Origin of the sequence: Streptomyces sp. PH10-H1 (assembly GCF_030063355.1) — a bacterium.
In the GTDB taxonomy this organism is placed as follows: Bacteria; Actinomycetota; Actinomycetes; order Streptomycetales; family Streptomycetaceae; genus Actinacidiphila.
In genome coordinates, this window is record NZ_JASISZ010000047.1 from 1 (window position 1) to 57,671 (window position 57,671).

The 57,671-nt window shown below is 70.2% G+C and carries 45 protein-coding genes (1 of these 45 running past the window's edge); 30 read left to right on the forward strand and 15 right to left on the reverse strand.

Annotated features, from left to right (window positions below; translation table 11 throughout):
- Nucleotides 1-221: 221 nt before the first annotated feature.
- Together QMK24_RS25490 and QMK24_RS25495 are read right to left on the reverse strand one after the other, a co-directional pair.
- On the reverse strand, nt 222-359 hold the full coding sequence (locus QMK24_RS25490) for a hypothetical protein (RefSeq protein WP_283469111.1): 138 nt from the start codon (nt 357-359) through the stop codon (nt 222-224).
- Nucleotides 360-573: 214 nt separating this feature from the next.
- Nucleotides 574-1,077 carry a P-loop nucleotide/nucleoside kinase family protein gene (locus QMK24_RS25495; protein ID WP_283469112.1) on the reverse strand — a complete coding sequence of 168 codons (504 nt, stop codon included), beginning with the start codon at nt 1,075-1,077 and terminating at the stop codon, nt 574-576.
- A 185-nt stretch (nt 1,078-1,262) separates the two neighbouring features.
- On the opposite strand from QMK24_RS25495, the gene QMK24_RS25500 reads away from it, so the two are divergent.
- The 7 genes from QMK24_RS25500 to QMK24_RS25530 all read left to right on the forward strand — a co-directional run bounded on the left by QMK24_RS25500 (nt 1,263) and on the right by QMK24_RS25530 (nt 8,175).
- Nucleotides 1,263-1,769, forward strand: a complete 507-nt coding sequence (locus QMK24_RS25500) for a GNAT family N-acetyltransferase (protein WP_283469113.1) — start codon at nt 1,263-1,265, stop codon at nt 1,767-1,769.
- Nucleotides 1,770-1,934: 165 nt separating this feature from the next.
- Nucleotides 1,935-3,032, forward strand: a complete 1,098-nt coding sequence (locus tag QMK24_RS25505; RefSeq protein WP_283469114.1) for an integrase core domain-containing protein — start codon at nt 1,935-1,937, stop codon at nt 3,030-3,032.
- 397 nt (nt 3,033-3,429) lie between these two features.
- On the forward strand, nt 3,430-3,930 hold the full coding sequence (locus tag QMK24_RS25510) for a VOC family protein (protein WP_283469115.1): 501 nt from the start codon (nt 3,430-3,432) through the stop codon (nt 3,928-3,930).
- The gene (locus tag QMK24_RS25515) at nt 3,927-4,889 is read left to right on the forward strand and encodes a 3-methyl-L-tyrosine peroxygenase-related protein (RefSeq protein ID WP_283469116.1); all 963 of its coding nucleotides are present in this window, start codon (nt 3,927-3,929) and stop codon (nt 4,887-4,889) included. Before QMK24_RS25510 ends, QMK24_RS25515 begins: the two co-directional genes overlap by 4 nt.
- Before the next feature lie 4 nt (nt 4,890-4,893).
- Nucleotides 4,894-6,699 carry a gamma-glutamyltransferase family protein gene (locus tag QMK24_RS25520; protein WP_283469117.1) on the forward strand — a complete coding sequence of 602 codons (1,806 nt, stop codon included), beginning with the start codon at nt 4,894-4,896 and terminating at the stop codon, nt 6,697-6,699.
- A 24-nt stretch (nt 6,700-6,723) separates the two neighbouring features.
- A complete protein-coding gene (locus QMK24_RS25525) occupies nt 6,724-7,425 on the forward strand; it encodes an FMN-binding negative transcriptional regulator (protein WP_283469118.1) in 702 nt (233 codons plus the stop codon).
- A 63-nt stretch (nt 7,426-7,488) separates the two neighbouring features.
- Nucleotides 7,489-8,175 carry a hypothetical protein gene (locus tag QMK24_RS25530; protein ID WP_283469119.1) on the forward strand — a complete coding sequence of 229 codons (687 nt, stop codon included), beginning with the start codon at nt 7,489-7,491 and terminating at the stop codon, nt 8,173-8,175.
- Here QMK24_RS25530 and QMK24_RS25535 read toward each other — a convergent pair.
- The 4 genes from QMK24_RS25535 to QMK24_RS25550 all read right to left on the reverse strand — a co-directional run bounded on the left by QMK24_RS25535 (nt 8,160) and on the right by QMK24_RS25550 (nt 19,912).
- Entirely contained in the window at nt 8,160-11,981 is a 3,822-nt protein-coding gene (locus QMK24_RS25535; RefSeq protein ID WP_283469120.1) for a non-ribosomal peptide synthetase, read from the reverse strand. The two genes, QMK24_RS25530 and QMK24_RS25535, sit on opposite strands and share 16 nt — an antisense overlap.
- 4 nt (nt 11,982-11,985) lie before the next feature.
- Nucleotides 11,986-16,923: a non-ribosomal peptide synthetase gene (locus QMK24_RS25540; RefSeq protein WP_283469121.1), complete on the reverse strand. Its 4,938-nt coding sequence runs from the start codon at nt 16,921-16,923 to the stop codon at nt 11,986-11,988.
- Between the two features lie 556 nt (nt 16,924-17,479).
- A complete protein-coding gene (locus QMK24_RS25545; protein ID WP_283469122.1) occupies nt 17,480-19,408 on the reverse strand; it encodes a Xaa-Pro dipeptidyl-peptidase in 1,929 nt (642 codons plus the stop codon).
- Between the two features lie 84 nt (nt 19,409-19,492).
- The gene (locus QMK24_RS25550; protein WP_283469123.1) at nt 19,493-19,912 is read right to left on the reverse strand and encodes an MmcQ/YjbR family DNA-binding protein; all 420 of its coding nucleotides are present in this window, start codon (nt 19,910-19,912) and stop codon (nt 19,493-19,495) included.
- A gap of 165 nt (nt 19,913-20,077) precedes the next feature.
- On the opposite strand from QMK24_RS25550, the gene QMK24_RS25555 reads away from it, so the two are divergent.
- On the forward strand, nt 20,078-20,443 hold the full coding sequence (locus QMK24_RS25555) for a VOC family protein (protein ID WP_283469124.1): 366 nt from the start codon (nt 20,078-20,080) through the stop codon (nt 20,441-20,443).
- Nucleotides 20,444-20,525: 82 nt separating this feature from the next.
- Here QMK24_RS25555 and QMK24_RS25560 read toward each other — a convergent pair whose 3' ends face one another.
- Genes QMK24_RS25560 through QMK24_RS25570 form a run of 3 tightly spaced genes read right to left on the reverse strand, consistent with a single transcriptional unit; the run spans nt 20,526 to nt 23,426 of the window.
- Nucleotides 20,526-22,331 carry a PA domain-containing protein gene (locus QMK24_RS25560; RefSeq protein WP_283469125.1) on the reverse strand — a complete coding sequence of 602 codons (1,806 nt, stop codon included), beginning with the start codon at nt 22,329-22,331 and terminating at the stop codon, nt 20,526-20,528.
- A gap of 47 nt (nt 22,332-22,378) precedes the next feature.
- The gene (locus QMK24_RS25565) at nt 22,379-22,786 is read right to left on the reverse strand and encodes a nuclear transport factor 2 family protein (RefSeq protein WP_283469126.1); all 408 of its coding nucleotides are present in this window, start codon (nt 22,784-22,786) and stop codon (nt 22,379-22,381) included.
- A 34-nt stretch (nt 22,787-22,820) separates the two neighbouring features.
- A complete protein-coding gene (locus QMK24_RS25570; RefSeq protein ID WP_283469127.1) occupies nt 22,821-23,426 on the reverse strand; it encodes a response regulator transcription factor in 606 nt (201 codons plus the stop codon).
- Nucleotides 23,427-23,855: 429 nt separating this feature from the next.
- On the opposite strand from QMK24_RS25570, the gene QMK24_RS25575 reads away from it, so the two are divergent.
- From QMK24_RS25575 to QMK24_RS25590, 4 genes are all read left to right on the forward strand, one after another.
- Nucleotides 23,856-25,151 carry a cation:proton antiporter domain-containing protein gene (locus tag QMK24_RS25575; RefSeq protein ID WP_283469128.1) on the forward strand — a complete coding sequence of 432 codons (1,296 nt, stop codon included), beginning with the start codon at nt 23,856-23,858 and terminating at the stop codon, nt 25,149-25,151.
- Nucleotides 25,148-25,339 (forward strand): MbtH family protein, encoded by a 192-nt coding sequence (locus tag QMK24_RS25580; RefSeq protein ID WP_283469129.1) that lies wholly within the window; start codon nt 25,148-25,150, stop codon nt 25,337-25,339. The genes QMK24_RS25575 and QMK24_RS25580 overlap by 4 nt, the downstream gene beginning before the upstream one ends.
- 25 nt (nt 25,340-25,364) lie before the next feature.
- Entirely contained in the window at nt 25,365-28,682 is a 3,318-nt protein-coding gene (locus QMK24_RS25585; protein WP_283469130.1) for a non-ribosomal peptide synthetase, read from the forward strand.
- Between the two features lie 74 nt (nt 28,683-28,756).
- Nucleotides 28,757-28,945: a hypothetical protein gene (locus QMK24_RS25590; protein WP_283469131.1), complete on the forward strand. Its 189-nt coding sequence runs from the start codon at nt 28,757-28,759 to the stop codon at nt 28,943-28,945.
- Between the two features lie 68 nt (nt 28,946-29,013).
- Here the strand turns inward: QMK24_RS25590 and QMK24_RS25595 are convergent, their stop codons facing one another.
- On the reverse strand, nt 29,014-30,054 hold the full coding sequence (locus QMK24_RS25595; RefSeq protein WP_283469132.1) for a ParB/RepB/Spo0J family partition protein: 1,041 nt from the start codon (nt 30,052-30,054) through the stop codon (nt 29,014-29,016).
- Between the two features lie 116 nt (nt 30,055-30,170).
- The gene (locus QMK24_RS25600) at nt 30,171-30,923 is read right to left on the reverse strand and encodes a leucyl/phenylalanyl-tRNA--protein transferase (RefSeq protein WP_283469133.1); all 753 of its coding nucleotides are present in this window, start codon (nt 30,921-30,923) and stop codon (nt 30,171-30,173) included.
- Nucleotides 30,924-31,006: 83 nt separating this feature from the next.
- Here QMK24_RS25600 and QMK24_RS25605 point away from each other — a divergent pair, with 83 nt between their 5' ends.
- Genes QMK24_RS25605 through QMK24_RS25615 form a run of 3 tightly spaced genes read left to right on the forward strand, consistent with a single transcriptional unit; the run spans nt 31,007 to nt 34,053 of the window.
- Nucleotides 31,007-31,798, forward strand: coding sequence for a thioesterase II family protein (locus tag QMK24_RS25605; RefSeq protein WP_283469134.1), 792 nt, complete (start codon nt 31,007-31,009; stop codon nt 31,796-31,798).
- Between the two features lie 15 nt (nt 31,799-31,813).
- Complete coding sequence (locus QMK24_RS25610; protein WP_283469135.1) at nt 31,814-32,824, forward strand: fatty acid desaturase; 1,011 nt, start codon at nt 31,814-31,816, stop codon at nt 32,822-32,824.
- A complete protein-coding gene (locus tag QMK24_RS25615) occupies nt 32,821-34,053 on the forward strand; it encodes an ATP-grasp domain-containing protein (protein WP_283469136.1) in 1,233 nt (410 codons plus the stop codon). The genes QMK24_RS25610 and QMK24_RS25615 overlap by 4 nt, the downstream gene beginning before the upstream one ends.
- A gap of 18 nt (nt 34,054-34,071) precedes the next feature.
- Here QMK24_RS25615 and QMK24_RS25620 read toward each other — a convergent pair whose 3' ends face one another.
- The 4 genes from QMK24_RS25620 to QMK24_RS25635 all read right to left on the reverse strand — a co-directional run bounded on the left by QMK24_RS25620 (nt 34,072) and on the right by QMK24_RS25635 (nt 39,328).
- Nucleotides 34,072-34,215 carry a hypothetical protein gene (locus tag QMK24_RS25620; protein ID WP_283469137.1) on the reverse strand — a complete coding sequence of 48 codons (144 nt, stop codon included), beginning with the start codon at nt 34,213-34,215 and terminating at the stop codon, nt 34,072-34,074.
- A gap of 36 nt (nt 34,216-34,251) precedes the next feature.
- A complete protein-coding gene (locus QMK24_RS25625; protein WP_283469138.1) occupies nt 34,252-36,087 on the reverse strand; it encodes a carbamoyltransferase family protein in 1,836 nt (611 codons plus the stop codon).
- Nucleotides 36,080-38,173, reverse strand: a complete 2,094-nt coding sequence (locus QMK24_RS25630; protein ID WP_283469139.1) for an iron-containing redox enzyme family protein — start codon at nt 38,171-38,173, stop codon at nt 36,080-36,082. The genes QMK24_RS25625 and QMK24_RS25630 overlap by 8 nt, the downstream gene beginning before the upstream one ends.
- Before the next feature lie 138 nt (nt 38,174-38,311).
- The gene (locus QMK24_RS25635; protein ID WP_283469140.1) at nt 38,312-39,328 is read right to left on the reverse strand and encodes an SGNH/GDSL hydrolase family protein; all 1,017 of its coding nucleotides are present in this window, start codon (nt 39,326-39,328) and stop codon (nt 38,312-38,314) included.
- Between the two features lie 228 nt (nt 39,329-39,556).
- Here QMK24_RS25635 and QMK24_RS25640 point away from each other — a divergent pair, with 228 nt between their 5' ends.
- The 15 genes from QMK24_RS25640 to QMK24_RS25710 all read left to right on the forward strand — a co-directional run.
- Nucleotides 39,557-40,051 (forward strand): GNAT family N-acetyltransferase, encoded by a 495-nt coding sequence (locus tag QMK24_RS25640; protein WP_283469141.1) that lies wholly within the window; start codon nt 39,557-39,559, stop codon nt 40,049-40,051.
- Nucleotides 40,052-40,538: 487 nt separating this feature from the next.
- A complete protein-coding gene (locus QMK24_RS25645; protein WP_283469142.1) occupies nt 40,539-41,504 on the forward strand; it encodes a fatty acid desaturase family protein in 966 nt (321 codons plus the stop codon).
- A gap of 30 nt (nt 41,505-41,534) precedes the next feature.
- A complete protein-coding gene (locus QMK24_RS25650) occupies nt 41,535-43,304 on the forward strand; it encodes a SidA/IucD/PvdA family monooxygenase (protein ID WP_283469143.1) in 1,770 nt (589 codons plus the stop codon).
- Nucleotides 43,301-43,507 carry an MbtH family protein gene (locus QMK24_RS25655; RefSeq protein ID WP_283469144.1) on the forward strand — a complete coding sequence of 69 codons (207 nt, stop codon included), beginning with the start codon at nt 43,301-43,303 and terminating at the stop codon, nt 43,505-43,507. The genes QMK24_RS25650 and QMK24_RS25655 overlap by 4 nt, the downstream gene beginning before the upstream one ends.
- Nucleotides 43,504-45,180, forward strand: coding sequence for a carbamoyltransferase N-terminal domain-containing protein (locus QMK24_RS25660; protein WP_283469145.1), 1,677 nt, complete (start codon nt 43,504-43,506; stop codon nt 45,178-45,180). Before QMK24_RS25655 ends, QMK24_RS25660 begins: the two co-directional genes overlap by 4 nt.
- Complete coding sequence (locus QMK24_RS25665) at nt 45,173-46,255, forward strand: amidinotransferase (protein ID WP_283469146.1); 1,083 nt, start codon at nt 45,173-45,175, stop codon at nt 46,253-46,255. Before QMK24_RS25660 ends, QMK24_RS25665 begins: the two co-directional genes overlap by 8 nt.
- A gap of 89 nt (nt 46,256-46,344) precedes the next feature.
- Complete coding sequence (locus QMK24_RS25670; protein WP_283469147.1) at nt 46,345-48,135, forward strand: ABC transporter ATP-binding protein; 1,791 nt, start codon at nt 46,345-46,347, stop codon at nt 48,133-48,135.
- Entirely contained in the window at nt 48,132-49,928 is a 1,797-nt protein-coding gene (locus QMK24_RS25675) for an ABC transporter ATP-binding protein (protein WP_283469148.1), read from the forward strand. Before QMK24_RS25670 ends, QMK24_RS25675 begins: the two co-directional genes overlap by 4 nt.
- Before the next feature lie 612 nt (nt 49,929-50,540).
- Nucleotides 50,541-51,455, forward strand: coding sequence for a chlorinating enzyme (locus tag QMK24_RS25680; protein WP_283469149.1), 915 nt, complete (start codon nt 50,541-50,543; stop codon nt 51,453-51,455).
- Nucleotides 51,455-51,736, forward strand: coding sequence for a hypothetical protein (locus QMK24_RS25685; protein ID WP_283469150.1), 282 nt, complete (start codon nt 51,455-51,457; stop codon nt 51,734-51,736). The genes QMK24_RS25680 and QMK24_RS25685 overlap by 1 nt, the downstream gene beginning before the upstream one ends.
- 61 nt (nt 51,737-51,797) lie before the next feature.
- Nucleotides 51,798-52,730 (forward strand): beta-ketoacyl-[acyl-carrier-protein] synthase family protein, encoded by a 933-nt coding sequence (locus tag QMK24_RS25690; protein ID WP_283469151.1) that lies wholly within the window; start codon nt 51,798-51,800, stop codon nt 52,728-52,730.
- On the forward strand, nt 52,727-55,045 hold the full coding sequence (locus QMK24_RS25695) for a non-ribosomal peptide synthetase (protein WP_283469152.1): 2,319 nt from the start codon (nt 52,727-52,729) through the stop codon (nt 55,043-55,045). The genes QMK24_RS25690 and QMK24_RS25695 overlap by 4 nt, the downstream gene beginning before the upstream one ends.
- An 18-nt stretch (nt 55,046-55,063) precedes the next feature.
- Nucleotides 55,064-56,470: an FAD-binding oxidoreductase gene (locus QMK24_RS25700; protein ID WP_283469153.1), complete on the forward strand. Its 1,407-nt coding sequence runs from the start codon at nt 55,064-55,066 to the stop codon at nt 56,468-56,470.
- On the forward strand, nt 56,467-57,357 hold the full coding sequence (locus tag QMK24_RS25705; protein ID WP_283469154.1) for an LLM class flavin-dependent oxidoreductase: 891 nt from the start codon (nt 56,467-56,469) through the stop codon (nt 57,355-57,357). Before QMK24_RS25700 ends, QMK24_RS25705 begins: the two co-directional genes overlap by 4 nt.
- A gap of 74 nt (nt 57,358-57,431) precedes the next feature.
- Nucleotides 57,432-57,671, forward strand: the 5' portion of a protein-coding gene (locus tag QMK24_RS25710) for an aspartyl/asparaginyl beta-hydroxylase domain-containing protein (RefSeq protein ID WP_283469155.1). The gene runs 618 nt beyond the window's last position; only the first 240 of its 858 coding nucleotides appear in the window; its start codon is at nt 57,432-57,434; the stop codon falls past the right edge of the window.

The window sequence follows — 57,671 nt, forward strand, 5'->3', positions numbered from 1 at the left end:
AGAACCCCAGGCCATTCGAGTGGACCAAAACCGCCGACCAGATCTTCGAACGCCTCGCCGGCTACCTGAACCGCCTCCCGAACCCCAACGACTAGATATGCAGCGAAACCGAGACTCGGGACACTAGTGGTCGTCGCAACACCCCAAGTGAAGGGGTGCGGTGGACGTCGCAACGTCTGGAGGCTTGGGACATGGTGCCGTCGATGCCCGAGCGCAGGGCGTCACGGCTCCACGTCGAGGCAGAGGTTGTCCTGGAGCTTGATCTGGCCCTCGCTGGCGCTGGCGGGGGTGGCGGCGAGACCGGTGGCTATGAGGGCGGTGGCCGAGACGGCGACAGCGGCTATACGGCGCTTGAGCACGGGTGTGTTCCCCCGGGTGGGTTGGGCAGGTGGTTGTGATGATCATATCGTGGCTGAGCTGCGCGCATGGGTATGTGATCATCCTGCAACGCGCTGCTCGTGGGGTGCACGAAAGGTGCTGCCCTCGCTGCCCAACACCGTGAACGCGCCCGCATCCGCAGCGAGAAGGGCATCCACTGGGGCGGACGACTCTTCGCCGCGCCGCTTCAAGCACTCAGGTCGATGACTGCATGAAGACCTGCTCGCCCTCTCCCCTCGGCTCCTCGAAGTTGGCCAGGTAGCGGTTGAACAGCTTCTCGTCCACGGTGACGGAGTTGGCGCTTTCCTCGCCGTTCCGGGCCTTGAGACGACGCTCCAGCGTGGTCCGGTCTGCCTTGAGGTGGACCAGTTCCCACTGACAGCCGTGGCGCTCAATCAGGGCCTTGTAGTCATCGCGGGCGGCGCGGCTCCAGAAGCTGTAGTCGACCACCACGTCGCGCCCGGCCAGCATCAGCTCGACCAGTTCCTGCCGCTGCTCGCGGCGGACCTCTTCCTTGAGCTGGTCGAACGCCTCAGCCTCCAGTACCACGCCGGCATCGCGCTGCCCGAGTCGTTGCCAGACCGCCTCATCGATCGAGAGTCGAACGTAACCGCGTCGCACCAGTTCCATCGCGTAGGTGGACTTACCCGCTCCCGGAAGGCCACACATCAGCACCACCGTGCCCATTTGCTGCGTCACGGAGCCAGATTAGCGCGGAGGAACGCCGCCCTCCGTGGCTCGAAGCGCGTCCACTGGAGCAGAACGAGCCACAGCCCGACCAACCCGGCGAACGTATGCGGTCAGAGCACTAGCTAGTGCTGTGGCCGGGAAGGTTCACCGGGTCGGATGTGCCGCCGGTTGGGCGTTGGTACAAAATCTGTCGCATGGGCGATGTTGGATTTTTGTTGCGGGCAGCCACAGGTGACGATGCGGAGTTCCGTGAGGACATGCTGGTGGCTGCTGTGAACTGGGACCCTGCTCGGGAGGTGGTCAGCCGTGATCAGGCCCTCGGGGACCGCCGGATAGCGCACTATCTCGAGGGGTGGCCCTGGCAGGGTGATCTCGGAGTGGTTGCGGTCGAGCCGGGTGGAGGAGTGATCGGCGCGGTGTGGCTGCGTCTGTTCAGCGCGGACGATCCCGGCTACGGCTTCGTGGCCGCGGACATCCCGGAACTGTCGCTGGGAGTCGTTCCGTCATGGCGGGGCAAGGGAGTGGGACGCGCCCTGTTGACCGAGATGGCCCGACGAGCGGAGGAAAGCGACTTCACTCGGATCAGCCTGAGCGTCGAACGGGCGAATCCTGCACGCCGCCTCTATGCCGACGAAGGTTTCACGACCGTGGAATCGGGGCCGGACTCCGACACCATGATCAAGATTGTTTCCGGGCGGTGAGGGTGCGGTCATGCGCGTCGGCCAAGGGGCCGCCGCCCCTGCCCCTGCCGATAACCTCGGCCGCCCTGGTGGGAGTTGGTTTGCGGGGTGCGCGCGATCACGGGCACTGGCGCATTAAATGGGCCTCTCGCACGGTTGGCGACCGCCCCGGCATGATGATCGGTCGTGCTGTTGCGACTGGCTTGCCTGACCGCAACGAACGCGTTCGCCATGCTGTGCCTGCTGCCGATGAGTGACCGGGACAAGGACGCGGAGATCCTCGCGCTGCGCCATCAGATCACGGTGCTGCAGCGCCAACTCGGCGAAGACAGGGTGCGGTTCACCCCAAGTGATCGCGCGTTCCTGGCAGCCCTGCTGCACCGGTTGCCGTCGGAGGCGCTGCGCAGGGTGCGACTGCTGGTGCGTCCGGACACGGTGCTGCGCTGGCACCGCGTCATGGTCGCACGCCGCCACGCTGCCGCCTCCCGGCCCAGGCGCCCGGGAAGGCCTCGGACCGTGCGCTCCATCCGCACCCTGGTCCTGCGGCTCGCACGGGAGAATCCCAGCTGGGGATATCGCCGCATCCACGGTGAACTCCTCGTTCTCGGGATCAAGGTGGCCGCCTCCACCGTCTGGGAAATCCTGAAGGAAGCCGGCATCGACCCGGCGCCCGAACGCGCTTCCAGCACGTGGGCGGACTTCCTGTACTCCCAGGCCGACGCCCTGCTGGTCTGCGACTTCCTGGAGACGGTCACCTTGTCCGGGGCGCGGCTGTACGTGTTCGCGGTGATCGACCACGCCAGCCGCCGGATCCGGATCCTCGGCGCCACCGCCCACCCCACAGCCACCTGGGTCACTCAAGCCGCGAAGAACCTCGTGATGGACCTCGAAGACGCCGGCTGTCGGGCCAGGTTCCTGATCCGGGACCGTGACGGGAAGTTCCCCGCCCTGTTCGACGCCGTCCTCGCCGATGCGGGGATTGAGGTGGTGCTCAGCGGCGTACGGATGCCACGCATGAACTCGATCATGGAACGGTGGGTGCAGACCTGCCGGCGCGAGCTGCTGGACCGCACCTTGATCTGGAACCAGCGACACTTGCTGCACGCGCTACGGGAGTTCGAAGAGCACTACAACTCCCACCGGCCCCATCAGGGCAACGCCAACGCCCGCCCGCTGCACCTGCTGCCGGTTCCGGTCACCGATCCGGAGCAGATCACCCACTTCGACATCCGCAGACGCGAACGACTCGGCGGCATCCTCCACGAATACCAACACGCCGCGTGAACTGGGCGGATGAGGTTTTCGGCAGAGGCAGGGATGGGAGTCGCGCCGGGCGAAGCCGTGCGCGACCGGTGCCCGGACAGCCGCCAGTGCCTTGTCGGACAGCTTCTGCCCTCGCGTGGGAGGACTGTTCCGCGCGGGGGAGGAGCGACCGGAGCGGAAGGCGTCAGCCGACGGGCGTTGCATCGACCAGTTGCAAGCGCCGTCGCTGTTGCAGCCTGAAGAACCGTCACTCCTGCTGAACAGCCATGGCAATTCCGTCACCGTTGTCCCATAAGGCGGGGAATCCGTCACCGGTTGTCCCATAAAGCGGGGAACTCCCTGAACAGCAATGGGAGGCCATCATGACATGGCGACAGCAGTGTCCGGATGCGCCTTATCTCCGCTGGAGTGATGAGACATGAGTGAGACGCCATCGGCCGTCACCGTGGCGGCCCAAGTCAGAGTTCCCAGGCCGCGGTTTCATCACGTCGGAGTGCAGACGAACGACCTTGAGAACAGTGTCCGCTGGTACGGGGACTTTCTCGGGTGCCGGCGGGCGTGGTCGCTCGACAAGTTCTCCGAACTGACGCACAGCCGCCTGCCGGGGATTCGCGAGTTGACCGAGATGGTCCTCGGCGACGTCCGCTTCCACCTCCTCGGCCGGGCCGGCCGCAAGTCCGAGCCGACCGAGAGCGCTGTGCAGTTCCAGCACTTCTGCTTCAGCGTGAGCGCCCCCGAGGACCTGGTACTGCTTCGGCGCCGCTGGACCGAGCTCTACGAGTCCGGCCGCTACACGTTCGCGATCGACGAGCAGCCGACCGACATCGTGACCGACGACGACGGCGTGCAGAGCTTCTACACGTACGACGTCAACGGGCTGGAGTTCGAGTTCACCTTCGTGCCGGACGGCCAGTCATGAAGCCGGCCGGTAGTGGTGCGCTGTGCGACCTGCCGGCCTTCGGGAGATGGGACTTCGGCGGATTCGGGTACGGTCTCGAACCGCTGATCCTGCCGGCGGTGGGAGATCCCGACGGCCCGGCGGAGGCGGTTCCGGCCGAGGATTACGTCGAGAGCTGCCGGTGCCTGGCCGCTTTCGGCGAACGCGGCCTGCTGACGCCCGAGGTCCAGCCGTGCGAATCGCGGGAGGAGCTGTTCTGGTTCCGGTGGCTCACCGGGCACCAGGTGTGCTTCGTCGTGTGGCGGCTGATCGCTCAGCTCGTGGACGACCTCAGCCGGGGCCGCCGGTCGGCCGACGAGGTGCTGCCGCAGATCAGCCGCTACGTGGACGGCTACTCCGCGATGCTGCTCTACACCGGCTCGTGCCCGCCCGACCTCTACAACGTCCTGATCCGGCCGAGCATGCGGTTGCGGCACCGCGCGTTCAGCGGGGCCTGGGCGCCGGACTACTGGCCGATCCGGGATCTCTTCCGTCGCCGCCGACTGCCCGGGCTCGCGGAAACCGACGCCGGTGAGCTGCTGGACGCCATCGCCCTGCTGCACCTCATCCACGACGGGGTCGCCGCGCGCCTGGTCCCCAACGGCCGGTCGCTGCTGCGCGAGGCCGCCGTCAGCGGTCCTGGCCACCGGCCCGCCGGGCTGATCTACGACTCCTATTTCACGACGCTGCGGGCCCCGGTCCCCCGGCACGAGGTCGTGGCCCAGTTGCTGCGCCGGCTCGTGGCCATCGCCCGGGACGTCTCCGCGAACGGGCTGTACGCAGCGGGTGACGCCGACGAGCGGCCGGCCGAGCTACAGAGAGCCGAAGTGATCAAGTGCGAGAACGGCCTCGTCGACATCCTGCTGGGCGTCGCACAGCAGGCATGCGGCCTTCCGTCCCAGCCGCTGCCCACCTTCCGTACGAGCCTGGCCGAGGAGTGAGCCGATGACCGTCCTGCGACCGGCATTGACCGGAACCCTCGGCGGCGTGGCCGCGACGCACTGGCTCGCGTCCGCCGTCGGCATGGGCATCCTGGAGCGCGGCGGCAACGCCTTCGACGCGGCGGTGGCTGCCGGGTTCGCCCTGCAGATCGTCGAGCCGCATTCGAACGGGCCAGGCGGTGACGTCGTGATCGCTGTCTACTCGCGCTCGACCGGCGCGGTCCGCATCATCTGCGGCCAGGGCCCGATGCCGCAGGCGGCGACCATGGACGCGTTCGCCGCGCTCGGCATCAAGCAGATGCCCGCGGGCGGCCTGCTTTCGGCGACCGTGCCGGGAGCGTTCGGGGCGTGGATGCGGCTGCTCGGCGAGTTCGGCACCATGCCCCTGGAGTCCGTCCTGGAGCCGGCGATCGGATACGCCTCCGGTGGTTACCCGCTGCTGCCCGCCGCCGCGTCGACGATCGGGGCCATGGCCGGCCTGTTCCGGACGGAGTGGACCGAGTCGGGCCGCACGTACCTGCCGGGCGGCGCGGTTCCAGCAGCCGGGTCCCGGATGCGCAATGAGGTACTGGCCGACACCTATCGACGGCTGATCCGCGAGGCGCGGGGGAAGTCGGCGAACCGGGAAGCCCAGATCGAGGCGGCGCACACCGCCTTCTACCAGGGCTTCGTCGCCGAGGCGATCGACCGGTTCTCGCGCAACACCGAGGTGTTCGACTCCACCGGCCGGCGGCACCGCGGCCTGCTGACCGGCGACGACCTGGCCACCTGGCGGCCGGGCGTCGAGGCCGCGTGCACGCTGCCGTACGGCGAGTTCACCGTCCACAAGCCGGGACCGTGGTCCCAGGGCCCGGTGTTCCTGCAGCAGCTGGCTCTCCTGCAGGGGTGCGACCTGCGCTCCATGGGGCTGGGCAGTGCCGAGTACGTCCACACCGTCGCCGAGGCGGCCAAGCTCGCGTTTGCCGACCGGGAGGCGTGGTACGGCGACCCGGAGCACACGCCGGTGCCGATGGCCGAGCTCCTGGCGGCTGACTACTCCGCCGAGCGGCGCTCGCTCATCGGCGAGCAGGCGAACCTCGATCCGCAGCCGGGACAGCCGGGCGGCGCCCAGCCCTGGATCCCGCAGGCGGAGCCGGAGGAGCCGGGCGCGGACGAGCCGGAGTGGATGGCCCACCTGCGCAGTGGCCTGCCCACCGTCACCCCGGTCGGTCCGCGGGCCGGCGCCGGGAACACCTGCACGGTGGCGGTCGCCGACGCGTGGGGGAACCTGGTCGTCGCCGTGCCCAGCGGTGGCTGGCTCAAGAGCGCGCCGGTAATCCCGGAACTCGGTTTCGCGCTCGGCACCCGCGGCCAGACGGCGTGGCTTACCGAGGGACACGCCAACTCGCTCGCGCCCGGACGGCGTCCCCGTACCACGCTGAGCCCCAGCATCGTGCTGCGCGACGGCGCGCCGTTCCTGGCCTTCGGAACGCCGGGCGGTGACCAGCAGGACCAGTGGACGCTCCACGCGTTCCTCGCGGTCGCCGAGTTCGGATACGAACCGCAGGCGGCGGCCGAGCTGCCTGCCTGGCACATCGACCACTTCGCGCAGTCGTTCGCGCCGCGCACCTCGCGGCCGGGCGTGGTGGTCGTGGAGCGCTCGTTCGACCCCGGCGTGCTCGCCGCGCTGGAGAAGAAGGGGCACCGGCTGGACGTGGTGCCGGAGGGCACGCTCGGCAAGGTCTGCTCGGCCGGCGTCGATCCGGCCACCGGTTTCCTGCGGGCCGCGGCCGGTCCGCGCGGCCGCCAGGCGTACGCGGTGTGCCGTTAATTCCCATCGTGTGAGGCGGTAGCCATGTTCGTGCCCAGCCATTACCAGATCCAGGACGAGAGCTGGCACCGTCGGATCATCGACGGCCACCCGTTGGCGACGCTCACCACCAACGGTGCGACCGTGCCGTGGGCGTCACGTCTGCCGGCCCTCGTAGCTCCGGGCCAGCCGCAGTCCGGCCCGCTGGCCGGCACGGAGCTCTTCGGCCATCTCAACCGCGCCAACCCGCACTGGAAGGCGCTGGCCGACGGCACGTACGCCCGGCTGATGTTCGACGGGCCGGGCGGGTTCGTCACCCCGGCCGTCTACCCCGGTGACCCGTCCGCCCCGACGTGGAACTTCGCGGCCGTGCACGTGTGCGGGCAGCTCCAGCTGATCCACGAGCCGGAGGAGACGCTTGAGGTCGTCCGGTGGACGGCCGAGCGCCTGGAGAGCCGCTTCGGCGCCGGCTGGGACCAGAGTGCGTCGGTCGACTACTTCCGCCACATCCTGCCCGGCGTCGGTGCCTTCCGGCTCCGGATCGACGCGGTGGAGGGGCTGTTCAAGTTCAGCCAGGAGAAGCCGGCGCACGTCCAGGAGTCGGTGATCCGGCGCTACGAGGCCGATGACAGCGGCACCGGCCGGCCGATCGCCCGGCTGATGCGCCAGGCCGGGATGGGCCAGCCGGCCGGGGCAGGACTGCCTGGTCAGACGTCGGACGGCGCCGCCCAGGTCTGCCCGTTCTGACCGATCCGGGATAGCGGCAAGATCGATCGACCACAGCGTGGGGTGCCCCGTAACGTCCAAGGCATGGCACTCATCGCTCACACCGCGCAGGCGCTCCCCACCGAGACGCTGAACCAGCTGTGTTCTGCCGTCGCGATGGCCACCCAACCCGACCGGCTGGGTGGCCGCAGCCCCTATCACTACACCTTCTGGTACTCGCTCGGGACGCCGCCGCGCAACGTGGTCGAGGCGGCCGTCCAGAACCATCTCGTGCACCACATCCCCGCCGAGGTACGGGCGGTCGCCGTGGGCGTCGAGTGGTGGCTCGGGCGGCTGGCTCCGCCCTACGCCTCGAACTTCGAATTCGGTCTGCACCGTGACATCGGCGAGGACCCGGAGACCGTCGCGCTGGAGTCCCCGATGCTGTCCAGCGTCATGTACCTGACCGACGTCGACGACGGCCCGCTGATGGTCTTCGGCGGGTTGCCGTCGCCGGACGCGCAGGACCGGGAGTTCGTCTTCCCGGCCGAGAATCTGTACGTTACGTTCCCGGGGCATCTGTGGCACTCCGTGGGCAACCGGGGCGACGTGCACCCGGACCCGCCGGCCGCTCCGGAGCATCGGGAGCGGCTGACGGTCCTGGTGAACTGGTGGCCGTACCAGCCGGGCGACATCGCCGCCGAGCCGATGAAGCAGGTCGCCGCGGCGTACGACGGGTCGATGTACCCCGAGCTGCGGGCGGCGGCCGCCGGCTCTCAGATCTCTTCGTAACTCATCCGCCGGGTGATGGCGCCCCTGATCGCCGAGGCCAGCTGGTCCACGTGCTCGGGATCGAACAGGCTCAGGTGGCTGCCCTTGATCTCGGTGGTCTCCACCTCGGTGACGAAGGCGCCCCACCCGCGGTCGTCGTCCATGTAACCCGCAGGGAACCTCGGCGCGTCGGCGGGCAGCGGGTCGCTGGCGCGCAGCAGTTCCACCTCGGCCGGGTAGAACTCCGGCCAGTAGTCGAGGAACGCGGCGCGGTTGCGCTCGACCATCCCGGTCAGCTCGGCCAGCGCCACCTCGGCGCCGGACTCGGCGCCCTCCAGGCGCAGCACGTCGAGCGCCAGGCACGCGGCCCGCACCTCGGCGGCCTCCTCCGCCGAGGACATGAACGAGGGCGGCGCCCAGGTGTCGAGCAGCAGTGTCGCGGCGACCCGCTCGCCGCGCAGCAGCCAGTGCCGGGCCATCTCGACCGCCACGCAGCCGCCCATCGACCAGCCGGCGAGTACGACGGGGGCGACGCCGCGCACCGCGTCGACGGCGGCCACGTACCGGGCGGCGATCTCCTCGATCGTCGCCTGCGGGTCGTCCGGCAGGGACTGCAGGGCGTACAGCGCGAACTCCCCGCCGAGCCGCTGGGCCACCTCGTAGAACGGCAGCACCGAACCACTCGCCGCGTGCACGAAGACCACCAGTGGCGCGCCGGGGTTCTCGACCAATTCGATCAGGTTGTCCTCAAGCGCCGGGATGGCTTGCGCCGCACCCAGCGTCGCCGCCAGGTCGCGGACCTTCGGGCTGGTGAAGACGTCCTGGACGGACGGCCGCAGGCCGAGCTCGCTCGCACACTCCTCGATCAGTTTGAACACCAGCATCGAATGACCACCCAGGTCGAAGAAGCTGTCGGTGACACTGATCGCGTCCCGGCGCAGGAGCCGGGCGTAGATCGCGGCCAGTTGGGCCTCCAGCTGGGTCTCCGGAACGGTGAAGTGCTCGTCCTCGACGAGTGAGTCGTCGTCGCGCAGGTCGAGCAACGCGGCGACGTCGACCCCGCCGTCCTCGCCGCGGACGATACGTTCCACCACCGTCACGCTGCCCGGCACCAGATAGTCGGGCAGCTGCCGGGCGGCGGCGCCGACGAGCTCCGCCCCCGACAGTTCCCTATCACCGGCCGGCACCACGAAGGCGGCGAGGCCGCCCTCCGGCGCCGCGGTGACCGCGCACAGGGCCACCCCGCTCTGGCTGGTGAAGGCCGCTTCGACGGTGGCCCGCTCGATGCGCATGCCGTGGACCGTGATCTGCCGGTCGATCGGGCCGAGATGTTCCAGCACACCGTCCTCCCGGCGCCGGCAGAGTTCGCCGGTGCGAACCATGCGGGCGCCGGGCGCGCCGAAGGGGTCGGCCACGAACCGTTCGGCGGTCGGTGCGGCCAGCCGGTGGTAACCGCGGGCCAGGCCGGCCTCCCCGCCGACGTACAGCTCGCCGGCGACGCCGACCGGAGTCGGCTCCAGCGTCTCGTCCAGCACGTATAGGTCGTGGTGGGCCATCCGCCGGCCCCCCTCGGTGACCCGGCCGGTCTCCGGCCATCCCTGCCACGTGATGACCTCGCCCGGAAAGCCGGCGACGGTCACCGGCTCGCCGCCGTAGAAGACCCGGCGCAGCGACCCGCCACCGGCGCCGTCCAGCGGCACCGACGGCGTCGTCCACAGGGTGGTGACGCCGTACGCGTTGATGTGTTCCAGCAGGGGCCGCGGCTCCCGGTGCACCACGGGCGGGCAGAGCAGGACCGCGCCACCGTGCGACAGCGGCCAGAACGCGCCGTCGGGGGTCTCCGGGAGCACCACCTCGCCGGGGCCGAGGGGATGGGCGCGCTGCAGTTCCGCTAGCTCGGCCAGCGCACCGCCGACGGGATGGGCGACGGCCCCCGGCCGGCCGGGGGTGCGGACCAGGCGGAGCAGGTCGTACCCGGTTTCCGCCACCGGCGGGTCGTCGGTGGCCGCCTCGGCCCACCGCTCGGCGTCCGCGAACGAGACCACCCGCCACGATCCGGTCGGCACCTGGGCCGCCGTCGCCCGATCGGTGATCACCACGTCCGGAGCGGCATCCGCCAGCTGCTCCGGCGCGATCTCCGTGTACGGGGCGCCGAGCTTGGCCGCTGCGTACCGGGCGACGATCTGGTCCGCGCCGTGGTCGAGGCACAGCGCCAGGACCGTGCCGGGCCGGACCCCGGCGTCGAGCAGGACCCGCGCCAGCCGGTTGGCTCGGGCGTTCAGCTCCGCGTAGCTCACCGCACCCTCGCCGGTGTGGACCGCCACCGCGTCCGGGGTGCGGCGGGCCTGCTCCTCGAACGGCTGCGCCATCGTTCGGTACCGGACGTCCGGCTGCTCGGATCCGGTCAGCTCGCGCAGGCCGCGCTCCCGTTCGGCCGGAGCCAGCAGCGGCAGCTCGAACGCCCGCGCGTCGGGCTGCCCGGCGCCCGTCTCCAGCAGGCTCTCCAGGGCGCCGGCGAAGCGCAGTGCGGTCGACTTCTCGAACAGGTCGGCGTCGTACACCAGGACACCGCTCATCCCGTCCTGGTCGGTGAACAGGCTCGCGGCCAGGTCCCACATCGCGGCGTTCGTGTCCAGCTCGGTGCCCAGATCGGCGGTGCCGCCCGCTCCGGTGGACTGCACGTTGACCATGGTCTGGAACACCGCCTGCACGCCGGACAGCCGGGGCAGACCGAGTTCCGCCACCACCCGGTCGAAGGGCACCGTCTGGTGGTCGTGTGCCTCCAGGACGGTCTCCTGCACCTGGCGGACGACCTCGCGGAACGTGGGGTCCCCGCTCAGGTCGGTGCGCAACGGCGCCGACTTCACGAAACAGCCCACGATCGACTCGGCGACCTCATGGTCCCGTCCGGCCAGCGGGGCGCCGACGATGATGTCCCGCTGCCCGCTCATCCGGGCCAGGAACAGCTTGTACGCGGCCATGACGACGACGAACAGGGTGCTCCCCTCGTCCGTAGCCAGCTGCCGCAGGCTGGCCAGCACCGGTCCGGGGACCGAGAGCGGCACCGTGCCCCCGATCCGCTTCGACGTGGCCGGCCGGGGACGGTCCCTCGGCAGGTCCAGCACCGGCAGGTCACCGGCCAGCTTGCCGGTCCAGTAGGACAGGTCGCGCTGGACCGCAGTCTCGTCGGCGTTCTCCTGCTCCCAGGCCACGTAGTCGAGGAAGCCGACCGGCGGGGCCGGATCGAGCGGCCGACCGGCCAGCAGAGCGTCGAGCTCGGCGACGACCATCGCCCGGGACAGCCCGTCGATGACGATGTGATGGAAGTTGATCGCCAGCATGGTCCGGTCACCGGGCAGGGCGAACCCGATGACCTGGAAGAAGCACGGCCCGTCGAGAGGGAACGGGCGCTGAGCGGCCTGGTTGCCGCTCGCGGTGGCCTGCGCCTCCGCCTCACCGGTCGGCAGGTGCCGCAGGTCCTGCCAGGTCACCGGCGGCTCGATCGGACCGTCATCCTGCTGCATCGGCACGCCGTCGCGCTCGAACATCCGCACCCGCAGGACGTCGTGGCGGGCCATCAGCTCCGCCGTGACCGCGCGCAACGTCGGGAGGTCGAGTGCCCGGTCCAGGGTCCGCAGCTCCGGCAGGCTGTACTCGCTGGTGTCCGGGTACTGGCGGCAGGAGAACCAGATCCTTGCCTGCGGCGGGTTGAGTGGCACCGGGGTGCCCGTCGGCACCGGCGTGATGCGCGGGCCCTGCGTCGCGCTGCTCCGCTCGCGCAGCAGCTCCATGAGCATCTGCTGCTTGTCGGCGTTCAGTGGGGTCATCGGATCATCCCTCCCGGTCGCCGCGTTGCGCGGCGTCGTCTTCGGACAGCACGGCCAACTCGGCGACCAGCGCCTTCTCCAGGTACTCAGCCACGCCCGCGATCGTCGGTGCGCTGAAGAACTGCCGTACGGTGACCACCACCCCGAACCGGGTCTTGACCCGGTGCAGCATCTGCAGGGCCGACAGCGAGCTGCCTCCGGCCTCGAAGAAGTTCTGCCGCCGGCCGATCTCCTCGACGTTCAGCAGGCCGCACCACACCTCGGCGAGCTGCGACTCGATCAGCGAGGTGGTTTCCGAGATCCCGGCGCGTGCCCCGCGATCCTGCGCGGTCGGCGCCGGCAGCGCCTGCCGGTCGACCTTGCCGGACGGGGTGAGCGGCAGCGCGGCCAGCTTCACGTACACCGCAGGCAACAGGTACCGGGACAGATAGCCGGCCGCGTACTCCGCCACGTCGGGGACGACAGCGTCGGGCCCCACCAGATAGGCGACGATCTCCTTGGTGCCGGGCTCGTCCTCCCGGATCCGCACGGCCGCCTGCTCGACCGCCGAGTGGCCGCGCAGCACCTCCTCGATCTCGCCGGGCTCCACCCGTACGCCCCGGACCTTGGCCTGGCCGTCGGACCGCCCGGCGTAGTGCAGCAGGCCGTCGTCGTCCCGGACGGCCAGGTCGCCGGTGCGGTACAGCCGCTCTCCCGGCGTCACCGGCCAGGGGTGCGGCAGGAAGCGTTCCGCGGTGAGGTCCGGCCGGCCGAGGTAGCCGCGGGCCAGGCCGTCCACGCCCGCGACGTAGAGCTCGCCCACCACGCCGGGGGCCACCGGCTGCAAAGCCTCGTCGAGCACGAACAGCCGGTAGCCGTTGACCGCCCGGCCCATCGGGACGCTGCCGCCGTCCGGCCAGAGGCGGCCGCTCCACAGCGCGACCTCCGAGGTCTCCGTCTGGCCGTACGCGTTGTCCAGCTCGACGTCGAAGTGGGCGGCGAACCGCCGCAGCAACGCGGCCGGGACCGCCTCGCCGGACGTCTGCACGTGTTCGAGGCCCGGGTATTTGGTGGCGGAGACCGTGGCCAGATACATGTCCAGCATCGACGGGACGAAGTGGGCGAGCACGGTCTCCGGCGTGGCGAGCAGCTCGGCCAGGTACGGCACGTCGGTCTCCGTGCCGGCCTCGGCCAGCAACACCGTCGCGCCGGCCCCGAGCGTCGCGAAGATCTCCCAGATCGCGACGTCGAAGATCAGCGGGGTCTTGTGCAGCACCCGGCGGCCAGGGGCCAGCCGGTAGCGCCGGGCGATCCACTCCACCCGCGACGCCGCGCAGCCGTGATCGATGATCACGCCCTTGGGCCGGCCGGTCGACCCGGACGTGTAGTAGACGAACGCCGTGTTGCGGGGGTGGACGCCGACATCCGGTCGGCCTTCCGGGGCGGCCGCGGCCGGGTCGATCACCGGCACGTCCTCCAGGCCGGCCGGCACCGCGGACGCGATCACCGCGGCCATCGCGGAGTCGGCGGCGATCCAGCGCAGCCGCTCGGCCGGATATCCGGCGTCCAGCGGCACGAACCCGGCACCGGCGCGAAGCACCCCGAGCAACGCGGCGATCGAGGCGGCCGAGCGCTCGACGCAGGCCCCGACCAGCGCCTCCGGACCGATGCCGGCGGCGGCCAGCGTGGCCGCGATCGCCTCGGCCCGGGCATCCAGCTCGGCGTAGGTGACGGCGTTCGTCCCGGCCTGCACGGCCACCGCGGACGGGTCGCGGGCCAGCGCCGCGCGGAAGGCGTCGTCCAACAGTGTGCCGGCGGCGCTGCGGTCCCGGTGGTCGGCGTTGATCGCGGTCACCTGGGCGGTGGCCGCGGCGAGCGGCAGCAGCGGCAGCTCGGCCAGCCGCGCCGACGGGTCCGCCAGCGCCGATGCGAGAAGCGTCACCAGGGCGTCCTGCCAGCGGTCGGCGGACGGGCGGTCGAAGCGGCGGGTGGCGTACTCCACCTCGCCGGTGACCCCGCCGGTGTCCAGCCGCAGCGTGCAGGTCAGCGCCACCTTGGCGGTGCCCGAGTGGATCAGCTGTTCGGTGACCTCCAGGCCGTCGATCGCACTGCCGTCGTCCACCGGGGTGGACTGCAGGACGAACATGGTCTGGAAGACCGGGTTCTCGGCGGCGTCCCCGCCCTGGGAGACGCCGCCGGCTATCTCCGAGAACGGCAGGTCCTGCCGGGACAGTGCCTCGGCCAGCGCAGCATCGGTGCGCTCCACCAGCTCCCGGAAACTCATCCGGGGGGTGAGCCGCATCCGCAGCGGCACGGTGTTCACCAGGTATCCGATCAGCTCCTCGGTGCCCGCCCGCCCCCGGCCGGCCATCGGAACGCCGACCACGATGTCGTCGGCGCCGCCGGTCATCCGGTGCAGCGTGGCGAAGAAGCCGGCGAGCAGCACGCCGAACGGGGTCGACCCGCAGACCCGGGCCACGTCCTCGACCTGGGCCGGGCCGAGCCCGCCGAGCTTGAGCGGTATCGAGAACCCGGCCTGCCCCGGCGCCCCGGTCGGCCTGCCCGGCTCTACGGCCGGCGTGTCGCCGGACAGCCGGTCCGTCCAGTAGCGCCGCTGCCCGGCCGCTTCCTCCGAGGCCAGCCAGCGCTCCTGCCAGGCGACGTAGTCGGCGTACCGCACGGTCGGCTCGGGCAGCCGGCGGCCCTGGTACAGCGCAGCGAACTCGCGCCAGAACACCCCGAGCGACCAGGCGTCGAAGGAGCCGTGGTGCACGTCGAGCAGCCAGAGGTGGTTCACGTCGTCGACCCGGTAGCAGGAGGAACGCAGCAACGGGCCGGCGGACAGGTCGAACGGCCGGACCGCATCCGCCTCGGCCCGGCGTGTCGCGGCGGCGCGGTCGGCCACCTCCGTCACCCGGGTGCGGACCGGCGCCGGCGGCTGGAGGCGGGACCAGACCCGGCCGTCGCGTTCCGTGAGGGTGGTACGCAGCGCCTCGTGCCGGGTCAGCAGCTCGGTGAGCGCGGCGTCCATCCGGTCGACGTCGAGCGGACCGGAGATCCAGTACCCGAGGGGCACGGCGTACGTCGCCGCGCCGCGGTGCAGCTTGTCCAGGTACCAGAGGGCGGTCTGGCCACGGGACACCGGCCGCCACTCGTCATGCTCGCCGGTCGGCGTGACGGCTCCCGCGCCGGGTTCGTACCGCGGCGCCCGGTTCACCAGCGCGGTGAGGCCGGCCACGGTCGGTGCCGAGCGCAGCTGGTCGAAGGTCAGCGCCGCCCCGATGGCCTGGGCGATGCGGCTGAGCAGCTGCAGCCCGCGCAAGGAGTCGCCGCCCGCCGCGAAGAAGTCCTCGTCGGCGCCCGGCGACCGGCCCAGCACGTCCGCGACGAGGCCCGCGACGGTCTGCTCCGTGGTGGACGGCGCGATGGGGCCGGGCCGGTCGGCGACGGCCGGTGGCGGCGGCAACTGGGACGGGACGGCCTTGCCGGTCAGCGGGGAGCGCGGGATCCGGTCCAGCCGGACGATGGTCTGCGGGACCATGACGGCGGGCAGCCGGCCGGCCAGCTCGACCCGGAGCGCGGCCTCCGCGTCCGGCGCCGCGTCGGCCTCGACGTACGCGATCAGGCGCGCGCCGGAAACCGGGTCGTCGGCCGCGACCACGACGGCGTCGCGAACGCCGGCGCAGGCCCGCACGGCGTTCTCCACCTGCCCGGGTTCGATCCGGAATCCACGGATCTTCACCTGGCGGTCGGAGCGGCCGAGGAACTGCAGGTTCCCGTCGGGCAGCCGCGCGGCCCGGTCACCTGCCCGGTACATCCGCGTGCCGGGCGGCCCGAACGGGTCCGGGCAGAACCGGTCGGCGGTGGCTGCTGGCGCGCCCAGATAGCCGCGGGCCAGCCCGAAGCCGGCGATCCACACGTCACCCGGCTCACCGTCGGCCACCGGCTTCAGGTCGTCGTCGAGCAGGTGTACGGTCACCCCGGGCAATGGCCGGCCGATCGGCACGAGTCCGATGTCGGGGAGGTCTGCCGGGGTCGGCCGGTACGTGGTGCAGCTGATCGTGGTCTCGGTGGGCCCGTAGTCGGCGACGAAGTCCACCGGCCGCGAGCCGACGACCGCCGTCCAGGCGGCCAACTTGTCCATGCGGATCTTGTCGCCGCCGATGAAGACCGTGCGCAGGGTCTCGGGCAGCGTCACCACCCCGGCCCGCAGGTCGTCCGTCCACTGGTGCCAGTACGCGCTCGGCAGGCTCACCACGGTCACGCCGCGCGCGGTGATCAGCTCGGTCAGCTCGACGCTCGTCGGCCGCGGCGCGTCCGGGAGCACGACCGTCCCGCCGGCCAGCCAGACCGGCAGCACTTCCTCCAGCGAGGCGTCGACGGCCATCGAGGTGAACTGGAGGAACCGGTCGGCCGGTCGCAGGCCCAGCTCGGACCGGATCGCGGCTGCGTGGCCGGCCAGGCTGGCGTGCGAGATCCCGACCGGCTTCGGCCGGCCGGTGGAGCCGGAAGTGAACATGCAGTAGGCGAGGTTGTCCGGCCACATCGCCGGCGCCGCGGCGCCGACGGGGTCCGCGCCGGCCAGGTCGGCCAGCTCTACGACCGCGAAGCCGGAACCGGCCGGCACCGGACCGGATCCGGAGTGCAGCAGCAGCTCCACCCCGGCGTCGGCCAGCATCGAGGCGGCCAGCTCGGAGGGGAGCGCGGCGTCGAGCGGGACGTAGACGCCTCCGGCCTTCCAGACGGCGAGCAGCGCCACCAGCCAGCGCGCCGACTGTTCGACGGCCAGCCCGACCCGAACCTCGGGGCGCACACCACGCGCGGCGAGCAGGCCGGCCAACCGCCCTGCCTGCTCGTTGAGTTGGGTGTAGCTCAGGACTCCGTCGCGGGACACGACCGCGGGCGCGCCCGGCGTCCGCGCCGCCTGCGCCTCGATCAGATGGTGTACGCAAAGATGGGACATGAATCGCCTGCCTCCGTATCCGAAAGGGCGTGAATCGCGCACGGGGAACGGGGATCTGCCACCGTGTCCAACTGTGTGAAATGCGCGGTCAGACAATGCATTCGAGCAGTACTTCAGCAGGCTAGACCTGGAATTCGCAGGTGGGGGAATCGCTGCGTCGTCCAGCGGGGTCGATAGCGAGAAGCCGTATCTCAACCGGTCATGGAACGTGCGGGTCGCAAAGGGGTGCAGTCGGAGTTGTCTTCCGGCTGTTCGCGCATGAGGGCAGGGCCTCTTGGCAGTTCGGGGATGCGAATCTGACCGAACTGTCCCAGGAGACCCTGTCGCCACACGTACGGCAACGTGCCTGTTCATCCGGAACGGGTGGCAGACTATCCGTCGGACACGTGGGACGAGGAATGGTCGGAAGGGACGACCTCGGTTGCCCACCCCGGCCCGGCCGGAGAAGCGGGCCGGGCGGTTCCGCGCCAGGGCGCAGGCGACGGGCCGTGGCCCGCCGCCGTAGCGATCAGCCGCCCTCGGAGCGCCGGTCCGGGACGGTGGTGCGACAACCTGCTCAGGGGATCGAGGAGTTCCGGCGGTGGGTGCCCTTGTGGCTGGTTGCGGCCGCAGCGGCCTTGACCCGCGGCGCCGCTTTCCCCGGCTGCGGCAACCCGGCACTTCCCACCACGGGCAGGGTCAGGTGGCTGCCGCGCAGGTCCATTCGTACGGTGGCGCCGGTCGTGCTCGGGGTCGAGTATTCGAGGTCGCTCTGCTGCAGGATCACCCCCAGCACGTGCCTGGCCCGGACGGTCTGGTCGGTGGCCTGCATCGGCACGGTGATCGAGTACCACCGGCCGGCCTGCAGCGGAACCCGGAAGCGCAGGGAGACCCGGTGTGCGGCGTCCTGCCAGCCCCTGGTCAGGATGCCGCGGTCGCTGGTCACCACGTCCTGGGCGGTGTCGCGGTAGCACGCGTCGTCGGCCGCGGTCGACGCGCCCCAGCACGATTCGGTGTCCAGCGTGCGGATGCCCTCGTTGGGGTAGATGGTGTTGACCCGCTGGATGGTGCCGTAGTCGACGAGCCGGGCGGTGAGCTCGGTGGTCGGCCGGTCCACCTGGACGCGCAGGGTCACGGCCGGGGTTCCGGAGATCCGCAGGTCGCGAGTCAGCGGCCCGGAGAGGAAGGCGGCCCGGCCGGCGACCGCACCGTTCGGGTTGGCTGTGGCGGCGTCCTCGAACAGATCGGGGTTGTCCACCCAGGTCCTCTCGCCGGTGCCGGAGCGGCCGCCCAGGGTGCCGGTGGTGCCGTCGCCGTTGCCCAGCTGGACCTGCACCTGGTGCGCGCCCGGGGCCGGCCAGGCAGGCTGATCTGTCCACTTGCCGGGCGAGGTCTCCATGCTCACCTGCGGTTCCCGGTCGATGCCGTTGTGCAGGCCCTGCAGGTAGAAGTCGAACCATCGGTGCAGCGTGTCGACCCACTCGGCGCGCCGGAAGTCGAACGGGTCGACGTTGCCCGCCTGGGAGAGCCACATCTTGCGAGGCACCTTCAGCCCCTTCCACCACTGGGCGAAATGGTCCGTCATCACGCTGCCGTCGTTGAGCCCGTGCACCAGGAAGACCGAGGCCCGCACCTTCGACGCGTGCGGCCTAAGGTCGCGCTCCGCCCAGAAGGCGTTGTAGTCGCCGGTCGCGTCGTCGCTGCCGGCGTCGAGTTCCGCCAGTGTCCGGGCGCAGGCTTCGGCCGGGCGGCTGGTGACCATGTGGAACAGGGACTCGTTGGCGTCCGGGCTGACCACCACGCCGTTGTGGCGCGCGTAGTCGTATCCGCTGGAGGTGGCAGCGATCGGCACGACGGTCTTCAGTCCCTCGACGCCGGTGGCGGCTACCTCGTTGGTCACCGTCCCGTCCGCCGATTTGCCGATCATGCCGACCCGGCCGTTGGTCCAGCCGGTCGCAACGGCCGGTGACCCGTCGGCGTACGTGGCCTTCGCCCGACCGTTGAGCCAGTCGATGGCGGCCTTCGTGCCCAGCGTGTCTTCGCGCCCGTCGGTGTCCGTGCAACCTGTGGACCGGCCGGTGCCGGCCATGTCCACGGCGATGACGGCGTACCCGCGCGGCACGAAGTAGTTGTCGTAGAAGAGCGGTTGCTTGGAGATCGTGCCGGCCGCGTCGTATTCTTTGCGCTCCTTCTCATTGCCGCGGCCGCAGCAGCCGTAGAAGGGCGATGCCTGCATGATGACCGGCACCCGGACGTTGCCGGCCCGTGGCCGCACCACGTCCACCGCCACCTTGTCGGGCACTCCGTCGTAGTCGTTGTCCAGTGGGGTTTGAACCCAGACGCTCTCCCGGATCGCGTCCGCATACAAGTAGACGGGCACCGTGCTGGTTCCGCGGATGTACGGAACGGCGGGTGCGGCGCTCGCCGGCGCGGCGGCGGTGCCCATGACCGCAGCCAGGCCCATGACCGCAGTCAGAACAAGGGAGTGCACGAAGAGTCGACGCATGATCAGATTGTTGGGAAGCCCCTGCCGGAGAGGAAGCCTCGCGGTGCCGCATAATTCGGGGACGCCGAAGAGGCCCGCCGCCGGTCAGCCGGTCGGAGGCGGGAGGGCGACCCGGGCGGCGAGGAACTTCGGGGCCATCTCGCTGTAGCTGTCGGTGATCAGTTCCGTGAGCTCGGTCCAGTCGGTGTCGTCACCGAGGACGGCGGCGGCGACGTTGTGGCCCCAGTCGGCACGGAAGAACGGGAGCCCGCCGGCGGTCAGGCCGAGCAGGTCGTCGGCAGGCACCCGAAACGTCATGACGACCGGTCCCTGACCTGCGGTCGCATACGGGGCGTAGACCGGGTAGCGATCCACATCCGGCGTGTAGACGTGGGCGAAGGTCCGCGTACGGATCCGCCAGCGCACGCCGATCCAGGCCGGTTCCTCGTACGACTCGGGCAGCTGCCGGCAGATCGGCCGCAGCTGGTTCAGGATCTCCGGCGGAACGTCTCCCATGCTGGACATGGGTCGACATTAGCGGCCGCGGGTGAACCCCGCGCCGGATGCGGCTGGGCCGGGCCGCCCGCGCGCTTCCCCAAAACAAGGGGCAGCGCGGAGGCCGCTGTTCGCCGGGTGAGGAAGCCAGAATGATTCTGCTGGGTACGCCTTCGACCGAAGAGGATGTGGCTTGTGGATTTCAGGCGCCGGACAATCGTATTCGAGACGGCAGATCTTGATGCGGAAAGCGCTTTCTGGGCGGGGCTGTTGGACGGCACGGTCGAGGCGAAGGACACGTGGCACAACGTCTGGGTCGAGGGGGACTGGCACCTGGCTGTCCAGCTCGCGCCCGATCATGTGCCGCCCGTGTGGCCGGACGGGGCCTCGTCGCAGCAGGTTCATCTCGACTTCTCCCTCGACGACCTCGAAGCCGCGCACGACAAAGTGATAGAGCTGGGTGGGCGGCTGGTGAAGTCGGCCGACGATCCCTCCGCGCGCACCGGATTCCGGGTCTACACTGATCCGGCCGGTCACCCCTTCTGCCTCGCCTGGCCGTAGTGCCGCAACACCTTTGAGCAGTACACAACGCTGGTGGCGGGCTTCCGAGGAGACCTGCCACCAGCGTTTGTTCGTGGTGTGATCAGACGTCGAAGATGTAGAGACCGTAGTTGCGGTCGGTGACCAGGACGTAGTTCTTCTCACCGATCTTGTGGACCACGACGCCCACGAAGTCGTTGCCGGGCTCGCAGTAGGCTCCGACCTCCCGCAGGCCGTCCGGGCCGTAGCTCAGAACGCGGAGCCCGCCCGAGTAGAACGTGGCGTACACCAGCCTGCGGTCCGGATCGATCGCGACGTGGGACGCCGAGAGGTCGCCGAAGCCGATCGCGTACTTCGGGTCCTGCGACTCGGTGATGGCGTACGTATCGATCTGTTCGATGGAGCCGTCGCCGCCGGCCGGGATGTCCGTCTTGAACAGCCGCAGGTATCCCCATCCGTTGAACACCGACCTGAGGTCGATCGCGGGAATGTCCGGCGCGGCCGGTGTCGCGGTCGAGCCGGCCGTCTCCTCGGTCACACCGGTCACCCCGAGCAGCCGCAGACCGGTCAGGCGGTTGACGAAGATCAGCGGAATCGGTCCCTTGGCCGACGTGGGGTACTGATGAAGCGCGTCCGGCCCCTGGCGGTTGAAGACGATGCCCGCCGCGTAGCCGGCCGCGGCGACGGCGTCCAGCTTCTCCTGGAAGGAGCACCCCGGATTCGACCCGGCGGTCAGCAGCGAAGCGTCACGCTCCATGAGCGCGATCCCGCGGCCGGGCCGCACCGTACCCGGGCATCCGTTGCCGACGAAGGTCGGTGTGCCGGAGATGCCGGCCACGTCGTCGATCGGTGCCGTGTCCGGGCTCCAGGCCGCGGTGAACTCCAGGCCGGCGTCCGGCCCCGACGTGATGGTGCCGAGCAGGCGCACCGCTTCGTAGTTCTCGTCGGCGCCCACCAGATACTGCGCGTCGGGCGAGAGCGCGCAGTGTTCGGCGTTGCCCTCCGGTGCGACCTGTTGCCCGTGTTTCGCACGCTCCTCGTCCAGTTCGGCGTAGAAGGACTGAGCGATCATCGAGACGTTGCCCGGCGTCGGGTCGGTCACGTCGAGCAGCACGTATCCGCCGTCCCAGTACGTCGCGTTCATGACGTAGCGGTCGCCGGTCCGCTGCACGCTGACGGCGTGTCCGAACAGCGAGTTGAGGCCCGCGGGGGACTCCTGCGCGACGCCGAACGGCGGCACTCGCAGGTCGAGGGAGTTGACCATCGTCGGGTTGCGCGGGTCGGTGATGTCCATGATGCAGATGTCGGTGGTGATCTTGACAGTGACCATGGCGATGTAGGTGCGTCCGGTGAAGCTGTTGGTCCACGGGAACACGTAGTAGACCTCGACGGCCTGGGACACCGGTGAGCCGTTCACGTCCGTGTAGTCGCCGGCGTGGGCGGCCAGGAGCTCGGCGTGCTCCGGGTCGGTGATGTCCCAGATGTTGATGCCGCCCCGCTGGCGCGGCCCGGTCGGGTCCGGCGCATGGGCCTGGGCGTAGATCTCGTTCCCGTGGACGAACAGCGCACCACGGAAGTACTCGTTGTCGACCTCGATGACGCCCGGACCCTCACCGACGTAGTTGCCCGTCGTCGTCTCCATGAACGCGCTCTCGACCTCGAACGGCGCCTGTGGATCGCTGATGTCGATGACGTAGGCGCCGGTTCGCTCACACGTCGGCTCACGGTAGGCCGTGAGGAACGCGTGATTGCCGTACGCGGCCAGGTCGCAGATGTGCCGTTCGAGGCCGGCCCCCGACGGGTTGGTGACCTGCACCCTGCCCATGCGCCGCACACCGTACGTGGCGGTCGGCAGGTGTCCTCTCTCAAGCGCGTGCTGGTCACCGTCGGTCATGCCGGTGCCGGTCATGTGTACCTCCTGCACTATGCCTGTCTACGGAAACGCGAGGAATGCCGTCACTTCTGCTCGGCAAACGGGGTCATCTGGAAGCTGATGAACCGCCAGCCGCCGTGCTCCTGGCGGTGCAGGACCTGGGTGGCTACGCCCGCGAGCGTGCGTTCGCCGCCGTCCGGCGTACGCAGAAGGTTGGTGAGCGGGCCGGTGATGACCGCTACGTCGCCGACGAGCCGGATGAGCAACTCGCCCCGGGTGATGCCGAGGTAGGGGCGCCGGCTGACGGTGTGTTCGAGAAGTTGCGTCTTGGTGTGGGTGATGCCGTGTGCGTGGGTGTGCACGAGAGAGTCGTCGAAGATCTCGTCCAGCGTGTCCAGATCGGCGTCGATGAGTGCTCGCTGCCGGCGGTGCTCGACGGCATGCAGTTCGGTGGTAGCTTGCTTGTCGGGTGGTTGAACGTTGACATGCATGCGGCCTCTGTGGTGCTCTGGCGGCGCTATTCGGTCAGGCGGCGGGCTTCGTCAGTTGGCTGAGAAGCGCCACCCGGGTAAGTTCGGCCTTGTTACCGACGCCGAGCTTGGCGCGGATGCGCTTGACGTACGTATCGACGGTGTGTGGGCTGATGCCGAGCCGGGTGGCGATCTGACCGTGGGTCAGTCCTCGGGAGATCTGGCTGAGCACCTGCTCCTCACGCCCGGAGAGGTTGAGGGCGAGCGGGTCATGGCGTTCCGCCGGGGACTTCGTGGCGTGGCCCTCGGGTAACACCTGGGCGCCGGCCGTCACGGTTCGCAGTGCCGCGACCAGGCTCTTGCCCGACTGGTGCTTGTGGACCACACCGATGGCACCTGCCCGCAGGTACTCCTCGGCCGGCAGCGACCAACTGCTGAGCAGGACCAGGACCGCCGTGGTCCGGGCTGCCTCGGCGATGTCGTCCAGGCCGTGCGTTGCCCCGAGGGCATCGTCGTCGATGAGGGCCGCGTGGGCGAGCCAGGAAATCTGTTCGGTCGGAGACTGGCGGGTCGAGACGACGGCAATCCCTTCGTCGGAGAGGATCTGTATGAGGCCGACGAGGTAGACCGGACTGCTGATCAGCGCATCAACGCGAAGCATAAATTCCCTCGTAGATACCTGGATGGCGTTCTCTATCGTCTAGCCAGCGGTAGGCGGACCATGGGCCTGCTCTCAGTTGCGTACCGCTCGACGTGCGCACGACAGGGTGGTCCGTGGTCGAGACCGTCCTCCGGAAGGATCTAATGTTATCGAACTAGCGGTCGTGATCTACGGCCGTTAGTGATTATCAGATCCTTCGAGGAGGCCCGCTCGTCACCCCAATCGGGGACATGGACCTGTCCTGGCGGCAATCGTAGGATCGCTTGTTTCAATCGGCTCCACTCGCCTCTGACATGCGCAAACGTCGCAGCCACAGTGGATGGACCCGCGCGGCGGCCGGCATCTTGTCGCCGGTTCACGTGACTGCGCGGCCTCGGTCGGTCCTGCCTACTGTCGATCACACAGCGGGCTTAGCGAAGGGACTGACCGGTGGCTATCGGCACGGTTGCGGAGCTGCTCCTCGCACTGGTGGTGATCATTGTGGTCGCCCGGGTCCTGGGGCTCCTCTGCCGACGGATCGGCCAGCCGCAGGTGATCGGCGAGATCGCCGCCGGCATCCTGCTCGGTCCGACCCTGTTCCACGGTGCGCTCACGCGCACGTTGTTCCCGGCCGAGATCCGTCCGGCGCTCGCGACGATCGCCGGCGTCGGCATCTGTGTCTTCATGTTCCTCGTGGGGCTGCATCTGGCCGACAGCCGCCTGAGGGGGCAGAGCCGGATCGTCCTGGCGGTGTCGATCGGCTCCATGGTCGTGCCGTTCGTTCTCGGCAGTCTCTTCGCGATCGGCATCGTGGGCGATCGGTCCGGGCAGACCGCGGTTCTCTTCTGCCTGTTCCTCGGCACGGCGATGTCGGTCACCGCGTTCCCGGTGCTGGCCCGGATCCTGACCGACCGCCAGTTGATCGACAAGCCCATCGGTGGCCTCGCGCTGGCCGTGGCCGCGGTCGGGGACGTCCTGGCCTGGTCGATGCTCTCGGTGCTCGTCGCCCTATCGAACGGTAACCAGCCGCCCTGGCGGTTGCTGCTGGTGGTCCCCTTCGTGGCTCTCCTCGTCGGGGTGGTGCGACCGGCGCTGGCCAGGCTGGCGCGGCGCCGCCCGGCGGAGCAGAAGCGCGGGGCCGCCGCCCGGATCTCCGTCAGCGCCGGTCTGCTGGTCGCGTTGGGCGGCGCACTGTGGCTGTCGTCCGCGGCGACCTCGTGGATGGGACTGCATCAGATCTTCGGCGCGTTCCTGCTCGGCGCGGTGATGCCCCGCTCGGGCGCCGACGGCCTGCGTGAGCGGGTGCTGCCCTGGGTCGAGCGGATCGACAGGACCGTGCTGCTGCCGCCCTTCTTCGTGGTCGCCGGCTTCGCGGTGAACCTGTCCGGGATGGACGCCGGGGCGTTCGGCCTCCTGCTGTTGATCCTGCTGATCGCGATCGGCGGCAAGATGGCAGGCGCCTTCACGGCTGCGCGGCTCGTCCGGGTGTCACCCCGGCACAGCGTCGCACTGGCCCTGCTGGTCAACACCCGAGGGCTCACCGAACTGATCGTCCTGGCCATCGGTCTCCAGATGGGTCTGCTCGATGAGCGTCTGTACTCGCTCCTGGTTCTGATGGCGCTGGTCACCACATCCATGGCGGGTCTGCTGCTGCCCTTCGTCTACCCCCGGCAGAAGGCCGAGCCGGACCATGAGCTCCGCTCGGCCGACGCGTTCGCACCCCTGGTGAAAGAGGAGTCGAGATGAACCCGTTCGACGACCCGGAAGGCCGTTTCCTGGTGCTCGTCAACGACGAGGAACAGCACTCGTTGTGGCCGAGCCGCCGGGCGGTGCCAGCCGGCTGGCGGATCGTCCACGGCGAAGACAGCCGGCAGGCGTGCCTTGACTACGTCACGCAGCACTGGACCGACCTGCGCCCGCTCAGCACCCGCTGAGCGGTACGCCGAGAAAGGGCAGCCCGTGATCGCGATATCCGACTTCCTGGAAGAACTGCGCGTGGCCGGCGTACAACTGTGGCTGCAGGACGGTCGGTTGCGCTACCGGCCGGTCGGCGCGCTCGACGGCGAACGGCTGGCGGTGCTTCGCGAGCGGCGTGACGAGGTGATCGCCACGATGCTCGCCGACCCGGCGCCGCCCGCCCGGCCGGACATCATCCCGCTCTCCGACCATCAGCAGGGCATGTGGTTCCTTGAGCAGCTGGGCGTGCTGGGTGCGGCGTACAACCAGACGGCGCTGCACCGCATCACCGGCGACCTGGATGTGGCGGCGTTGCGGTCGGCGATCGCGGGGATCATGCAACGGCACGAGATCTTGCGTACGGCGTTCCCGGCGCGCGACGGCATCGGCGTCCAGGTCGTGGAGCCGCCCGGTGATCCCCGCTTCACCCTTCTCGACGTGTCCGACCTGTCGGCCGCCGAGCAGCAGCGGTGGCTGGACGAGCGGAAGCGGATGTACGCCGGGTACCGGTTCGACATCTCCGTGGCGCAGAACTTCCAGACCGAGCTGATCCGTCTCTCGCCGACCGAGCACGTGCTGGTTTTCCGTTCGTACCATCTGGTGCTCGACGGGCCCTCGCACGCCAACCTCTACCAGGAACTGCGCACGCTCTACCGAGCGCACCGGACCGGCACCCCGGCCGAAGTGCCCGAACTGAGCATGCAATACGCCGACTACGCCCTGTGGCAGAACAGCCGGGACGGCGCCGAGACGAAGCTGCACATGGATTACTGGACGCAGCGGCTGGCCGGCGCACCGCACACCTTCGACCTGCCGACCGACCGGCCGCGGGCGGCCACCGCCGAACTCGACGGCGACACGGTCGAGGTGCCGGTCTCCGCCGACGTGGCCGAAGGGCTGCGCCGGCTGGCCCGGCAGGAGGGCGCCACGCTGTTCATGGTGCTGCTGGCGGCCTTTCATACGCTGCTGTACCGGTGGAGCGGCCAGACCGACGTGAGCGTCGGGACGATCCTCGACGGGCGGGCGCGCCCGGACGTCGAGGCCAACATCGGCCACTTCGTCAACCCGGTCGTCCTGCGGGCCGACCTGGCCGGGCGGCCGACCTTCGCCGGGCTGCTCCGCCAGCTCCAACCGCGGCTGCTGGAAGCCTACGAGCACCGGCACGCGCCGTTCGACCGCCTGGTGGCGGAGCTCCGGCCGCAACGGGACCTGGCGGTGCAGCCGCTGTTCCAGGTGCTGTTCACCTACCTGAGGGACGAGCCGTTCGAGATGCTCGACGGGCTGACCGTCACCCCGATCGAGCCGGACGAGCGCAAGGCGATGTTCGACCTCACGCTCTTCGCCCACGAGAACGAGACGGGGGAGCTGACCGTCGGGCTGGAGTACCAGACCGCGCTGTTCGAGCGCGCGACCATGCAGCGCCTGGCCGGCTACCTGGTCACCCTGCTCGCCGGGATCGTCACCACGCCGGACGTGCCGATCGACGATCTGCACCTGATGTCGGCCGCGCAGCGGCACGAGGTACTCGAACTCTGGAACGGCACGGTCACCCGGTACGACGACGACATCTGCCTGCACCAGGTGATCGAGCGGCAGGTCGCCGCCACGCCGACAGCCGTCGCGGCGGTGTTCGACGGCAAGGAACTGACCTACCGTGAACTGGACGAGCAGGCGAACGCCCTGGCCCGGCAGTTGCGGGAGCTGGGCGTCGGCCCCGACGAGCGGGCCGGCATCGCGCTGCCCCGCTCGCTCGACATGGTGGTCGCCAACCTGGCGGTGCTCAAGTCCGGCGGCGCCTGCGTCCCGATCGACCCGACCTATCCGGCCGCACGCCAGCAGCTGATCGCGCAGGACGCGGCGCTGCGCCTGCTGATCCGCCCGGCCGGCGGTGCGGCCGGCCCGGAAGGGGGCACGCCGGTACTGGAGTTCAGCCCTTCGGCCAGCGCCACCGGCCCGGCGAACCTGGCCGACCCGGCCAACATCGCCTGGGTGCTCTACACGTCCGGGTCCACCGGCCGGCCCAAAGGCGTGGCCATGCCGCACCGGGCCCTGCTCAACCAGGTGCGGTGGCAGCAGCGCCAGGGCCCCGGCGGCCGCGGGCGGACCCTGCAGTGGGCGGCGCTCAGCTTCGACATCTTCTATCAGGAGATGCTGACCACGCTGGCGGTGGGCGAGACGCTGTTCCTGGTCGAGGAGGACGTCCGGCACGACTTCGAACGTCTGCTCGACGTCATCGAGGCGCAGCGCATCGAGCGGATCTTCATGCCGTTCGTGGCCCTGCAGGGCATGGCCGAGCGGGCCGCGCGCCTCAACCGGTTCCCGCCGTCGCTGCGGGCGGTGCTCACGGCGGGCGAGCAATTGCAGGCCACCCCGGCGATCCGGGAGTTCTTCACCCGGCTGCCGGACTGCACGCTGTTCAACCAGTACGGGCCGATCGAGGTGCACCTGGCCACCTCGCACCAGCTCGGCGGGGACCCCGCGCAGTGGTCGGCGCTGCCGCCGATCGGCCGGCCTTTCGACAACGCCCGGACGTACGTACTCGACTCCGAGCTGCGGCCGGTGCCACCCGGGGTGGCCGGCGAGCTGTTCGTCGCCGGCACCCCGCTGGCCCGCGGTTACCTGGGCCGCCCGGAGCTGACGGCGGAGCGGTTCCTCCCCGACCCGTTCGGCGACGGCGCCCGGATGTACCGCACCGGCGACCAGGTCCGCTGGAACGCCTACGGGCAGCTGGAGTTCATCGGCCGGCTCGACGACCAGGTGAAGATCCGCGGGTTCCGGGTGGAGGTCGCCGAGATCGAGTCCGTCCTCACGGGCCACCCGCAGGTCGTGGAGTGCGCCGTCGCCGCCCACCGGTACGGCGTCGGTGACCGGCGCCTGGTCGCGTACGTCGTACTGGACCCGCAGGCCCCGCCGACCGCCGCCGAGCTGCGCGCCTTTCTCGCCGACCGGCTGCCGGACTACATGGTGCCGGCGGCCTATCTGACGGTGACGGAACTGCCGCATACGCCGAGCGGGAAGCTCAGCCGGGCGCTGCTGCCACGGCCGGACGACGAGGCGGAGTGGGCCGGGGCGGCCGAGTACGAGCCACCGGCCACACCGCTGCAGGAGCGCATCGCCGCGATCTGGGCGGAGGTGCTGGCCGTGCCGCGGGTCGGCGTGCGGGACAACTTCTTCGAACTGGGCGGCCACTCGCTGCTGGCGGTCGCGGTCGTCAACAAGGTCGGTGACGTCATCGGGCGCACGGTGGCTCTGCGTACCCTCTTCGAGGCGCCGACCGTGGCAGACCTCGCCACCCGCCTGAGCGAGGCGGACCCGAGTTGAGCGGGCCGCGGCGGCGCACATCTCCGTTCGGCCGGGCCCGCCCGATCCGGTGGTTCCCGACGGGCGCGTCCGACGTGGCCGCCCGGCCGAAGCCGTCGACCCGGTTCGACCGGGAGACCGGGTACCGCACCGTCCCGGGCTGCGTGCACGCGGACCGGATCGGGCTGTCCCTGGGGGAGTACGCCAGCAACGGCACAGTACTGCCCTCCCCGCGGCGGCTGCGGATCCGGCCGGCGGCGTCGAACGGCACGCGGGCCCGCTGAACGCCCTGTACGGAAAAGGGCCGGTGGTCCTGGTGGACACCGGCCCTTCGCATTCCTGCGCCGCGTTCTCAGCCGGACAGTCCGCCGGCGGCGGTGTTGCCGTACTCGTCTTCCAGCCCCATCGCGAGCTGGATCCAGGCCGCAGCGCAGGACCTCGCCAGCGACCCGAGATTGAGCCGGGAGTGCGGCGGGATGTGGCTCAGCGGCAGCGGGATCTCGTCGGGCATCAGCACCCGCGGGCCCAGCCAGCGCAGCAGCACCCGGCCGGACTCGGTGTAACGCAGCGACGGATCCCGTTGGATGGTTTCCAGCAGCGACCGCAGTTCCTGCGAGGGATCGGCGTCCGGCAGCTTCACCGTCATCTGCCGGTCCACGTCGCGGTCGCTGCGTTCCGGCCGGGTCCGCCGGTCCAGCACCGGGTCCTCGCCGGACCGCAGGCGCGCCCGGACACTGCGCGCGGTCTCCACCGAGATGCCGGCCTCCTGGGCGATCCGGCGCAGCGTCGCCTCCGGGTGCACGGCGATCAGCTCGGCCGCGGCTTGCCGGCCGGCCGCCCCGTTGATCGGCCGTACCCGGCCGTCACGGCCTATGCGCGCCTCAACCGGCGGGCTGTCGATCCCGCGGCGCAGCGAGCCGACGGTCTTCGCGGAGAGCCCGGCGGTGAAGGCGATCGCCCGGTCGGACAGCTGCGGATGGCTCTGGATGATCCGGATCGCGGCCGCGCGCCGATCGGCGATGGTCAACGGCATGCCGTGCGTCACGTTGAGCCGGACGGCGACCAGGAACGCCTGGTGGTTGTCGCCGTCGAACAGCTGCACGCGGATCTCCTGCTCGCCGCGGAGCCGGGCGGCCGCGAGCCGGTGCATGCCGTCGATGACCCTCATGGTCGTGCGGTGCACCACGATCGGTGGCAGGTCCGCCTCCATCTCCGCCATCGATCTCGCGTATGCCAGATCCACGCCCGCGGATCGCGGGGAGTCGGCATCGCGGATGGCGGAGAGGGGCAGTTGCACGACAGCGTCGTCCCCGTCGGAGGGCGGCTGCGTGCCCGGCTGCACACTGGCGGAAGTCCCGGCTTCAATGGTGAATCTAGAGGTGTTGACCGGCACTGGATAAGCTCCGATTCTTGTCACGGCCTCGATGGTCGAACGAAGACACACGGTCTTCGATCATCCTGACCACGTGGCCGGACGCGCGGGACTCACCTGTTTAGGGGGCAACGCCGCTACTGCGGCGTGCGGAGGAACCCCAGGCGCCGTACCGGCTCCACACCGCCGGCCAGGTGTACCGGATCGCTGCCGCGGGCCAGGGTCGCCAGGAACTCGTGGCGCGGCAGTGGTCTGGCGCCGAGCCGCTGGTTGCGCTCGCTGTCCCACTCGACGTCCAGCAGCGTCACGCCGGCGCCGGCCAGCCGGTGCTCCATGTCGAGCAGCGCCACCTTCGACGCGTTGCTGCGCCGGTGGAAGCAGGTGTCCAGGACGAACACCTCCCCGGCACCGATGCCGATGGCACCGCCCACCAGCTCGTCGCCCTCCCACACCTCGACACTGTGCGCCCAGCCCAGCTCATTGAGCGCCATCATGCACTCGCACAGCTCGGTGGTCAGCCACTCGGGGGTGCGGTCGCGGCGGCACTCGGCGAGCACCCGGGCGAAGTCCTGGTTCGTGGTGGTGGTCCAGGTCAGCCGATTGCGCAACAGCTTCATCAGGCTGCGCGCGTTGGTCAACCCGCCGTACGGGATGACCGGCCGGGGATCCGGGGACCACCAGACCAGCGCGTACGGGTCGGGCAGTGGCGAGTCGAGCACCACGGTCGCCCCGGACTCCACCGATTCCTCGTACAGGGCGTGATTCACCTCGATGTCAGCAGCCGTCGCCGCCGGCATGGGGTAGGTGCCGTGCCGGTAGCCGCCGAGAACGGTGGCCGGGTCGAGCCGCCCACCGATCGCGACCGGCGCGTCAGCCGGGGCACTATCCATCGCAAGTCCGTCCCAGACACATCCTTCGCAAGGAATCACATGTGGATTCTGACCTCAGACCCGCGACTGACGGGAGTCCCTCGATGACCGCACCCCCGACATCGGGCACCACCGGCGCATCGGCGCGCTGGCTGCGTCGGCTCCGGCCACGCCGGGACCCATCGGCGCGCCTCGTGTGCCTGCCGCACGCCGGCGGCACGGCCAGCGCCTACAGCCCGTGGATCGACCGCCTGCCGGCCGGGATCGAGCTGATCAGCGTGCAGTACCCGGGCCGCCACGACCGGCTGGCCGAGCCGTTGCTGTCGTCGGTCCCGCAGATCGCCGACGCTGTGGCCCCGGTGCTGGCGCCGTACGCCGACCGGCCCCTGTTCCTGTTCGGGCACAGCATGGGCAGCCTCGTCGCCTACGAGGTCGCGATCCGCATGGAGGCTGGCCCGGGGCCGGACCCGGCCGGACTGTTCGTTTCCGGCCAGTTCGCCCCGCAGCGATCCGCGCCACCGAGGGAGGCACTCGACGACGCCACCGTCGAGGCCGAGGCCCGGGAGTCCGGCTGGACCGATCCGGCCGTGTTCGACCACCCGGAACTGCGCGAACTGGTGCTGCCGCCGCTGCTGGCCGACGTCCGGGCGTCCCTCTCGTACCACCGCGCCGAACCGGTGCGGCTGCGCTCCCCGATCGCCGCCTACGGGGGCCTCGGCGACTCCGACGACGTGTTGAGCGACCTGGCCGCCTGGGGTGAGCTGACCTCCGGCAGCGCCGTGTGGCGCGCCTTCGACGGCGACCACTTCTACCTCCGGGCGCGGGAGGCCGAGCTGGTTGCCGACATCGTGGCCCGGATGTCTGACTGGAGAGAGCCGCCAGTTGGACATCACTGAGTGAGGAGAAGGACCGTGGCCGATTCTGATCGGGCGGAGCGGTACCGCTTCGCGCCGGACATCATGGTCGCGGTCCGGGCCGCGTCCCGGCCGGACAACTGGCACGGTCCGCTCGAAGCTTTCGTGCACTGGGCCTGGGTCGCGTTCTGGTGCGCGGCCTCGGTGCTGTCGTGGCGGCACGCACCCTGGTGGCTGGCGCTGCCGGTGTACCTCGTGGCGGTCTTCTTCATCGGCGGCCGGCAGCGTGGCATCGCCGGGATGCTGCACATGGCGACCCACCGGGTGTTCATGGCCAACCACCGGGCCGGCAGCGTGATCGGGGCGGTCCTCGGCGGATATCCCGTGCTGCAGAGCTACACCGGTTACCGGGTGTCGCACCTCAGTGAGCACCACGGTCGGCTGGGCGACCCGGAACGCGACCCGGACTACCGGCAGTACCAGGACAACGCGCTGTGCGGGGACGACCTGAGCCGCAGGGCGCTGCGCCGGTACTTGCGCAAGGTGGTGATGCCGAAGGCGACCGCCTCGTACGTGCTCTACCTGCTGCGGCACCGCATCGTGGCGGCGGGGGAGCAGCCGGCCGAGCGGGCGTTGCGGGTGGTCCTGCTGGCAGGAGTGCTCATCTGGGCCGTCCTGGGCGGCTGGTGGCTGTGGCTGGTGCTGCTCTGGTTCGTGCCGCTGGTCACCACACAGGTGTGGATCGGTGCGGTGGCCGAGTTGATGGAGCACTTTCCGCTGATCGAGACCGCGCCCCGGATGGACATCTACATGTCCTGGAACCGGGTCTACGGATGGGGCACCCGGTTCCTGCTGGGGGAGATCGACGGCGAGGGCTTCCACCTGGTCCACCACCTGTTCCCGCGGACGCCGATGTGGCGGCTGCGCGAGGTCGACGCGATCCTGAGCCGCGACCCGGTGTACGCGGCACTGCCGCGGCTCGGCGGCGCCCTGGGCGGCCTCGGGCAGATCTACCGTTTGCTGCCCGCGCAGCGCGAGCCCGACGGCGCCGCACGGGTCGGCGCATGACCGAGACGGTGGTCGTGGTTTACACGGCCGGCGCCGCCGCCCCGCTCGAACTGGCCGCCGACGCCGAGGGCTACGACCTCCTGTTCGCGGTGCCCGTCGACGAGCTGGCGGACGGCCTGGCCGACCTGCTGGCGGCCATCGGTGACGTCGTTGACGTGACCGACGAGGTGGCCGGCGCCGCGGTGCTCGGGGCCCGCCGCCCGGCCGGCATCGTGGCCTTCTCCGACCGTGACCTGCCGCTCGCGGCACGCCTGGCGTCCCGGCTCGGCCTGCGATACCACTCGGAGAGCACGGTGCTCGCCGCCACCGACAAGCACGTCCAGCGGCAGCGGTTCCGTGACGCCGGGCTTCGAGTGCCGCGGTTCAGGCTGCTGACGGGTCCCGGCGATGCAGTGGAGGCGCTCGCCGCGGTGGGCACGCCGGCGGTGCTCAAGCCGGTCCGAGGCGCGGCCAGCCGGCAGACGTATCGCCTGGACAGCCCGGAAGACGCGGTGCGGTACGCCGCCGACGCATTCGCCTCGGGCGACGCCGACCAGTTCGTGGTCGAAGAGATGCTGGTCGGCCGCCCGTCGGTGGCCGGCCCCGGCCTCGGCGACTACGTGTCGGTCGAGATGCTGTTGTGGCACGGCACGGTCGTGTGCCAGGTGCTCAACTCACGCCTGCCGTTGCGGGAACCGTTCCGGGAGCAGGGCTTCTTCGTGCCCGGTCTGCTGCCCGCAGAGGTCGAGGCGGAGGTCCACCGGCTCACCGCGGCGGCCTGTCACGCTCTCGGCATGCAGGACGGCTGGGCGAACGTCGAGCTGAAGCTGACCGCCGACGGACCCGTAGTGATCGAGGTGAACGCCCGTCTCGGCGGCTACGTGGCCGTCCTGCTGCACCGGTCGTTCGGCGTGGAGGCGGTCCGGCTGGCGTTCGAGGTCGCCGTCGGCCGCCGGCCGGAGGTGTCGCTGGGGGAGCCGACCGCGGCTGCCTTCTGCTACCAGATCCTGCCGCCGGTCGGCGACTGGCGACTCGCCTCCTGGGGCAACGTGGCCGACCTCGCCGAGCGCCCCGACGTGCTCTCGGTCGTCCTGACCGCTGAGCCCGGTGACCGGGTCGACTGGCGGCTGGGCAGCCAGGGCACGCTCGGCGTGGTGGAGGGCTTGGCCGAGCGGCCGGAGGCGGTGCTCACCGCGGTGCGCGCCATCGAGCAGGCCGTCGCCGACCAGGTGGTCTTCAGCCCCGTGTGACCGGTTTCTGGCAGGACTTCAGCCTCGCGTGACCGGTCTCTGCCAGTAGCTCGGCCGGCGCCGGGACCACGACCGGCGCATCGGATCGCGCAGGACCCTCAGCACCAGGCCCGCCGGGATCACGAGCAGGACGTACGCGAGGGTGAGCAGGGCGTTGCGCATCAGAAACCCCTTCGATACGGGACGGACGGCCGCTGGTCAGTCGAGGGGAACCTCGGCGCGCCAGTCCACGTCCTCTTTCCACTCGGGCTGGTCGGACTTGTGCAGCAGGAACCCGCCGAGCGCGAGCACGTCGATGTCGGTCCGCATGAAGCAGGTGTATGCCTCGTGCGGCGTGTTCACGATCGGCTCGCCGCGGACGTTGAACGACGTGTTCACCACGACGCTGCTGCCGGTCTCCCGCTTGAGCGCCGTGAGCAGCCGGTGATAGCCGGGGTTGTCCCGCGGCCCGACGGTTTGCACGCGCGCGGAGCAGTCCACGTGCGTGACCGCCGGGATCACCGACCGGGCCACCTTGAGCAGGTCGATGCCGGTCAGGCCGGAATCCGTCTCGACGGCGAGCCGGGCCGCCTCGGCGACCGGCGCGACCACGAGCATGTACGGGCTGTCCTGCGGAAGGTCGAAGAAGTCCTTGGCGTCCTCGGACAGCACGGACGGCGCGAACGGCCGGAACGACTCCCGGAACTTGATCTTCAGATTCATGACCGACTGGGTCCGCGGATCGCGGGCGTCACCCAGGATCGACCGCGAACCGAGCGCCCGTGGGCCGAACTCCATCCGGCCCTGGAACCAGCCCACGACCATCCCCGCGGCGATCGACTTCGCGACCTCGGCAGTCAGCTCCGCCTGCCCGAGGCGGCGGTGCGGGATGCTGGCGGCGGTCAGGTAGGCCTCGATCATGTCGTCGTCGTACTCCGGTCCGAGCAGCGACCCGGACATCGCGTCGTGTCCGGTCCCGACATGGGCCCGCCCGGCGCCCCGATCCATCGCGACCGCGAGCGCCGCGCCCAGCGCGCCGCCGGCGTCGCCGGCCGCCGGCTGGACCCAGACCTCGTCGAACAGTTCGCCGGCGACGATCTTTCCGTTCGCCACGCAGTTCAGGGCTACGCCACCGGCCAGGCACAGCCGTGACTCGCCGGTCAGCTCGCGTGCCGTCCGCGCGAGCTTGAGGACGACCTCCTCGGTGACCAGCTGCACGGAAGCGGCCAGGTCGAATTCCCGCTGGGTCAGCTCGCCCTCGGGTTCGCGGCGCGGACCGCCGAACAGCTGCTCGAATCCGCGACCGGTCATCACCTGACCGCGCAGGAACTCGAAGTAGCGCATGTTCAGGCGGAACGACCCGTCCGGCTTGACGTCGATCAGCCGCTCGTGGATCAGGTCGGCGTACCGAGGTTCGCCGTAGGGCGCCAGGCCCATCAGCTTGTACTCGCCGGAGTCCACCTTGAATCCGCAGAAGTAGGTGAAGGCCGAGTAGAGCAGGCCGAGCGAGTGCGGGAAGCGGATCTCGGCCATCGGCTTCAACCGGGTGCCCTGCCCGTGCCAGATCGAGGTGGTCGCCCACTCGCCGACACCGTCGATGCACAGCACGGCGGCCGACTCGTACGGGCCGGCGAAGAACGCCGACGCGGCGTGCGACTCGTGGTGCCGCCGACAAATGATCTCCGGTACGCGTCCGCGGTCCAGACCTTCGAGCTCGCGACGGACCACGTCGGCGACCCGCCGCTTCGACGACCACCAGTCGGGCAGGGTGTCGCGGAACGAGGCGAGCCCGAACGGGACCGCGCCGAGATAAGTCGCCAGGACGCGGCGGAACTTGAGCGCCGGGTCCTCGTAGTAGGCGATCGCCGACACGTCCGCGAGCGTGGCGCCGACCTCGTCCAGGCAGTAGGCGACAGCGTTGGCGGGGAATGCGGAATCGTGGCGGCGGCGGGTGAAACGTTCCTCCTGAGCGGCCGCCACCGGGCGGCCGTCGGACACCAGCGCCGCGGCACTGTCGTGGTAGTAGGCGGAGATACCGAGAACCAGGTCAGACATGTGCGGAGGCCTCCACTCGGGCGCGACGGGCCGCGTTGCGGGCCCAGAATCCGGATGGGGGGTTCAGCGAGCGGTACCCGGCCCGGATCCGGTCCCACGCGTCCGTGCGAGCGGCCGGCGCCTGCTGCGCCAGATACCCGTCGACGGCGTCCGCCGCCCACGCGGAGTGCCCGGTCGCGACATTGTCGATGGTGTTGTGGACGTCGACGAACGCGGTGCTGAAGCCGTATCGCTTGAGCGCCTGCCGGGCGCGGCGGTAGCTGCCGCCGACCCCGGACAACTCCATGGCCAGGTTCAGGCCGAGGATCTCCGGTTCGAACGTGAGTGGAAACCGGCCGATCGCCAGCCAGTAGACCGGCAGTTCGAACGACCGGTCCCGGAGAGCGGGCCAGGCCGCGAACTCCGGCGACCGGGTCGGTGGCAGCTCGATGCCCATCTCCCGCAACACGGCGCGGTAGATCAGCGGATGGTTCAGCTCCGGCCTGCCGTTGCCCAGCTCGTCCCAATAGGTCTCGAACAGGAAGTGGCCGCGCTCGGCGGAGGCGAGCTGATAGTCGGTGTGCCCGGCCAGCCAGGCGCCGTCGATCAGGGTGAGCGGTGCCAGTTGCAGCGTCGAGTCGATCAGCGCGGCGCGCTCCGGCAGGGGATCGTCCGAGCCGTCCTGGAACTCGCTGTTGTGCAGGTCGTGCCGGTCGAGCAGCCACGGCCGCAGGCCGTCCGACGGCGGCTCGGCCGGCAGCGACTGGGCCGCCTGCTTCATGCCGTGGCGGGAGCGGGCCAGCCATCCCTCGACGTAGCGCAGCGCATACCGCCGGGTGGCCGGCGTGATCGTGCGCCGCAACAGCCGGGTGTACGCCTCCCGCAGACCGGCTGGAGCGGCGCCGTCGCCCGCAGTGTCCGGAGCCGGGCGGAATGTGATGCTCCGCGGCTCCTGCGCGGCGGGCCGCAGCCGCGCTCGCTCGGCCGGATCGGCCGGCAGCGCATCGATCCACCGATTGATGACGTCCAGGTCGTCGTCGGGGAACACCCGGAACATCCGGCCGTTCTCCGATACCAGTTCGCCGGTGAGCCGGCTCGCCCCGGACCGGCCCGGCTGCACGAGGCGGCTGTCGGCGAGCGCGGCCAGGAACGGAGCCGGGTCGGTGCGCGCCTCGGCGAGCCACTGCTTCAGAGGCCGCCCGCGCATGACGAACCGGTCGTGATAGGCCGACGCCTCGCGGGCCCGGGAGCGTATCAGCTCGGCCATCTCGAAGGACGGGTCGCGAGCGGCGTCGAGCTCCCGGTACACCTCGTCGCTCCAGCGGCGCAGGGCCGCGAACGCCCAGGCGAAGCCGCGCTCGGTCGCCGTCGTACCGGCCGTGCCGGCCGCCGCGGTGAACGCGGCCGCGACGGCTTGTGCGTCGTCGACCGCCGGCGCGCGGCCCGGGTCCAGCGCGGCCCAGTCCGCCGCGTGCGGAAGCCGGGTCCGGACACCGGCGAGCGGGGGCAGCAGCCCGACGGCGCGCGAGAAGAGATCAAGACCGATGATTTCGCCCTGGTACGTGTCCGGGCGCCGGCTCATCGTCAGCGCGAGAGCCGGCAGGTGGAAGGACGGGTCGGCGATCCGGCGGTCGTGCACCAGGCGGGCGGCCGGGCGTGCGTGCACGGCCACCCGGACGTGCCGCATCAGAGCGAGGTACGCGTCGCCCCGGGACGCGCCCGGGTGCCCGGCGCCGACATCGGCCGCGAACAGCGCGAGCGCCCGCATGGTGACCAGTTCCTCGGCGTTGCCCGGCTCGCTCATCCATTGCAGCCAGGCACCCGATAGCGAGGCCAGCGGCGCGCAGGCGAGCACCGCCCGGCGGACGAGCACGTCCGCACAGCCCTCCAGCTCCGCGGCGGCGAACAGCGCGGTGAAGCGTGCCCGTTCGGCGTCGGCCCAGGCGGCGGCCGCGGAGAGATCGCACCGCGGATCGCCGTCGTGGCCGGCACGGTCCAGCTCGCCGGTGATCGCGGACCGCAGGGTGTCGGGCAGCGGCGTGTCCTCCGACTCGCACGCCCGCGCGAACACCGTCCGGACCGGCAACGTCAGCGCATCGTCGTCCATCGCCTGATCAGAACATCGGGTAGATGGAGGCATCGCCCTTGGCCTTCTTCTTGCGGCGGCCGAACAGCCTGGCCAACACCGTACGCAGGAACGACACGGAGCAGTCACCTCAGTTCACTTCGGGTCGACATTCGGACCTCACGTCAGCTCAAGGCTTTCGGCCAGCACCTGCGCGACGAGGTCATTGCCCTCGTCGGTGTAGTGACCGCGGTCGACGAAGAGCCAGTCCGACGGCTTCGCCACCGCGGCGAGCCGGGAGAGCGTGTCGACGAACGGGATGCCCTTGCGCGCGCAGGCCTCGCCGAGGGCCTCGGCATAGGCGGCGCCCGTCGCGAAGCTGCCGACGTCGCCGTAGCGCTCCTCCCAGGTCCCGTAGTCGGAGAACTTGTCGAACTCGTCGAAGAGCAGCTTCTCCTGCGGTGCCGGCGTCTCCCGCAGCCAGGTCGCGAGCGGCTGGAGGGCGAAACTCACCCGGGCGCCGGTCGCGGCGGCCATCACGAGCCAGCTGTCGAGGTTCCGCAGCGTGACGTCGACTGCGGACTGGATCATGCCGGCCGTTGTCGGGCGGACCTCTGGCGGCGCGACGGTCTGCGCCGGTGGCCTCGGGCCGGCACGCCACCGCTTGGTCTTGGCCGGCTCGGCGTACCGTGCCCGCAGCTCCTGCATCTTCTCGAAGTACTCGTTGCAGAAGAAGAACGGCTCCTGGACGCCGACGTCCATCCCGGTCAGCTGTCCCATGACCAGCGTGTTGAAGCCGCTGATGATGACGATCTCGTCGATCGGGGGCAGCAGGTGCCGGTGGAGCATGAACAGCATCAACTCCTGCGTGGAGTTGAGGTACGGGGCGCCGAAGGTGAACCACGGCCTGCTCGGCGCGTGCTTCGACCAGAGCCGGGAGGCGATCGTGGCTCCGTCGTTCGTGGCGCCGTAACCCAGCGACACCGAACCACCCACGAGCAGCCGGACCGGCCCGTCGAGCCTGTCGCCGCCGACGGACCCCGGGCCGCTCGGACTGTGCGAGAGCCGGAATCCGAGCCGGTCGGTGTTGATGGCCGCCGATCGGAAGTTCGGTCTGTTGAAATACATCAGATAGGGGAGGTATCTCATCTCCCCGCGGTCCAGGAAATCGAGATAGTCGGACAACTGAGGCGTCAACAGCTCAGTTTGCCGCACCATAAGACGACCCCCCTTCGCCAGCATGTGGCCCTCTGGCCGGAATTCCTGAAGGACAACCTAATGCCGCGCCGGCGAGGTGGCGTGTCCCGTAAAAGGGCTGCGGGCACTGGCCGGATTCCGGGCCTCGAAGCCACCCGCCCGGCGTGCTAGCCTCGCCTCGATTCTGATGTGGGACGACCCGTCGTTCCGTCTGGCGCGGAGGCGCGAATGACTGACAATGTGGCCAGGAACATCTCGCTGCGACCCCTGACCGAGGACGACATCCCGGCGCTCTTCGAGATCCAGCTCGACGAGGCCGCCCAGCATCTTGCGGCCTTCACCGATGCCAAGACCGCCCGCGACGCCGACGCCTTCCGGCAGAAGTACCGGAAGATCCTGGCCGACGACGCGATTGTCAACCGGGTCATCGAGATCCACGGCGAGGTCGTCGGCAGCGTGGCCACCTTCCCGATCGAGGGCGACACGGAGCTCACCTACTGGATCCGCAAGGACTGGTGGGGCCGGGGGGTGGCCACCGCGGCCGTCGCGGCGCTGCTCTACGAGATGACGGAGCGGCCGATCCACGCCCGGGTCGTGGAGGACAACCCCGGCTCCGTCCGGGTGCTGGAACGCAACGGGTTCGTGCGCATCGGCAGCGAGGACTCGTTCGCTCCCGGCCGCCAGGCCACCGTCACCGAGCTGATCTTCAAGCTGGCCGACTGACAACCGGGCCCGGCGCGCATCCGCGCGGACCGGGCCAGAACATCGACATCTGAGCGCCGCATGGTCCGACGACCGCGCGGCGCGTCGCTGTGCCTGCACATATCTCCCTTTCCAAATGCCGATGGTGAGCAGTTGGACGCCGGGCTCGGCCTTGTGCCTCTTCGAACGTCCTCGCCGCGCATGCGAGCAGCGGATCGGGTCAAGACGGTTCCGCATCAGCCATTTCGGGCCGGTGCCGCGGCCTCGGTGCCCGCGCTGGGTGAGAGTGCCCCCTGCGGCGGACCTCGGTGACCGCTCGGCGACCAGGCCCTCCAGGCCCAGCAGCCGGTCGCATCGTTGACAGTTCCGGTCATGGCTAGCGTCGTCGCCGTATCCCGGGCTCCGTAACCCATGGCCTAATTCCCGACGCTTGCGCATGTGCGCCGGAGATCACTACTTCGCTGATTCGCCGGGCAGTTCTGCCACGCGTACGAAAGGTGCTGGTGAAATGGTCGAGGCCAAGCCGCGACGGTTCTGGCGCAACAGCCCGGCGGACGCCATCCTGCTCACAGTCACTCTGACCCAGTTCGCCGGCACGATCGCGCTGGCCGCGCTGACACCGGACGGGTTGTGGCCGCGGCTCGCCTCTGCGGCCCTGGTCACGGCCATGATGACGTACTCGATCATCGTGGTCACGCACCTGTTCGTCCATCAGCCCTGGTTCACCGACAACCGCCTGAATGCCGTGCTGTCGGTGGTGAGTTCGGCGAACATCGCGCAGTCGGTGCAGGGCTACCACCTGACCCACGTCCGCAACCATCACCGGTACAACAATGACCGCAAGCGCGACGGGACCACCGCCGACATCACCTCCACCTACCGGTACAGCCGCGACGACGGGCACGCGCCGCTGTGGTGGTACCTGGTCTGCGGGCTGGCCTCCTCGGCCAAGGAGTGGGTGGTCACCTGGGCGATGCTGCGCCGGGGATGCGCGGTCGGCCCGCGGGAGACCACGCTGCTGGAGCTGGCCGCCCGCAACCCGGGCCGCCGCGTCGCAGAACTCAGGCAGGTCAGGTACGACCGGCTCACGTACCTCGCGTTCACGGTGCTGCTGGCCGTCCTGTCCTGGCAGTGGACTCTGCTGTGCTACCTGCCCTCGGTGGCGCTCGCGTTCACCTTGGTCAATGTCCAGAACTACTACCGGCACTTCGGCGCGGAGCCGGAGAGCCGGTACGCGAACTCGGTGAGCCACTACGGCCGGCTGTACAACCTGGTGACCTTCAACGACGGCTACCACCAGGAGCACCACCTGCGTCCCACGACGCACTGGAGCCGGCTGCCCGAGGTCGCGGAGCAGTACCAAGAGCGGTTCGACGAAGCCGGTCGCGTGATCTCCCCGGTGCCGGCCCTGGTCGGCTTCCTGGACACGGGTCGCGTCGGCCAGCGCTCGCCAGCGACACCGCCCGCCGGATGAGCCGGTATTTCGTCGAGGAAGGAGGAGTACGTGAAGGATCTCGGCACGCGGGACGACCCGTACGATGTGATCGGTCTGGGTTTCGGACCGTCGAACATCGCGCTGGCGATCGCCGCTCAGGAGATCGCCCCCGATCGCAGCTGCCTGTTCTTGGAGCGCTCGCCAGACGTCTGCTGGCACGAGGGCATGCTCATCGACGGGGCCCGCATGCAGATCTCGTTCCTCAAGGATCTGGTGTCCCTGCGCAATCTCGCCAGCCCATTCACCTTCCTTGCGTACCAGAAGGCCAAGGGGCGGCTGGAGAAGTTCGTCAACCTCGGCCAGTTCCGGCCCACCCGGCTGGAGTTCCAGGACTACCTGCGGTGGGTCGGCGGTCAGTTCGCGGGCATGGTGCGGTACCGCTCCGCAGTCACCGAGGTGTCCCCGGTCCGCGACGATGACGGCACGCTGTCGCTGCTGCGGGTGACGGCCACCGACACCGCCACCGGTGAGGTGGCCGAGTACCACGCCCGCAACGTGGTGCACGCGCTCGGCGGCGTGCCGATGGTGCCCGCCGGAGTGACGACCGGCCCGGCCGTGGTGCACTCCAGCGCCTTCCTGTCCCAGTTCCCGGGTGCCTTCACCGACCACGACCGGGAGTGGGAGTTCGCGGTCGCCGGGGACGGGCAGAGCGCCGGCGAGATCACCCACTACCTGCTGGACCGCTACCGCAACTCCCGCGTCCACCTGGTCTTGCCCGGGTACTCGCTGCGCGCCACCGACAACAATCCGTTCGCCAACGAGCAGTTCTTTGAGGCCAACGTCGACGAGTTCTACTGCCGCAGCGAGGAGAACCGGCGCGACTACGCCGCCCGCCTGCGCAACACCAACTACGGCGTGGTGGAGGCGGGTTTCCTCGACACCCTGTACGACGTGGTCTACGCGGACGAGGTACGCGGCCGGACCCGGCTCGTGGTGCACGACGGCTCCCGGCTGACCAGGACCGACCTGGACGGCGAGAGAGTCAGGATCGGCGTGCACAGCCGCTTCGGCGCCGGATCCCACGAGTTGCGTGCGGACGGGCTGGTGCTGGCCACCGGTTACCGGCGGGAACTCGACACGCAGATGTACCAGGCCGTCCTGCCATACCTCGAACTCGACGACGACAGCAGGCTCGTGGTCTCCCAGGACCACCGGGTGCGTGCCGCCGAGGAGCTCACCTGCGGGCTGTACGTGCAGGGCCTCGCCGAGGCGACGCAGGGGCTCGGTGACACGCTGCTGTCGCTGCTGCCGTTCCGGTCCAAGCAGATCGTCACGGCCATCGCGAAGGACGGCGGCTCGATGGCGCGGGCGTTCCCGGCCGAGAAGGACGACTCCGAGGCCATGGTCGCGCAGATCCAGCGGTGCGGTTCCGGCACCGTGGTCAGTGCCGGGCCCTCGGAGTTCCCGGTCGCGACTCGGCTGCCGCTGATCCTGGATCGCGCCCGCGGCCGGCAGGGCGTCCTGTTCGGAGTGCTGGACGGGACGGATCCGATGCCGCTGAGCGACGGCGGCAAGGTGCTGGTGGTGTTCGACCCGGACCCGGCCTCGGCCGGGCCGCCGGCCGGCAAGCCGATGTCGGTCAACGTCCGCGGGCACGTCCGGCTGGTGAGCGACGGGGACCGGATCGCCGCGCACCTGGCCCGGTTCGACCCGGCGGGGCCGGCCGATCCGCCCGGCGCCGCGGTCGGAATCGAGATCGAGATCGGGATGCTGTCCGGCCGCGTCCACTCGTCCCAGGAGCTGCGCGCCGTCCGAACCGAGAACGAGGGGCAGTCATGACCGACACCGATGAGACGTACGTCGTCGTACGCAATGACGAGGAGCAGTACTCGACCTGGCGGTCGGACCGACCGGTGCCGGCCGGGTGGACGCCGGTCGGCGAGCCGGCGTCCCGGGAGGACTGCCTGGCCCGGATCGGCGAGTTGTGGACCGACATGCGGCCGGCCAGCCTGCGAGCGGCCATGAGCGGGTCCCAGCGATGATCGTCTGCGGGATCAAGGTGTCCCACGACGGTGCGGTCGCCGTGCTCGACGGGCAGCGTCTGGTCTTCAGCGCCGAGATGGAGAAGCTCGCCAACGGCCGGCGCTACAGCGCGCTCGGCGACCTCGACCGGATCTCCGCCGTCCTGGCCGATCACGGGCTCGACGTCGCCGACGTGGACGGCTTCGTGATCGACGGGTGGTGGTCGGAGGACGACGGGCCGACCCTGATCGACACCCTGTCCGGGGGAAAGCCGGTCAGCGTCGCCGCCGCGCCGTACGCCGCCGACCCGTTCGTCCCCGCTCCGCCGCCGCGGTACACCTTCGACGGCATCGCCGGCAGCCCGCTGGCCGGGGGATACAGCAGCTATCCGCACGCGAGCCACCATCTGTACGCCAGCTACTGCAGCGGTCCGTTCGCCGGACAGACCGCGCTGGGCCTGGTCTGGGACGGCGGCACGTTGCCCCGCCTGTACCTCGTGCGCCCCGGCCAACCCGTGACCGGCGAGTACCTGGGGCCGCTGTTCGGCCTGGTCGGCGACGTGTTCACGTACTTCTGCCTGGCACTGGGGCCGTTCCACCGGCCGTTGGACGGGCTCACCGAAGTCCAGATCGTCGAACACCATCTCGGCACGGCGGGCAAGGCGATGGCGTACGCCGGCCTGGGCACCGTGGACGACGACGTGCTGGCGGCGCTCGACAAACTCGTCGCCGAGCTGGGCGTCGATTCGATGGGACCGGAGGTCGGCACGGCGCTGGCCGAGCGCTGCGCTGCGCTCTTCCCGTCGCACTCCAGCGCCGACCTCATCGCTGCCTGCCAGGAGTTCATCGGCCGCACGCTGGTCAGTACGCTCACCGACGCGGTGGCCCGGCTCGAACTGCCCGCACCGCTGCCGATCTGCCTCGCCGGGGGATGCGCGCTCAACATCAAGTGGAACAGCATGATCCGCTCCAGCGGGCTGTTCACCGGTGTCTGGGTGCCGCCGTTCACCAACGACTCGGGTGCCGCCATCGGCACCGCCCTCTGCGAGGCGCTCAACCAGGGCGGCCGGCCGGAGCTGGAGTGGAACGTCTACTCCGGGCCGGCCGTCACGCCGAGCCGGCCGGCGCCCGGCTGGTCGGCACGGCCGTGCGACGAGGCGCAGCTGGCCGCGCTGCTGCACACCACAGGTGAGCCGGTGGTGGTGGTGGACGGGCGGGCCGAGCTCGGCCCGCGGGCACTCGGCAACCGCAGCATCCTCGCCGCCCCCGTGGCGCCGGCCATGAAGGACGAGCTCAACGGGATCAAGCACCGGGAGCCGTTCCGGCCGGTCGCGCCGATCTGCCTGGAGTCGGAGGCGTCGGCGGTCTTCGACCCCGGCGGCGCCGACCCGTACATGCTCTTCGACCACCGGCTGCGCCCCGGCTGGGCGGAGCGGGTGCCTGCCGTGCTGCACCTCGACGGGACGGCCCGGCTGCAGACCATCCGGCCGGACACACCGCACACCAGGGTCGGCCGGGTGCTTGAGGAGTACCACCGGATCAGCGGGATCCCCTTGTTGTGCAACACGAGCGCCAACCTGTCGGGGCACGGGTTCTTCCCCGACGTCGCCACTGCCACCGCCTGGGGCGGCACACCGTACGTGTGGTCCGGCGGAACCCTGTACACCGACGAGCGGAGGACGAACCGTGTCTGAGTCAGAGGGGGAGACCGGGTCACCGGTCAGTGCCTACAACGAGTGGGACCCGTTGGAGGAGGTCATCGTCGGCACCGTCGACGGTGCGCACTTCCCGCCGTACGACACTGTGACGGCCGCGCCGCTCTCGCCGGAACAGCGTGCGGTGTTCCGGGAGCAGGCCGGCAAGCCGTTCCCGGCAGACCAGATCGCCGCGGCCCGCGACGAGCTCGACCAGCTCGTCGAGATCCTGAAGAACCACGATGTGCGGGTGCGCCGGCCGGACCCGCGCGACCACGGCCAGTCGTACGGTGCGCCCGGCTGGACCAGCACCGGCCTCTACGACGCGATGCCGCGCGACCTGCTGCTGGTGATCGGTGAGCAGATCATCGAGGCGCCGATGGCCTGGCGGTCGCGCTACTTCGCCAGTTCCGCCTATCGACCGCTGCTCAAGGAGTACTTCCGTGGGGGCGCCCGGTGGACCGCCGGCCCGCGCCCGGAGCTCAGCGACGAGTTGTACGTCGAGGGCTGGACCGACCAGCCGGACGGCGAGCCGTTCCAGTCGGTGATCACCGAGTTCGAGCCGACCTTCGACGCGGCCGACTTCATCCGGTGCGGCCGGGACATCTTCGTGCAGCGCAGCCACGTCACCAACATGATGGGCATCGAATGGGTGCGCCGGGAGATCGGCAACGAGTACCAGGTGCACGTGGTAGAGCTGGCCGACGACCATCCGATGCACATCGACGCGAGCCTGATGCCGCTCGCACCCGGCAAGCTGCTCATCCACCCCGACCGGGTGGTCGAGGTACCGCGCCAGTTCAAGGACTGGGAGATCCGCCGAGCGCCGGAACCGGTCATCCCGGACGGCCACCCGCTGTACATGACCAGCAAGTGGATCAACATGAACATCCTGATGCTGGACGAGACCCACATGGTGGTCGAGGCCGAGGACCGGCCGATGCAGGAACTCGCCGAGAGCTGGGGCATTACGCCGGTCCCCTGCCCGTTCCGGAACTTCAACAGTTTCGGCGGCTCCTTCCACTGCGCCACCACGGACGTTCGCCGGCGCGGTGAGCTGAAGTCCTACTTCTGAGTCCGGCAGGTCGTCCCGACGCCGGTCGGCGCGCCGGTGCTTCATCCGACCCGGACCGACCGGCGCAAGAGAATGGCAGGGAAGGCGCGATGGCAGATCAGACGGCAGGGCGGTTCAAGCAGGTCCGGCGGGCACGAGCGTTGCTGCTCGCTGCCTTCCGCGCCCACCCCGGCCCGATCATCTGGGGACTCGTCGGCTCGCTGCTGTACGGCACGAGCCTGGTCGCATGGTCGGTGGCGCTCGGCGAGTTGACCAACCACGTGGTGATCCCGCGGTTCGACAACGGCCAGGTCGCCACCGGCACGATCGTCGCCGTGCTGCTGGTGGTGACCGCCATCGGCGTGCTGCAGGGTGCCGCAGGACTGATCCGGCGCTGGACTCTCGTCGTGACCAGGGCCCGCTTCGACGCCACCCTGAGGGGCGCCGTCGTCCACCGGTATCACCGGCTGCCGATGACGTACCACCAGACCCACCCGACCGGCCAGAAGCTGGCGCACGTCACGACCGACGCGGAGGCGGCTGCGGAGCTGCCGGCCCGGCTGCCGGACGTGCTCGGCATGTTCGTGCTGTTCGGTGTCACCGCCGGCTGGGCGGTGGTGGTCGACCCGGTGCTGGCGCTGGTCGGCGGCGCGATGATCCCGGCGTTGCTGCTGATCAACTGGGTCTACCAGAAACAGGTCGAGGCGCCCGCCCAGGCGGTCCAGGAACGCCTGGGGCGGGTGACCGAGGTCGCCCACGAGAGCTTCGACGGCGCGGCCCTGGTGAAGATGCTCGGCCGGGACCGCGTCGAGCGGGACCGCTTCGCCGCCGAGGCGGCGGGTCTGCGCGACGCGAAGATCAAACTGGCCGTCCGTGACTGGATGCTGGACTCGCTGATCGAGTCGATCCCGACGGCCACCTCGCTGATCATGGTCGTCGTCGGCGCGTTGCGGGTGAACAGCGGAGATATCACGGTCGGCACCCTGGTCAGCTTCGTCAATGTGTTCGCCATGCTGGTGGTCCCGGTGCGGACCATCGGCAACGTGCTCGGCGACGTGCCGCGCATGCTGGCCGGGTACGCCCGGGTCCAGACGGTGCTCGACGAGCCGCTGCCGCCGGCCACGGCGGATCCCCAGCCGCTGCCGGACGGCCCGCTCGACGTGCAGGTCCGAGACCTCTCCTTCACCTACCCGGGCGGCGCGGCCGCGCTCTCCGGAGTGAGCTTCGACGTGCCGTCCGGTGCCACCGTCGCGATCACCGGCGGCACCGGGTCGGGCAAGACCACCCTGCTGCTGGCGCTGACCGGCCTGCTGCCGCTGACCGGCGGCACCGTGCTGCTGAACGGGGCCGACCTGAGCCGGATCAGGTCGGCCGACCGGGAGACGGCCATCGCGGCCGCCTTCCAGGAGCCGTTCCTGTTCGCCGGCTCGCTCGCCGAGAACGTGCTGCTCGACTTCGACGGCGCCGCCGCGGCCGGGGCCGGTGCACGGCTGGACGAGGCGCTCCGCCTGGCACAGGCGAAAACACTGGTGGACAACCAGCCGAACGGGGCGGACACGCCGGTCGGCGAGCGCGGAGTCACGCTCTCCGGTGGTGAACGGCAACGCATCGCGCTCGCCCGAGCGCTGGCCCACCGGCCGCGGCTGCTGCTGCTGGACGAGGCGACCTCCGCCGTCGACGCCACCACCCGGCAGGAGATCATGAGCGGCCTCACCACCGGCCTGACGTCCACCACGACGATCGTCGTCACCACCAGCGCCGCGACCCTTGCTCTCGCTGACGCCGTCGTCTACCTCGAACAGGGCCGGGTGGCCGGCGTCGGGGCCCACGCCGACCTGCTGCGGATCGACGGCTACGACCGGTTGATCCGGGCCTACGAGCGAGAGCGGGTGCAGGCATGACCACGATCGAGCCGGCTGACCCCGAGAGCGTCACCGGGTCGACGACCGCCGTGATCCGCCGCGGTCTGGCGGCCATTCCCGCGATTCGCAAGGGCCTGCCGCTGACGGTTGTTCTCGCCCTCCTCGGCGGGATCGGCCGGCTCGCCGTGCCGGTGCTGATCCAGCAGGTCATCGACCGTGGGCTCAGCACCGGTCACATCAGCGGCGGCCGGCTGCTGGGGCTCAGCGCGGTGGCCGCGCTGGTGGTGCTGGTCACCGCGGTGGTCAACTGGGTCAGCCTGGCGCGTCTCGCGATCGCCAGCGAACGTGCGCTGTTCGATCTGCGGGTCCGCGCCTTCACCCACGTGCACCGGCTGAGTGTGGCGTACCACTCGGCCGAGGCGCGGGGGAAGCTGGTGTCTCGCGTGACTTCCGACGTCGAGACCCTCAGCATGTTCCTGCAGTGGGGCGGTCTCGCCTGGCTGGTGAACGGCGCCATCATGCTGGCCGCCCTCGCCGGCATGGCCTTCTACGACATCGGGCTGACGGTGATCACGGTCGTGCTGACCGTGCCGCTGCTGTTTCTGATCCGGGTGGTGGTCGGCCGTCTCGGCCCCGCGCACACCGCGGTCCGGGTCCGTGTCGCCGACCTGCTGACGGTGATCTCGGAAACGATCCAGGGCGCCGCCGTCATCCGTGCCTACGGCGTCGCGGAGCCGAGCCTGCGGCGGACCACGGCCACCATCCACCGGTGGCGGGACGCGAAGATCCGAGCCGGGTATCTGGGCGGCCTGCTGTTCTCCCTCGCCGACCTGTTCGCAGTGGTCATTGTGGTCGGCGTCGTCGCGGTGGGACTGGCGATCGGTCCGTCGACCGGGAACAGCGCCGGCGAACTGGTCGCGTTCATCATGCTGGTGACCCTGTTCCTGGCGCCGATCACGGAGTTCACCCAGGTCATCGACTTCACCCAGAGCGCGGTCGCCGGGTGGCGCCGCGTGCTGGCCCTCCTCGACATCGCCGAGGACATCGCCGAGCCCGCCGACGGCCAACAGTTGCCGCCCGACCCGCCCGATGTGGTCGTGGAGAACGTGGTCTTCGGCTACCCGGGCACCGGCAGGACTCTGGACGACGTGTCGTTCGAGGTGCCCGCAGGCCGCCAAGTCGTGCTGGTCGGCACCACCGGATCCGGCAAGACGACGCTGACCAAGCTGATCGCGCGGCTGGCCGACCCGGACAGCGGCCGCATCCTGATCGGCGGCGTGGACGTTCGCGAGATCGCGAACGAGTCACTGCGCTCGCGCCTGGTGGTCGTGCCGCAGGAGCCGTTCCTCTTCGACACCACGGTTGAGGAGAACGTCCGGTACGGTCGCCCGTCCGCCACCCGCGCCGAGATCGAGCACGCCTTCCGCGAGCTGGGCGCGGAATCGTTCGTCGCCGGCCTGCCGCACGGCCTGGACACCCCGGTGGGGCAGCGCGGTGAGAGCCTGTCCGCGGGGGAGCGGCAACTGGTCGCCTTGGCCCGCGCGCACGTGGCCGACCCGGCCTGCCTGATCCTCGACGAGGCCACCTCGGCCGTGGACCCCGAGATCGAGCTGACGCTCATCGAGGCGCTGCGCCGGCTGACCGCGGGGCGCACCTCGGTGACCGTCGCGCATCGGCTGGCCGTCGCCGAGCGGGCCGACGAGGTGATGGTGCTGGAGGGCGGCCGGCTGGTGGAGCGTGGCCGGCACCACGAACTGCTCGCCGCGGACGGCGTGTACGCCGGGCTGTACCACAGCTGGCGGCAGGGCACCGTCGGCAGCGCCCGCGCCTGACGGTCGCGCGTTCTCCGCCCTTCGACGCCCCTTCCGGGGGCGCCTGGCCCTGGATTCCGTGGTGATGTGCTCGTTGTCGTGTGATGACCGGTGGTCGCGGCCCCAGGGCGAGTTGGGGTCGCCCACCCGGCTTGTGTTGCCGCGAACGCGCCCGCCCGCTGTCCGAACTCAGCGACGCCGGGACCCGGTTCGAGGAGGTCACCTGGTGCCGCGCAGCAAAGCTGCCATGCCTCGTGCTGTGCGGTCCTTGAGGTGCGACCCCCTGCCTTGAGGTGCGGCCCCCTGGCGAACTGGCCCGCCGCACCGCCCAGGAAGCCGCCGGCGGCCGCAGCACACCAGTACCCCGGCAGACCCAGAACCCAACGAAGCACTACCAGCACGACGGCCCCTGCCACAGGGGACGCCACCCCCCCCGGACCAGAGATCCGCACCGCGCATCAAGTGACCTGAACAGTCAAGGCTGCCGGTGACGTCGACGGCTGCCGCAGACCCCGGTTCCGGTGACAAGACGCGTCGCTCGGGCCCGCATACGGTGGGCCTGATCGGCCCCGCATTCCTCCCTCAATTCGGGTGGCTCAGACCGGCAGACACCATCGGCGAAAGGAAGACAAGGTGGCTGAAAGCATCAGCGGAACGGCAGCCCAAGGGTTGACGGCCGAGCAGGTGAAGTCTTTCCAGGAGAACGGCTTCCTCGGACCGTTCGACCTCTATCCCGAGGACGAGACTCGGCTCCTCTGGAACCAGGCCATGATCGAAATGGTCACGTCCCGCAACAAGCCGCACGACTCGACCATCATCAACTACGACCGCCATCTGGACTGCGACACTCTGTCCCAGCACATCGCCCACCCCGAAATCGTGCACAAGCTGCGCAGCCTGATGGGCGACGACATCATCTGCTGGAAGACGAACATCTTCGAGAAGCAGCCGGGCGAGTCCGGAACCGGATGGCACCAGGTCGAGGCATTCACCGTTTTCGAGTCGGAGACGGTCGCCTATCCCTCGCTGCGGTACACCGAGGAGAGCACCGCGGCCACGCAGGAACTGACCGTGTGGACGGCGTTCTCCGATGCGGACGAGGAGCACGGCTGCCTCCGGTTCATCCCGGGCAGCCACAAGAAGTGGTACTACGACGAAACCAAGCCGATGTCGCGGGACGTGGAGAGCAAGTCCCACGACTTCTTCGGGTACGACTACTCGGAGCTGAAGCTCGACGAGGACTGGGACCCGGACGCCGGCGAGATCGTCGAAATGCCGATGAAGCCGGGGCAGTTCGTCATCTTCCTGGCCAAGTGCATCCACGGTTCGCTGCCGAACGTCAGCGACTCCAAGCGGCTCGGGCTCGCCACCCGGTACGTTTCGCCGTCCGTCCGGGTGTACGAGCACATCGACAGCCTCAGCGGGTTCGGTGACGCGATCAGCCTCGACTACCACGGCAGCGTCCTGGTCTCCGGCGAGGACCGGTGGGGCCACAACCGCATCCACGCCAACAACCTGAACGGCTTCCCCTTCCCGAAGGTCGACTGATGAGCGCCGACGACTACCGGCGCAAATTCGCCGACTTCCTCGCCAAGCAGTCGATGACCAGCGACATCACGTACGAGCAGGTGGCTCGGGCGAAGACGCGTGACGAACTGGGAATCAGCTCGCTCAACATGGTCCTGGTGCTCGTGAACTACATCAAGGAGTACACGAACAACACCGTGACAATGCGCCCGGAATGGGTTTCCCGGCTGGGTGACATCGACGGCATCCTTTCCGTGCTCCGCGAGATCGACGCGAGCGTGGTGGTGCCGACCCGGACCTGAAGTCCGTGGTGAAGAGCCCGGTGCCGACATTCCCCCATCCGCTCGGCCGATCGAAGGAACCATGATCTCGGATCTCGAAGATGTCGGCATCGGCTCGTTCGCGTGCGCCTTCGGCGACCTGGAGAACAAGCCGGAGAACATTCCCGACTTCGATGAACTCTGGCAGACCGCGTCGTTCGGCACGGACTTCGCCGAAATGGGCTGCACCACCTTTCGGAAGATGTCCGGGCCGGTGCAGGACTACGTCGTGGACGCCGTGCGCCGGACCCTGCGGGGGTCCGGCGCCGGTGCCGCGGACATCGACCATCTCATCATCGCGACCAGCGACCCGACTCTCGCCCGGTTGCCGTCCGACTTCGCGGAGCGGGTGCTGACCGCCCTGGGACTGGACAACTGCGTCCCGCACCTCGTGTCCTTCCAGCGGTGCTGCAGTTCGTTGACCGCTCTGCGGCACGGCCGGGACCTGTTCGCCGATCCGGACGTGACGCACGTGGTCATGGTCGCTCTGGACTTCGTGCCGGACGACCGTGACAGGGTCCAGCCCTACGCCGTGTTCGGTGATGCGGCGGTCAGCTGCATGCTGACCCGGCACGACCCCGGGCTGGTGCGGCTGTCCGCGTCCGCCGTCAAGGTGGACCCGGAGGGACTGCGCGGTCGTGACTCGTTCGTCTCCCGCAAGGCCGTCGCCGACCGCACGCTGTCCGCGGTCCTGCGCGCCGGCGGGCGGGAACTGGGGCAGGTGACCAAGGTGTTCGCGGCCAACCTGCACAAGCCGCTGACCTTGTTCAACGCGTCCTCGGTCGGCCTGCCGCCGGACCGGCTGCACTTCGCCGACACGCTCTCCGCCTACGGGCACTGCGGCAACGCCGACTGGTTGATCAATCTGGTCGACTATCACGAGCGAGTCGGCATCCGCAGCGGGCAGACGTATCTGGCGCAGTCCCTGGCACCGGGGTTCTACGCCTGCGCGCTCCTGGAAGGGACCGCACCGTGAACGGGCTGCTGTCCAGGACGGACTGCATAGGGCCGATCGTCGTGCCGGCCGGCGTGACGGGCACCCTGCATTCTCTGGCCGCGGCGGCCGGGGTAGACGGCTTCGTCGCCCTGTCGATCTGCATCGGCGTGCTTGCCGAGCGGTTGCCGCGCCCCGGCACGGACTGCCGCGTCCGGGTCACCCGGCGGGAGCTCGAAGCGATCCTGCCGAGGCCCGATGCGCCGGACCCGGCGATGAGCTTCCGCGACGCGCTGCGGCAGGCCGCCCAGTCCGAAGACGTCGCCACGGCGGAAACCGACGACGCTCCGGTCGCCGTGACGATTCTGATCACTCGGGACGGCTGGAACCTGTACGTCGAATCCATGACCGACTCGTCCGACGTCCCCTCCACGGAGGCCTGGGCACACTCGTTCCTGCAGCTGCTCACCGGCCTGACGAACGACCCGGACGCACCGATGCTCAGCCATCCGCTGGTCGGTCCCGAGGAGCGCGAGCGGATCCGGCACGGCCTCAACCCGCACCACGACCCGGAAATCCGGTACCGCACGATGGCGGAGCCGTTCGAGGAGCAGGCGGAGCGCACCCCGGACGCGGTCGCCCTGCAGGACGAGGACGGCAACACCGTCACCTACCGGGCGCTGAACGAGCGCGCGAACCGGCTGGCCCACTATCTGCGCGGGCTCGGCATCGGCCCCGGCACCCGGATCGGGATCTGCCTGCAGCGCGGCGTCCACCAGGTCGTCGCCATCTACGCCGCGGTCAAGACCGGTGCCACCTACGTTCCCCTCGACGCCGACCTGCCGGACCAGCGCATCGCCCTGATCCTGGCGGACTCGGCGCCCCGGCTGGTGCTGACCGACCGGGTCTGCCGCGACCACCTGCCCGACGGCGAGTGGGAGATCCATGATGTCGGCAGCGAGCAGGCCGGGTCGGGCCGACCGGCGACGAATCCCGTCGTCGACGGCGGCCCGGGGCTGGTGCACATCCTCTACACCTCGGGGACCACGGGCCGGCCCAAGGGCGTGGTCTCCCGCACCGCGGGCACCTTGGCCAACGTCTTCTGGATGCAGCGGCAGTACCCGTTCTCCCCCGGGGAGACGGCGCTGTTCAAGGCCTCGCCGGGATTCGACATCTCGATCTGGGAGCTCTTCTGGCCGCTGTATCACGGTGCCCGGCTGGTGATCTGCCGGCCCGGCGGCGAGCGGGATCCCCGGCATCTGGCCCGGCTCACCCGGGACCACGACGTGTCGCTGATCTTCCTGGTGCCGACGATGATGACGGCCTTCCTGGAGGAGCTGTCCCAGGCCGGTTCCGAAGCGTTGAAGTGGGTGGTGTGCGGGGGCGAGCCGATGAGCCCGCGGATCCCCGAGGCGTTCGCCGCCGTTCTGCCCGGCAGCAGCCTGGTCAACGCCTTCGGCCCGACCGAGGCCGGGCCGGTCACCGACAACGTCGTCGATCCTGGCTCGACCGGCGGGCCCGTTCCGGTGGGCCGGCCCGCCGACAACTTCCGGGTGACCGTGCTGGACGCCAACCTCGATCTCGTGCCGATCGGCACGCCCGGTGAGGCGTACATCAGCGGGCAGGTCGGCTTGGCGGACGGGTACTGGCGGCAGCCCGCCCAGACAGCTGAGCGGTTCGTCGCGGACCCCCATGGACCGCCGGGATCACGGATGTACCGTACCGGTGATCTCTGCCGCTACCGTGCGGACGGCGCGCTGGAGCACCTCGGCCGGATCGACCGGCAGGTGAAGATCCGTGGGCTGCGGATCGAGCCGGGGGAGGTCGAGTCGGTGCTGGTCGCGCACCCCGCGGTCGGCGACTGCGCGGTGATCGCCCACGGGCAGCCGCTCCGCCTGCTCGCCTTCGTCGTGCCCGCAGGCCAGGGCTCCGTCGCCGACCTGGACCCGGCGGTGATCCTCAAACACGCGGCCGGGGTCCTGCCCGCGCAGATGCGGCCGGACCGGGTGGTGCCGATGGACTATCTCCCGGCGACGGTGAACGGCAAGATCGACCAGGGCGAGCTGATCAAGATCTGGCAGGAGCTTACCGAGCGGGAACGTACGGTCGAGCCGCCCGCCGACGAGCTGGAAGCGGCCCTGATCCACATCTACCACCGGGTCCTCGGCCGGTCCCCGATCAGCGTGCTGGACACGTTCGTCGAGCTCGGAGGCCATTCGTTGCTCACCTTCAGGCTGCTCGAAGAGTGCAAGGCAACCCTGGGAGCCGAACCCGACGTGACCCAGCTGCTGAACGGCACGCTGCGCGACGTGGCCGCGACGATCCGCAAAACGACAATCCCGTCACCACGGGACTAGGACCGGAGGACTACGGCTTTGGACACCCTCACCGCCGGTGACTCGGAGAAGCTCGCTGACGCACTGCGCGGCGATCTCATCACCGCCGCCGACCCACGATACGACGAGGCCCGCACGGTCTGGAACGGAGACATCGACCGGCATCCCCTGCTGATCGCGCGCTGCGCGGACGTGGGGGACGTGACCACGGCCGTCACCTTCGCCTCCGAGCGCGGACTGCCCATCGCGGTCCGCGGCGGCGGGCACAGCGTGGCCGGCCAGGGGATCTGCGACGGCGGCCTGGTCATTGACCTGTCCCGGATGCGTGCGGTCGAGATCGACCCGGAACGCCGGCTGGCCCACGTGCAGGGCGGAGCGCTCTGGCAGGACGTCGACGGGGCCAGCCAGGCGCACGGGCTGGCGACGACCGGCGGCATCGTCAGCGAGACCGGCGTCGGCGGGCTCGCCCTGGGCGGCGGCATCGGCCACCTCATGCGCCGCTGCGGGCTCACCGTGGACAACCTGGTGGAGGCCGATCTGGTGACCGCGGACGGCAGTCGCCTCCGGGTGGACGCCACCACGGACCCGGAGCTGTTGTGGGGCCTGCGCGGCGGCGGCGGCAATTTCGGGACCGTGGTGCGGTTCGGCTTCCGGCTGCACGAGATCGGACCGACCGTCCTGGGCGGGATGATCATTTATCCGCTGGACGTCGCACCGGCGTTCCTGTCCCACTACCGCGACCTGATCGCGGATGCTCCGGACGAGCTCGGGACGATCGTCAACCTCCGGTTGTGCCCGCCGGTGGCAGCCGTTCCCGAACGGCTGCACGGTGCTCCGGTCGTGGCCGTCAACGTGTGCTGGTCCGGTGACATCGAGGACGGGCAGGCGTTCCTGCGTCCGCTGCGTGAGTTCGGGCGTCCGCTGCTCGACACGGTCGGCCCGATGCCGTACGTCGAACTGCAGCAGATGGTCGACCGCACCTCCCCGCCCGGCAAGCAGTACTACTGGCGGTCGGTGGACTTCGGGGAGCTCAGCGACCAGGTCATCGCGACCGTCGTCGAGCACGCGTCGCGGATCACCTCGCCGCTGGCGGCCGTGCCGATCTACCACCTCGGCGGGGCGGTCGGCCGGGTGCCGGCCACGGACACCGCCTTCGGTTCCCGGCACGCCGGTCACAACATCAACATGTTCGGCGCGTGGGAGCCCGGCCGGGACGACCGGGAGCGTCACGTCAGCTGGGTCCGGGACTTCAGCGAGGCGATGGCACCGTACTCGGTCGGACAGTACGTCAACTTCCTCAACGACGAGGGACGCGACGGCGTACGCGCGGCCTACGGCGAGCGGTGGCAGCGCCTGGTCGCGCTCAAACGGCGGCTCGATCCTCGGAACCTGTTCCGCTACAACTTCAACATCGATCCGGGTCGGCCGGGCGAGGGAGACACGTGAGATTCGGCATCATGATCGTCCCGGAAGACCGGTGGCAAACGGCGCGGCTGAAGTGGCGCCAGGCCGACCAGATGGGATTCGATCACGCCTGGACCTACGACCATCTCAACTGGCGGGCGTTTCGCACCAAGGAGTGGTTCACCATGGTGCCGACGCTGACCGCGGCGGCGCTGGAGACCGAGCGGATCGGGCTCGGTGTGCTGGTCGCCTCGCCCAACCTTCGGCACCCGGTGCACCTGGCCAAGGATGTCGCCGCCATCGACGACATCTCGGACGGCCGTCTCATCCTCGGTCTCGGCGCCGGCGCCGAGGGCTTCGATTCCACCATGACCCGCCGGACCTCGTGGAGCCGGCGCGAGCGGACCGAGCGGTTCGCCGAGTACGTCGAGCTCACCGACCAGCTCCTGACGCAGCCGGTGACCACGTTCGACGGCCGCTACTACCTGGCGAACGAGGTGCACTCCTATCCTCTGTGCCGGCAGCAGCCCCGCGTCCCGTTCGCGATCGCCGCGTCCGGGCCCCGTGGCATGCGCGTGGTGGCCCGGCACGCGTCGTACTGGGTCACCACGGGCGAGCCCAACCGGTTCGCGTGCGCTCCGTACGAGCAGGCCCTCCCTGTCCTGCGCCAGCAGGTGGAGTCGCTGGAAAAGGCCTGCGTGGAGATCGGCCGCGACCCGTCCACCGTGTCCCGGCTGCTGGTCACCGGGCCCACCGTCGGCGGCGTCCTCGATTCGCCGGCCGCGTTCTTCGACGCGGCGGGCAGATTCGCCGAGGCCGGAATAACGGACGTCGTCGTGCAATGGCCGCGGCCGGACGAGCCTTTCCAGGGCCGGGTGGAAGTCCTGGAAAAGATTGCCGAAGACCTGGATCGTCACCGAACCACCTGACTCCGCCCCAGCGGAAATGCCGCCTACCGTCCCAGGGAAAATCCAGTTTTTACTGAGAAGGGTTGCCTGATCCGATGCGAACCCATTATGTAGGGGATACCTATCTCGACGAGTCCCGCCTGGCGAAGGATCTCGAACAGGCCGATTCCATTCCGTGGTCCGAGGCGTACAGCGATTACGTTTTCGGCGGCGCGTGGAAGAGCTGCATGCTCTGGGCCCGGGGCGGGGACGCCGGCGACGGCGTGGTCACCCATTACGACCACGACAGGCCCGCCGCCTTCTCCGATTTCGCCGATCAGCTGCCCTATCTGAGG

Bases quoted from the DNA above. Each gene is read 5' to 3' on its own strand.
- QMK24_RS25685 (WP_283469150.1), top strand. From the start codon at position 51,455: ATGAGCGCCGACGACTACCGGCGCAAATTCGCCGACTTCCTCGCCAAG.
- QMK24_RS25645 (WP_283469142.1), top strand. From the start codon at position 40,539: ATGGTCGAGGCCAAGCCGCGACGGTTCTGGCGCAACAGCCCGGCGGAC.
- QMK24_RS25540 (WP_283469121.1), bottom strand. From the start codon at position 16,923: ATGTCCCATCTTTGCGTACACCATCTGATCGAGGCGCAGGCGGCGCGG.
- QMK24_RS25550 (WP_283469123.1), bottom strand. From the start codon at position 19,912: ATGTCCAGCATGGGAGACGTTCCGCCGGAGATCCTGAACCAGCTGCGG.
- QMK24_RS25625 (WP_283469138.1), bottom strand. From the start codon at position 36,087: ATGTCTGACCTGGTTCTCGGTATCTCCGCCTACTACCACGACAGTGCC.
- QMK24_RS25670 (WP_283469147.1), top strand. From the start codon at position 46,345: ATGGCAGATCAGACGGCAGGGCGGTTCAAGCAGGTCCGGCGGGCACGA.
- QMK24_RS25535 (WP_283469120.1), bottom strand. From the start codon at position 11,981: ATGACCCCACTGAACGCCGACAAGCAGCAGATGCTCATGGAGCTGCTG.
- QMK24_RS25500 (WP_283469113.1), top strand. From the start codon at position 1,263: ATGGGCGATGTTGGATTTTTGTTGCGGGCAGCCACAGGTGACGATGCG.
- QMK24_RS25620 (WP_283469137.1), bottom strand. From the start codon at position 34,215: ATGCGCAACGCCCTGCTCACCCTCGCGTACGTCCTGCTCGTGATCCCG.
- QMK24_RS25630 (WP_283469139.1), bottom strand. From the start codon at position 38,173: ATGGACGACGATGCGCTGACGTTGCCGGTCCGGACGGTGTTCGCGCGG.
- QMK24_RS25675 (WP_283469148.1), top strand. From the start codon at position 48,132: ATGACCACGATCGAGCCGGCTGACCCCGAGAGCGTCACCGGGTCGACG.
- QMK24_RS25690 (WP_283469151.1), top strand. From the start codon at position 51,798: ATGATCTCGGATCTCGAAGATGTCGGCATCGGCTCGTTCGCGTGCGCC.
- QMK24_RS25545 (WP_283469122.1), bottom strand. From the start codon at position 19,408: ATGCGTCGACTCTTCGTGCACTCCCTTGTTCTGACTGCGGTCATGGGC.
- QMK24_RS25570 (WP_283469127.1), bottom strand. From the start codon at position 23,426: ATGCTTCGCGTTGATGCGCTGATCAGCAGTCCGGTCTACCTCGTCGGC.
- QMK24_RS25530 (WP_283469119.1), top strand. From the start codon at position 7,489: ATGGCACTCATCGCTCACACCGCGCAGGCGCTCCCCACCGAGACGCTG.
- QMK24_RS25655 (WP_283469144.1), top strand. From the start codon at position 43,301: ATGACCGACACCGATGAGACGTACGTCGTCGTACGCAATGACGAGGAG.
- QMK24_RS25565 (WP_283469126.1), bottom strand. From the start codon at position 22,786: ATGCATGTCAACGTTCAACCACCCGACAAGCAAGCTACCACCGAACTG.
- QMK24_RS25660 (WP_283469145.1), top strand. From the start codon at position 43,504: ATGATCGTCTGCGGGATCAAGGTGTCCCACGACGGTGCGGTCGCCGTG.
- QMK24_RS25520 (WP_283469117.1), top strand. From the start codon at position 4,894: ATGACCGTCCTGCGACCGGCATTGACCGGAACCCTCGGCGGCGTGGCC.
- QMK24_RS25600 (WP_283469133.1), bottom strand. From the start codon at position 30,923: ATGGATAGTGCCCCGGCTGACGCGCCGGTCGCGATCGGTGGGCGGCTC.
- QMK24_RS25515 (WP_283469116.1), top strand. From the start codon at position 3,927: ATGAAGCCGGCCGGTAGTGGTGCGCTGTGCGACCTGCCGGCCTTCGGG.
- QMK24_RS25605 (WP_283469134.1), top strand. From the start codon at position 31,007: ATGACCGCACCCCCGACATCGGGCACCACCGGCGCATCGGCGCGCTGG.
- QMK24_RS25560 (WP_283469125.1), bottom strand. From the start codon at position 22,331: ATGACCGGCACCGGCATGACCGACGGTGACCAGCACGCGCTTGAGAGA.
- QMK24_RS25525 (WP_283469118.1), top strand. From the start codon at position 6,724: ATGTTCGTGCCCAGCCATTACCAGATCCAGGACGAGAGCTGGCACCGT.
- QMK24_RS25510 (WP_283469115.1), top strand. From the start codon at position 3,430: ATGAGTGAGACGCCATCGGCCGTCACCGTGGCGGCCCAAGTCAGAGTT.
- QMK24_RS25580 (WP_283469129.1), top strand. From the start codon at position 25,148: ATGAACCCGTTCGACGACCCGGAAGGCCGTTTCCTGGTGCTCGTCAAC.
- QMK24_RS25640 (WP_283469141.1), top strand. From the start codon at position 39,557: ATGACTGACAATGTGGCCAGGAACATCTCGCTGCGACCCCTGACCGAG.
- QMK24_RS25615 (WP_283469136.1), top strand. From the start codon at position 32,821: ATGACCGAGACGGTGGTCGTGGTTTACACGGCCGGCGCCGCCGCCCCG.